Below are 57671 nucleotides of genomic sequence, written 5' to 3' on the forward strand. Positions count from 1 at the left end.
GCGGCTCGGCCTCCAGTTCGGCGAGGGTCACCGGGCGCGGATAGGTCGGGGTCAGTACGCAATCCAGCGTGTCGAGGATCGCGTCACACTGCGTCTTATACGCCTGCAGCTGGTACATGGCCCTGAAGGTCGCCACCGCGTCGGTACCCGGCGCTTTCGCCAGCACGTCGCGAATCACCGGCAATACCGCCTCCGGCTGCTGCTCGATTAGCGCGCCCACCACCGCATAACGTTCCGCCACCCACGGTCCTTCGTACAGCAGGCGAGCGGCGGCAAGAAACGGCGTCAGATCGACGCTCACCGGCACCCCGCCAAGGGCAATTAGCCGCGCTTTGGCCTGCCTGAATAGCGCCTCGCTCTGCGCGCAGCCGAGAAAATTCAGCTCATCGGGTACGCCGAAGCAAAAACCCGGCTGCGGCGTGCCGAACGCCTGACGGCTGTTCCACTGCGGGTTGCGGCGGCTGTAGGCATCCCGCGGATCGTACCGCGCGGTGAGCGCCAGCAGCTGGCTGGCCTCATCGGCGGTGGCGGTAAAGAAGGTCGTACAATCAAGCGTCCGACAGGCGGGCACCACTCCGGCGGTGGAGATGAGGCCTTTACTGGCCTTCAGCCCCACCAGATTATTCAGCGAGGCCGGCACCCGCCCGCTGCCGGCGGTGTCGGTTCCGAGGGCAAAACTGGCGACGCCGAGCGCCACCGCCAGCGCCGATCCCGCGCTGGAGCCGCCGGAAGGATAGTCCGCATGGTAGGCATTACGACAGCGCCCGTAGGGCGAGCGCGTACCGTTGAGACCGGTCGCGAACTGGTCAAGATTGGTTTTGCCGATCGGGATCGCGCCAAGGGCAATCAGCTGCGCCACGATGGTCGCATCCTCGCCCGCGGTATGGGCGAACGCCGGACAAGCGGCGGTAGTGGCAATCCCCGCGAGGTCGATATTATCTTTGATGGCAAACGGCACCCCGTACAGCGGCAGCGTTTCCGGCGAGATGCCGTCCAGCGCCGCCAGCCACGGCTCCAGCTCTTCCGCTGTCAGAATATGAATAAACAGCTGATATTCCGGGTTCAGCATCAGCGCCCGCTGGCGTAAATCGGCCAGCAGCGCGCGCGGCGTCACTTCACCGCTCCGGTAGGCGCCCGCGAGGGTCGCCAGACGTAAATCAAAAGTTTGCTGGCTCATATTTTTTCCTCCACGATCACCGCCACCCGCTGCCCGGCGCGTACCGATGCCCCGGGCTGCACGTTAACCTGCGCAATCACCCCGTCGCACGGCGCCAGCAGCGGGATCTCCATTTTCATTGACTCCAGCACCACCAGCACCTCGCCGGCGCGGACGCGGCTGCCCGCCGCCGCCTGCACCTGCCAAAGATTGCCGGAGATGGGGCTCTCCACCCCCTGCTGTCCCGCCTGCAACGGCGCCTCATCGCCCTCTTCAGCCGGCGTCTCCTGGCTGTCGAAATGCGCCTGGCCGCTGGCTATCCAGCGCTCGCGTTCGTCATGGAAGGCGCGCTGCTGGTGTTCTCGAAACGCCGCGATACTCGCGGCTTCACGTTGCAGAAACTGCTGATACTCCGCCAGGCGCAGCGTGCTGTGTTCGATTTGCAGCGGATAGCGGCCGAGCGGGAAGTCGCGGCGGATCTGCAGCAGCTCATCGGCAGAGACCGGATAGAATCGCAACTGGTCGAAGAAGCGCAGTAGCCAGGGTTTACCGGCGAAATCGGCCACTTCGTGATAGCGGTTCCACATCTGCAACGTTCGACCGACAAACTGATAGCCTCCGGGCCCCTCCATGCCGTAGACGCACAGATAGGCCCCGCCGATGCCGACCGAGTTTTCCGCGGTCCATGTCCGCGCCGGATTATATTTGGTCGTCACCAGCCGATGGCGCGGATCGAGCGGCGTCGCCACCGGCGCGCCAAGATAGACATCCCCCAGTCCCATCACCAGGTAACTGGCGTCAAACACCGTGTTCCATACCGCCCGTTCATCGGGCAGATCGTTAATTCTGCGGATAAACTCAAGATTGCTCGGGCACCACGGGGCATCGCGACGTACGGTGGTCATGTACTTATCGATGGCCTTGCGGCAGGCCGGGTCGTCCCAGGACAGCGGCAGGTGTACCACCCGGGTCGGGACCTGCAGGTCATCGCTGACGCACACCGTCGTCCACTCCGCGCTCACCCACGCCAGCAGCGCATTGAGCGTCAGGGTTTCCGGCTGGAAATGGATCTGCAGGGAGCGAATCCCCGGCGTCAGGTCGATCACCCCGTCCCGCGATTGGCCTTCCAGCGCCTGCATCAGGGCGTGGATGCGAAAACGCAGTACCAGATCCAGCTCCGCTTCCCCCGCCTCCAGCAGCAGATGGGTATCGCCGGAGAGCCGGGCCACCAGGCGCTTGTCCGCCTCGCCGCAGCTCATCACCATCGGCGAGCTCAGCGCCGCGGGTTGCCAGGCCACGGGCGCGGCGTCGAGAGTCGCCAGCTCATCGCTACGCCCCTGCGCCAGCCGGCGGGCGGTGGGCAGGTCCACCGCCACAAAGCGCACTTTGTCGCCGGCTTTAAGCTGCCCCAGTTGCCAGAGATCGGCCTCGATCACCGTCACCGGGCAGACAAAACCGCCGAGGCTCGGACCGTCGGGGCCGAGAATAACCGGCATGTCGCCGGTAAAATCGACCGCGCCGATGGCGTAAGGATTATCGTGAATATTCGACGGATGCAGCCCGGCCTCCCCTCCGCTTTCGCGTGCCCACAGCGGTTTCGGGCCCATCAGCCGCACGCCGGTACGGCTGGAGTTGAAATGCACCTCCCAGTTGGTGGCAAAGAAGGTGGCGATATAGTCGGCGGCAAAGAACTCCGGCGCGCCGTGGGGGCCGTAGATTACCCGCAGCGTCCGCACCGCCGGGAGAGGGGTCCGCAGCGCGGGGGGCAGCATCGCGCCATCTTCTGCGCCGGTGGTTGGCGCCAGATGCAGGACATCGCCGCTGCGCAGCGCCCGTCCGGCATGACCACCGAACTGCCCGAGGGTAAAAGTGCTTTTACTGCCCAAATAGTCCGGGACCTGAATACCGCCGCGCAGGCACAGGTAGCTCCTGACCCCTGCGCCGCTGATGGCTCCCATTTGCAGCGTCGATCCCGCCGGGATGGTCAGGACGCGGTCCATCGCCTGAGGGACGCCGTCGAGGGTGACCGCTAGCGGCGCGCCGCTTATCACCGCCTGGGTTGTGCAATTAAACTTCAGCGTCGGTCCGTTGAGGGTGATTTCCAGCGCCGCTTCCCCCTGCGGGTTGCCCAGCAGCCGGTTGCCGAGGCGCAGCGCTCGATCGTCCATCGGCCCCGACGGCGGCACCCCCACCGCCCAATAGCCCAGACGGCCGGGGTAGTCCTGCACGCTGGTTTGCGTTCCGGCGCTCAATACTTCTACGGTGGCGGCCTGGTAATGCAGCTGCTCCAGACAACGGGTCCAGGGTTCGCCCTCGGCAAACGGGGCGAAGGCCAGAATCTGCTGGAGATACGCGCGGTTGGTTTCCACGCCATACAGCCGGGTCGCCGCCAGCGCCTGCGCAAGGCTGGCAATCGCCTCTGCGCGGTCGGAACGCCAGGCAATCATCTTGGCCAGCATCGGGTCAAAGTACGGCGGCACCTCGCAGCCGGCTTCCACCCAGCGATCGATACGCAGCGTCTCCCCGTTCGCCGGCGGGAAGGCCACTTCGGTCAGCAGGCCCGGCGAAGGCTGAAACTGACGACCCGGATCTTCGGCATAAATACGCGCCTGAATGGCGTGGCCGCGCGGCTGCACCGTGGCCAGCAGCTCGGAAAGCGGCGGTAAATCCCCTGCCGCCAGCGCAATCATCCAGCGCACCAGATCGACGCCCCACACCTGCTCGGTGACGCCGTGCTCCACCTGCAGGCGGGTATTGACCTCCAGAAAATAGAAGCGCTGCGCCGCGCTGTCATAGACAAACTCCACCGTCCCGGCGCTGCGATAGCTGACCGCTTTGCCGAGCGCGACCGCCGCCGCGCACAGCGCATCCGCCATCCCCATTGGCAGGTTCGGCGCCGGGGTTTCTTCCAGCACTTTCTGGTTACGGCGCTGTATTGAACAGTCGCGAACGCCGAGGGCGATCACCTCCCCCTGACCGTCGCCGAAAATCTGCACTTCCAGATGACGCGCGCGTTCAATGTACTTTTCGACAAAGACTCCCGCGTCGCTGAAGTTGTTCTGGCCCAACCGCTGCACGGCGTCGAAGGCGTCCGTCAGCTCGCGGGCATCACGACAGACGCGCATCCCTATCCCGCCGCCGCCCGCGGTGCTTTTCAGCATCACCGGGTAGCCGATGGTGTCCGCCGCCCGGCGCGCCTCGGCGCTATCGGCCAGCAGCCCGGTGCCTTCCAGCAGCGGTACGCCCTGCGCTTTTGCCAGCGCTCTGGCGGTGTGTTTCAGGCCAAACGTGCGCAGCTGTTCTGGCGTCGGGCCGACGAAAACCAGCCCGGCGGCTTCGCAGGCTTCCGCGAAGGCGGCGTTTTCCGATAAAAAGCCGTAGCCGGGATGAATCGCCTCGGCCCCGCTTTTGAACGCGGCGGCGATGATTTTTTCACTGACCAGATAGGTTTGCGCCGCAGGACCATCGCCGAGGCTCAGCGCTTCATCGGCCTCGCGGATATGCAGGCTGCTGAGATCGGCATCGGAATAGACGGCCACCCCTTTGACCCGCAGGGTACGCAGAGTCCGCAAAATGCGACAGGCGATGGCGCCGCGATTGGCAATCAGTAATGTATTGAACATAAAGGAGACTCACATCGTGGCGGGTCGTCCCGCAGCAAAACAATCGGCGTCCCCGGGGTCGTCCCCAGGGCGCGCAGCCACTCAGGGCTTGCGCGATGGCGTGCTTAACAGACGATCGGCGCGCACGGCAAACAGGCGATACGCCATCAGGCGCCAGCGCTGCCAGCGGGTCAGTTCCATACCAGCACCTCCGCCGGCGTCGGGTTCCAGCCGTTGCAGGGGTTATTCAGCTGCGGACAGTTGGAAATCAGCACCATGGCGTTGCACTCGGCGCGCAGCTCAACGTACTTCCCGGCGGCCGAGATGCCGTCTTCGAACGTCAGGCCGCCGGCTGCGGTGACCGGGACGTTCATAAAGAAGTTGATGTTGGCGCCGATATCGCGCTTATGCAGGCGACCGTCGTGCAGACAGGCGCACAGGAAGTTGTCCCGGCAGCTGTGCATGTAGCGTTTATCCAGCGCATAGCGCACGGTGTTGCTCTCCTGCGCGCAGGCGCCGCCGAGAGTGTCGTGACGCCCGCAGGTATCGGCCACAATGGTCAGCAGCGGATTGCCCAGATTCGAGAACAGCACGCTGCCGGTGGTCAGATAGGCATTCCCCTGGCGGCGCAGCGTGCGCTGCGGGTCGTAACGTTCGCGCGGGTTATCGGCGTTATAAAACAGGGTATCGATGGCCTGATTACCTTCGAGATCGAGCAGACGCAGGGTCTGCCCCTTTTTGATTTCGAACAGCCAGGGTTCGCCCGCCGGGATCACGTGGCGATAAACGGCATCGGCCGGGTTACGGGTACTGGTCACAAGGCTCATGGCGGGCTCCTCAGAGGGCAAAAAGTTGGGTATTGGCAAACGCGCGCTGGTTTTCATCGCGGGTCAATAGCGCTGCGACCGCCGCCTCTTGATCATCGGCCTGGTACCAGCTCAGCTGGACCGGGCGCGGCGCATACTCCGTGACGGGGTTCTGCGGATGCGGCAGTGCGGTCAGGATCATCAGCACGTCCATCGGCGCAAATAGCTCGACGTAACTGCCCGGGGCGGAGTGCCCCGCGCAAAACTGAAAGCGCCCCGCGCCGTCCACGGTTATCTTGCTGAAAAAATTGACCACCATCAGCAGATCCTCGAGGCCGAGATCCCATTTTCCCATCTCAACCAACAGGTTATCGGTACCGTTGCGGTAGAAAGCGTTGCGCAGCTCCTGGTAGCGGCCGCGGCCATATTTTTCCTCCGTCTCTTGCGCATTGAGCACGCCGCCGAACGGGTCATGCCAGCCGCAGCTGTCGGCAACGATACCGGCCAGCACCCGGCCCATATCGGAATAGAAACAGTGCCCGGCGGTCAGGCGGGCGGTGTGCTGGCCTTTCAGCGTATCCGGCAGGTTCAGACGCTCGCTCTTTTCATGCGGGTTGAGCATCATCATGCTGACGTTCGCCCCGCCGTCGACGTCAGTCAGGCGCAGAATTTGCCCGCGGCGCAGTATGAATGAGGTATGGCCTCCGCCCGGCAAAAACTCTTCGCGCAGGCTCGGTGATGAATGAAAAAGTGTCGTCATCGGACTATCTCCTTAATGCATAAACGTTGTTATCGGAACCGGTACCGAGCATCTGCGACATCCGGGTCTCGTTAAGCGGAATATCGTAGGTGATGCGCGCGCCGTAGGCGTTGGGGGCCTGCGGATCGTGGCGCACCTTGTCAAAGACCAGCAGCCGGGTGCCGAGGTTGAATCCTTCGGCCAGATCGTGGGTGACCATGAAGACCGTCATGCGCGTCTCGCTCCACAGCTGCAGCAGCAAGGCGTGCATATCCTTGCGGATGCCGGGGTCGAGCGCGCCAAAGGGTTCGTCGAGCAGCAGCACCCGCGGCTGCATCACGAATGCCTGAGCGATCGCCAGGCGCTGCTGCATGCCGCCGGAAAGCTGCGCCGGATACCGGTCGAGGGCATGGGCGAGCCCCACTTTGTCCAGCATCTGCGCCGCCTGTTCGCGCGCGGCGCGTTTACGGGCGCCGAACAGGCGGCCGAAGAGCGGCGAGGCCGGAAGCTCAAAACCGACCGCCACGTTATCCAGCACCGTGAGGTGCGGGAACACGGAATAGCGCTGAAACACCACCCCGCGGCTGCGATCCGGTTCGCCCGCCAGCGGCTGACCGTCGAGCGTAATCATGCCGCGGGTCGGCCGCTCCTGGCCCAGCAGCAGGCGCAAAAATGTCGACTTTCCGCAGCCAGAGGCTCCCACCATTGAACAAAATTCCCCTTCCCTGACCTGCAAATTGATGCGTTCCAGCACCACGTGATCGCCATACTCCTGCCAGATATTTTTGATGGTGATGAAACTCATGTCCGGCCTCCTTCGGCCCATGGGAAGCAGGCTTTATGCAGCTGGCGCAGTCCGAGATCCATCAGCCAGGCCAGCAGGGTTATCCAGATGACGTAGGGAATAATCACGTCCATCGCCATGTAGCGGCGCACGAGAAAGATGCGATACCCGAGGCCAGCGGTGGCCGAAATGGCCTCCGCCGAAATCAAAAACAGCCACGCCGAACCGAGCAGCAAGCGCAGCGAGGTAATCAGGCGCGAGAGCAGCTGCGGCAGCACTACCCGCAGCACCACCGTCCAGCTGTTGGCGCCGAGGGTTTGCGCTTTGATAAACAGCTCCGCCGGTATTTCCCGCGCCCGCTGCTCAAGGTCGCGCGCCAGCATCGGCGTAATGCCAATGACGATCAGCATCACCTTCGAGAGTTCATCAAGGCCGAAGACGATAAACAGCACCGGCAGGATCGCCAGCGGCGGGACCATCGAAATGACGGTCATCAGCGGCGACAGCGCGGCGCGGTACACGGGAAATACGCCGGCGACGATCCCGATGCTCAGACCAATCAGCGCGGAAACCGCCAGCCCGGTCAGCAGGCGGGCCAGGCTGATAAGCGTATCGCCCCACAGCAGATAGTCGCCGCTGCGCTTATCCGGCGTGAAGGCCATCCGATCGACCGCGGCCACCATCTGCGACAGACCCGGCAGCAGTTTGTCCTGGGGGTTAGCCTCCAGACGAACGGCGGAGCCGATAAACCAGGCGGCGATAAGCAGCACAAAGGGCAAGAGCATCAGCATCAGCCGCATGCCCTGCTGTGGATGGCGATTAATTTGTCGCATGGCGTTAACTCCCGTCGTCGATGATTACAGCTGGCCGGCCGCGGCCAGCTTCAGGTAGCTATCGTCGAAGCGCAGCCGGGTATTGCCGCCATCGCCGACGGTGACATTCCCCGGGAAGCGCATGCCGATGAAATCGGCGCTTTGCGCCCCTTCACCCAGCAGACCTTTATCAAACGAGAACTGCGCCACGCGCTGCATGGTTTTTGCCAGATCGGGGCTGGAGATGAACGTCAGGGCGTCGGCAGGAGTCCAGAACAGATGGGTCGTTTTCAGCTGTACCTGATAGCCGGCGAGGTCGGTACCGGAATCCGCCGCCATCGCGCTCAGCGCCTGCGGGTCTCCGGCCTGCATTTTGGCCATCATTTCAAACCACGCGCCGGTCAGCGCCTTGCCGAGGGCCGGGTTGTCTTGCAGGGTTTGCGTATTGACCACCATCATGTCGATAATCTCGCCAGGGACCTGGGATGAGCTAAACACTACGCTGGTTTGTGGGGTCTTTTTGATCGCGGAGAGCTGTGGGTTCCACGCCACGGCGGCCTGCACGTTGCGGGTACCGAAGGCGGAGACGATATCGGCGTCGGAGGTATTCACCACTTTAACGTCTTTTTCCTGCAGGCCGGCTTTTTCCAGCCCGCGCACCAGCAGATAGTGCGAGACCGACAGCTCCGGCAGATAGACCTGCATCCCTTTCAGGTCGCTAAGCTTTTTATCGACGCCTTTCAGCACCACGCCGTCGTTGCCATCGGAATAGCTGCCGGTAATCAGCGCGGTGGTATCGACCCCGCCCGCCGCCGGAATGGTCAGCGCATCCATGTTGGTCATGGTGCAGCCGTCAAACTGACCGGCGGTGTACTGGTTGATCGACTCGATATAATCGTTGAGCTGAACGATGTTGATTTTGATGCCGTACTTACTGGCCCATTTATCAATGATTTTTTCGTTACTGATGGCGCCCCAGGGCATCCACCCGGCATAGATCGTCCAGCAGACGTTGAACTCTTTTTTCACGGCGGCAAAGGAAGGGAAACTGGCCAGCAGCGCCAGCGACAGCATGAAAGAACGGATGACGGCGGATGTCTTCATTATGAACCTCTGGTTGGCACAAAAATAACAGGAGCAGCGCGACACCTGATGGTGCTGCTGTCTCCCGGGCTTTTGTCCCGCCGTGTAACCTCGCAGAGGTCGCCAGCTCTCGGACCAGACATTCACCTGCGTGAACCGGAACCCTAGCCAGCTATTGGTCATCTAAATTGTCTGTTGCGCTGCCTTCTGGTTTTAAGTGTGCAAAGCGCATGCCAGGAAAATAGAGTGAGTAAATTCAAAAGGATAAATAATGCCATCGCCGAGCCACCCCACAATGGTGAGCGATTTTGGGGCAATGCGTGGATGTGGTGCAGGCGGTCCGCGCCGGACAGGCCGCCCGACGGCCGGGTAAATAGCGCTATCGCCGGCGAGAATACCCCACATGCCAATTTCACCGCGCGGGTGCCGCATATAAATGAGCGCTTTCCCGCGCCGGCGTGCTTATTTTCTCAGCATCGGCTCAGCGGCCAGTAATTGACCAGAATTCACCTGCTTAGCTTTTTTTACAACCGCTGCTTTTATCACCAGACGAGGCGCAACAGTATCCTATACTGATACGTTAATACGAATGTGGGTAAGCCGCTTTACGTATTTTGGCGTTTGTCCACAAATATTATATGGATTTCTTTATCACCCGCTGTTAAAAGGATATAACTATTAATTCCGTAGATTCATTCAAGTATCACTTATTGGAAGCAGTGTATATCGTAATGGCATTCACAAAAGCAAACGGAGCCTGATATGAGCACGTCTAACGATCCATCTAACAACGCATCCGCCGGGCAGTGCCCTTTTCACACAGGGAAGCCCACACAAAGTGTCGGTGGTGGCACCGCCAACCGGGACTGGTGGCCTAATCAGCTCCGCGTGGATCTGCTGAACCAGCACTCCAGCCGCTCGAATCCACTGGGCGAAGAGTTTAACTACCGTGAAGAGTTTAAAAAGCTTGATTATGCCGCGCTGAAGGCCGATCTGCGCGCGCTGCTGACCGACTCGCAAGAGTGGTGGCCAGCCGACTGGGGCAGCTATATCGGGCTGTTTATTCGTATGGCCTGGCACGGCGCGGGCACCTACCGTACCGTCGACGGGCGCGGCGGCGCAGGCCGCGGCCAGCAGCGTTTCGCCCCGCTCAACTCCTGGCCGGACAACGTCAGCCTGGATAAGGCACGCCGCCTGCTGTGGCCGGTGAAGCAAAAATACGGGCAGAAAATTTCCTGGGCGGATCTGTATATGCTGGCCGGTAACGTCGCACTGGAAAACGCCGGTTTCCGCACCTTTGGTTTCGGCGCCGGGCGCGAAGACGTCTGGGAACCGGATCTGGACGTTGACTGGGGCCATGAAAAAGCCTGGCTTGAGCACCGCCACCCGGAAAGCCTGGCGCAACAGCCGCTGGGCGCCACCGAAATGGGCCTGATTTATGTTAACCCGGAAGGGCCGAATGCCAGCGGCGACCCGCTCTCCGCCGCCGCCGCGATTCGCGCCACCTTCGGCAACATGGCCATGAACGATGAAGAGATCGTCGCGCTGATTGCCGGCGGTCATACCTTAGGCAAGACCCACGGCGCAGCCCTCACCAGCCACGTTGGCGCAGAACCGGAAGCCGCACCGATTGAGGCCCAGGGCCTGGGCTGGACCAACAGCTACGGCAGCGGCGCCGGCGCCGATGCTATCACCTCGGGCCTCGAAGTGGTCTGGACACAGACGCCGACCCAGTGGAGCAACTACTTCTTCGAGAACCTATTCAAATACGAGTGGGTACAGACCCGCAGCCCGGCAGGCGCGATTCAGTTCGAGGCCAAAGACGCGCCGGATCTGATCCCCGACCCGTTCGACCCGGAGAAAAAACGCAAGCCGACCATGCTGGTTACCGACCTGACGCTGCGTTTCGACCCGGAATTCGGCAAAATTTCGCGCCGTTTCCTCAACGATCCGCAGGCCTTCAATGAAGCCTTTGCCCGCGCCTGGTTCAAACTGATCCACCGCGATATGGGGCCAAAATCCCGTTACCTCGGGCCGGAAGTGCCGAAAGAAGACCTGATCTGGCAGGATCCGTTACCGGCGGCGATCCACAACCCTACGTCGGAAGATATCGCCACCCTGAAAACCGCCATCGCTGACGCTGGCCTGTCGGTCAGTGAACTGGTATCGGTTGCCTGGGCATCCGCTTCCACCTTCCGCGGCGGAGACAAACGCGGCGGCGCTAACGGCGCGCGTCTGGCGCTGGCGCCGCAAAAAGAGTGGCCGGTGAACGCCGTCGCGGCACGTGTTCTGCCAACCTTGCAGGCCATTCAGCAGTCCTCCGGCAAAGCGTCGCTGGCCGATATCATCGTGCTGGCAGGCGTGGTGGGTGTTGAACAGGCGGCAGCGGCGGCAGGTGTCCAGGTTAACGTGCCTTTTGCCCCGGGCCGGGTTGATGCCCGTCAGGATCAAACCGATATCGAGTCTTTCGACCTGCTCGAACCGCTGGCCGATGGTTTCCGTAACTATCGTCGCATTGAAGGCGGCGTCTCGACGGAAACGTTGCTGCTGGATAAAGCTCAGCAGCTGACGCTGACCGCGCCGGAAATGACGGTGCTGGTAGGCGGCCTGCGTGTGCTGGGCGCCAACTATGACGGCAGCCGGCACGGCGTGTTCACTGACCGCGTGGGGGTACTGAGCAACGACTTCTTCGTCAACTTACTGAGCATGGCGACCGTATGGAATGCCACCGACGAACAGGGTGAACTGTTTGAAGGCCGCGACCGTAAGACCGGCGAGAGCAAGTACACGGCGACCCGCGCCGACCTGGTGTTCGGTTCAAACTCGGTACTGCGTGCGCTGGCGGAAGTTTACGCCTGTCAGGATGCGAAGCAGAAGCTGGTCAACGACTTCGTGGCCGCCTGGACCAAAGTGATGAATCTCGATCGTTACGACCTGTAATCTCCCTCCCCGGCTGGTGCCTTGCCCGCCGGGGCTTTTCCCCTTTCACGCTGTGCTTACATTCGCTGCAGCTGTAATAATCGGCTGTAGGTTCGCTGAATATCCTCCTGCCCGACATCCGCCACCAGTTCGGCTAGCCCGCAATCGGCCACCACGATCAGGCGACACTGCTTTTCATAGAGTACATCCACCAGGTTAATAAAACGCTGCTGCGCCGCCGGGCCTGCCTGACGCAGAGGCGGGACCGCATCCAGCAGCCAGCGCTCATGCCTTTCGCATAGCGCCAGATAATCCATCACCGACGTTGCCGCCATGCACAGCTGGGCAAAGGTGAAATGCAAAAAATGCGCCGGCGCGGAGGCGGCGTGCAGCGTGCGATAGCCCACCTGCAGCGGCTGCGCCCGATCAGCGGGTTCTGGCAGATCCAGCGCCCTGCGGGCCTGTGCGGAGGGCTGCACCAGCAGCCACCCCTGACAAAACGGGCTCTCCGCCGGCGCATGACGCGCGCGGTAATCCTCTTCGCCGTTAAGCGCTGCGATCGTCATATGCTGTTTAATCAGCATGATCGATGGCACAAAACGCTCGTGATACAGCGGGTTAGCCAGTAATTGATCCGGAGGATAGTTGGAGGTAGCCAGCAGAATGATGCCGCGCTGAAACAGCAGCGTAAGCAGGGCCTTCACCAGCATCGCGTCGCCCGGATCGTGCAGATGGAACTCATCAAAGCACAGGAGCCGACAGCCGTCGGTCATCTGCGCCAGCACCTCAGGCAGGGCTGGCGCAGGGGAAGCATTCAGACGCTGATGCAGTTCGCGAAAGAAATAGTGAAAATGCACCCGGCGCTTTTCCGCCAGCGGCAGGCTGGCAAAGAAATGATCGACAATAAAGCTTTTGCCCCGTCCGGTACGCCCCCAGACATACAGGCCTTTAGCGCGCCGGGACTTTGCCGACACCAGCGCGCGGCCCAGCGTATCCAGCAGGTTAACCAGCCCCTGCTGGTCCGCATCAAGAAGTAGCGCCTGCTCCTGAGCCCGCAGCGCCATATATGAGGTAAAACTAAAATCGGTCATTCCTTGCGTCATTTTCCTGTCTCAGGGTGGTCGCCGCCGGCCGTATCTGACGGGCAAAATGGAGAAACGGAGGCCAATTAAACCGTCGCCAGCCGACAATGACAAGTTCCGCCGATTCCGCTGAGCGTCGCGAAGGCCTGCCCGCGCTACGGGCTGAGAACCCCGCCTACTCCATCAGGGTTATATCGATAAAATAAAACCAATAAAAAACAATCAATAAAAATGATTTTCTGGCGAATTATCGGCTATTGAGCCGTCACTGAGCATTCGCTATATATTGACATACATAGCGTTGACCTTTATCTTTTCATCATACAAATAACAATCGTACCCTTCAGACAGAGACGAGATTTCCCCGCCTCATTCCGTTTTCATTCGTCTGAAATTAAAATTAATGCGCTCATATAAACTCGTTTTATTAACCGGGATGATTCCCTGTTCCCCCCTTGTCCTGACCATGACGGCACATGCTGCAGAAACCATGGTGGTGACCGCAGCCCCACAGGCTGAATCGCTCGATGATGTGACGCCAGCCGCGGAACAGCAGGCCACGTTAGGTAACCTGGGTAAACGCAAAATGATTAACGTCCCCTGGTCCGTACAGACGCTGTCGGATTCCCTCACCCGCCAGCTTCAGGTCAATAGCGTCAAGGACGTCTATCGCTATCTGCCCTCGGTGCAGGGAGACGGCGTACGCCCGCAGACCCGCGGCATGCAGGGCAGCGTCGTACAAAACAGCATGATTGATGGCTTAAACGCCGTCTCCACCACCGAGTATCCGGCAGAACAGTTTCAGCGGATCGAGGTGCTTAACGGCATGGCCGGCGCGCTGTATGGTCCGGCGAACCCGGCAGGAATGTTCAATCTGGTCTCAAAACGCCCGACCGATGTGCCGCTGCGAAGAGTCACGGTTGGCGGCGGTACCGCCAGCGGAGCAAATGCCGCGCTGGACCTCAGCGGCCCGCTGGATGCCGCGGACCGGATAAAATACCGTCTCAACCTGCAGGATCAGGACGGCAGCAGCTATACCCGCAGCAGCCGCCAGCGCAACCAGTATGCCGGTCTGGCGCTCGATTTCCAGCTGACCGACCAGACGGTGCTGGAGAGCAACTTCAGCGACTACCACTTCTATCAAAAAGGGCTACCCGGTTCGTTCGCCCTGGCAAAAGGGACCCACTTCCCGTCGCCGCTGGATCCCACTAAAAGCAAATATGGTCAGTACTATGCCGGCAATGATGACACCACCACCACCGGCAGCCTGCATATTAAGCACGATTTTGACGGCAACTGGCTACTGGACGTGGGTGTGCTGCGCCAGATAGCCGACCGTGAATCGACCGCCGTCACCCATACGCTGACCGACAATCAAGGTCATTACACCACCACGACCGCCAACTCCGCCGCCAGCCGGTTTACCATCAACAGCTACCTGGTTAACCTCACCGGCAGCGTTGATACCGGCTGGTTACAGCATGACCTGGCGGTTGGCATGCGCGGTTTCGTGTGGAAAAATTACAACCCACGCGACGGCGGTACGCAAACGCTGGGCAGTTCTTCGCTGGAGGAGAGCCCGGATTATGCCCGTCCCGCCTATCCGGATTTTACCGACCGTTACCACTCCGCCACCACCACGCAGCACGTTTTTCTGCTGAGCGATACTCTGACCTTTAATCCCCGGTGGAGCCTGCTGCTCGCCGGTAGCGAAAATCTGTTTACCGTAGACAACTACAGTAAAACTGGCAATCGTAGCAGCAATCATGACGATCGGGGGGCCAGCGGTTCCGCCAGTCTGATGTACAAGCCGGTGGATAATGTGACGCTCTATACGACCTGGGCCAATAGCATGCAGCAGGGAGATACCGCCCCTGTCGGGGCTAATAACGACGGCGCGGTCCTTGACCCCTATCGCAGCCATCAGGTGGAGGTCGGCGCGAAATACGCTCCGCACAAGGATCTGCTGCTCACCGCGGCGCTGTTCCAGGCCGAACGCCCGTTCGCCTATACCAATGCCGGCGGTGATTTTGCCCAGGACGGGACGCAGAAAAACCGCGGGCTGGAGCTGATGGCCGATGGTCACGTCACCTCGAACCTGCGCCTGCTCGGCGGCGGCAGCTGGCTCGACCCGCGTTTGCACAACACCTCCAGCGCCGATGCTGACGATCAGCAGGTGGTCGGTCTGCCTCGCTTCACCGCCAGTATGCTGGCGATTTACAGCATCGATCCGGTCCCCGGGCTTGATGTTAACGGCACGCTTCGCTACGTCGGTCGTCGCCCGACCGATAACGCCAACGATAGCTGGGTGGGCAGCTATACCACGGTGGATATCGGCAGCAACTACCGCACCCGGCTGTTTGGCACCAATACCACATTTAGGTTAGCAGTCACTAACATTACTAACCGCCGCTACTGGAGCAACGTCGTTCCTGGCGCGCTGACCGGTTACACCGGCGCCGGATACGCCAGTGCGCAGCTGGGGGCGCCGTGCGAAGCGACTGCCTCGGTGCAGTTTGATTTCTGAGGACGATGATGAACAAGATTGCTGCTGGCTTACTTACGCTTTCTCTCGCCATTCCGGCGCTGGCCGACCGCCAGGTCACCGATGACGCCGGACACCGCGTCACCTTACCGGACACGGTGACGCGGGTGGCTGAAGGATGGTTCGCCCACCACTCGCTGCTGATGACTCTCGGGGCCGGCAGCGCTATCGTGGCGACGGTCAACCGCCCGGACAGCCGCCCGTGGATGTTCCGCCTCGATCCGCGGCTGAATCACGCGCTTATCAGCCGCGGCCCGCACTTTACCAGCGAAGCGCTGCTGGCGCGCGGCGCTCAGGTGGTCTTTGTCGCCCAGGGAGACGGCGATGCCGATGCCTATCGCCAGGCCGGTCTGCCGGTGATGGAGATGCGTTTTACCGACTATCCGTCGCTGGCCCACGCGGTGGAAACCACCGCGGAGGTTATCGCTACGCCGCAGGCGCGGGCCCGCGCCCAGGCGTATAACCAGTACCTGCAACAGGTCATCGCGCGCGTCGGCCAGCGAAATACCGCGCTCACCGACGCGGAACGCCCGCGCGTGCTGCATATACAATCGCTGAAACCGCTGAAGGTCGATGGCAGCCATACGCTGATCGATACCTGGATACAGCTGGCGGGGGGACGTAACGCGGCGCAGGGCATCAGCGGCAATATGCAGGAGATCTCCCCGGAGAAAGTGCTGGCGTGGCAGCCGGACGTCATTATCCTCGGTGCGGGATGCGGTGACCTGCAGCACTCGGCTTATGGGGAACTTTTCTCAGCGCTGCGGGCGGTTAAACAAGGCCGGGTGGTACAAAACCCGGCGGGCGTTTTTCCGTGGGATCGCTACGGCAGCGAAAGCGCGTTGCAGATTCAATGGGCGGCCAAACAGCTTCAGCCGCAGCGCTTTGCCGATGTCGATATGATCGCCGTCACCCGCGACTTTTATCAGCGCTTTTTTGCTTATTCGCTGAGTGAACCGGAGGCCAGGCGGATTTTGCAGGCGCTCCCCCCGCAGGAAAAATAGCGTCCTGAGCCAGTCAAAATGGCCCCGCTATGCGCCGGGGCCATTTTTATACGTTCTGACTTAATGCTTGCCGTCCCCAGCGCCACGCGCAGCGTCCCCCTTAGCAGATTATCGCCAGCCCCTCCTCTCACCCACTCCTGAATGGCGTGCTATGGTCGTTTACTTCAAATCCGTCGGCTGCCTGTCGCTGAAAGCAGTTAATTCCTCATGTTTATGGCTTAAGCACAACATTTTTGCCTGTAGAACCCCGATGGGAAGAGTAATTAAAAATTTAAAACCATTAACAATCAAATAACATTAGCAGGCAAACATTTTAGCTGAGGAAAATAATAATATGTCTACCACCCAGGTTCTGGGGGATGCGCCTTTTGCATCCGCAGGACAACCCCACTCCAGTTTAACCAGCCGTATCGATGCGCTACCTGCCTCCTTCGGCTTATGGTCGTTTATTACACTGCTGGCACTGGGCGGCTTTTTCGAGCTATACGACCTTTTTCAGACCGGGTATATCAGTACCGGCCTGCTGGCAGAGCACATTTTCCATAGCGACCAGCAGGGTATTTTTGGCGTATCGGATCAGGCCGCTTTTGCCTCGGCCACCTTCCTCGGATTGTTTATCGGCGCCAGCCTGCTCGCGCCGCTGGCGGACAAGCTCGGCCGTCGACTGACCTTTATGTTTGCGCTGGCCTGGTATGGCGTGTTTTCGCTGCTGATGGCTTTTCAGAACAGCGCCGAAGGGGTGATCTTCTGCCGCTTTCTGGTGGGGATCGGTCTCGGCATTGAGCTGGTCACCATCGACACCTACCTGAGCGAATGGGTGCCAACGCACCTGCGTAACAAAGCCTTTGCCTTCGCGTTTTTCATTCAGTTTCTTTCGGTGCCCGCCGTGGCGCTGATGTCGTGGATGCTGGTGCCCACCACCCTGTTCGGTCTGACCGGCTGGCGCTGGGTAATCATCTTCGGCGCGCTGTGCTCGCTGGTGATTTGGGTGATTCGCAAAAAGCTCCCGGAGTCAGCCCGCTGGCTGGAAGTGAAAGGCCGGCACGATGATGCGCACGCGGTGATGTGCCAGATGGAACAACGCTGCGGCGTCGCGCCGTCGGCGCAGCATATTCCTGATACCCGGCAGGAGCAAAACAAAAGCGGGACCTTTAAAGAGATCTGGGCGCCGGAATATCGCCGGCGGACCATCATGCTGATGGTGATGAACTTCTTCCAGGCCATCGGTTTTTTTGGCTTTGGCAACTGGCTGCCGGCGCTGCTGTCCGGCCAGGGAGCCAGCATCACTCACAGCCTGCTGTACGCGTTCTTTATCACTCTTGCCTATCCGCTGGGCTGCTTGTTCTGTACCCGCTTCGTGCACCGCTTTGAGAATAAGTGGCAAATCGTACTCTCCGCGCTGATGACGGTGGTGTTCGGCACCCTGTTCGCCCTGCAGAATAACCCGGTGATGCTGGTGATCTGCGGGTTTATGATCACCTGGTCCAACGCCTGGCTGACCATCAGCTACCACGCCTATCAGGCGGAAATCTTCCCGACCCGCATTCGCGCCAGAGCGGTTGGCTTTTGCTACTCGTTCAGCCGCCTGTCGACGGCGATCACCAGTATTATAATTGGGGTGATTCTGCAATACGCCGGGACGCCGGGGGTGATTAGCTTTATCGTGGCCAGTATGCTGATGGTCATGCTCTCGGTCGGCATTTATGGCCCGAAAACCCGCGGTATTCGGCTGGAAAATATCTGATTAACCGCTTCGCCGCCGGGGCCTCCCTGGCGGCGCTACCCTAGACTGAATAACTTACCGAATATTGCCCGCGATTAGCGCCGCCGGGCGTTTAAATAAAGAACGGCTGAAGCCGCGTTTAGTTAGCCAAAAATCGCCTGGGCATCGGCAAAGCATTTTTCCGCCAGCGACGACACCGGCTCTTTGTTACGCATGATCAGCGCCAGCATAGAATCCACTGCCGTTTCGGCAATCGGGATAATCTCCAGATTGTCGCTCAGCTCCTCCAGTCCATTGTTGAGCGGCATAATGGCGCAGCAAATGCCCGCCTGGACCGCCTGAATAATCTGGAACGTGGAGTCGCTTTCAAAAACATATTTCGGCGTCAGCCCTTTGCCCTTGAAGCTCATTTCGATGGATTCGCGGTAATACATTCCTTTAGTGAGAAAACCGAGCGGCAAGGCGGCCAGGGTATCCCAGCCGGGGATGCCCTCGTCGAACTGAAAATGGCGTTTATCATGCAGCAGCCCCATCCGCGTCGCCGGGAGCCACTTCACGTTAAAAAGCTGGCTATCGACATGGTGCAGATAGCAAATCCCCAGATCGAGCTGATTGCGGCTCACGCCATCAATAATCTGCTCTGAGGTCAGCGACAGCAGGCTGAACTGAAGCTCGGGGTACTTCTCCGTCAACGGCTTAATCAGCTGCATCGGGTTCAGGCTCGCCAGCGGTACCATTCCCACCCGCAGTTGCCCCACCATCTGACCGCGGCAAATGGCCGCTTCCGCTTCCAGCCCATCGTGCGCCGCCAGCAGCGCCCGTGCCCAGGCGAGAATACGCTCGCCTTCGGCGGTAAACCCCTCAAACCGCTGCCCGCGTTGAATCAGAACCAGATTGAGCTCCTCTTCCAGATTGCGGATACGCATCGACAGCGTCGGCTGAGTGATATGGCACTGCGCCGCGGCCTGGCCAAAATGACGCGTTTGATCGAGTGCGATCAGGTATTTGAGCTGTTTGATATCCATTGTTAATCCAGTCATGTTGGCGTCCGTAGACCGAACGCGCGGGCGCGATGCAGACTCCCCTCGCGCCGTAAAAAATATGTTAGTTAAATGTTACGTTCAGTATCGGACAAATACAAGGTACGCCGCATTTGCCCATCCGGCGCTTGCCGGGCTACACTCGCGTAGTGACCAACGCCGGAGAAGCAGATGAAACCTCACCTTCATCACGTTCAGCAGCACCGGTTAACCCTGCCCGGTCTTGAAGCCATGACGCTCAGACGGAGCGGCATTTTTCACGCCATTCGCATGACCAGTTCGGTCTGGGTATTTTTACCCATGGGGCCCAGCGTTCATGGAGTCATATCGGCCAGGTCGACGCCGCGGCCGGGAATATGATCATGGTTAACCCGGGCGAAATACACGACGGCGTCCCCCTGCGCGGCCCCCGCAGCTGGCAGATGGTGTATATCGAGCCGCAGATCGTCACCGCTGAATTTGAGGACGGCATAAGGGCCGAAGATATCCTGTTACGCCCGGTAGTTGAGGCCCCTCACCTGCGCCAGCTCATGCTGCGCCTGTTTCGTGAAATCACCGCCCCTGGCGCTGATGAAACGGCCATCGAAGAGGCGCTTCTGCTCTGCCTGCTGCGGGCAACCCACTACCATCGCGTTATCCCACCGGTCGCACAGCGCTTTTCCCCCGCCATCGCATGGGCAAAAGCCTATCTCGATGATGCTCCCGGGGAAAAGATCTCGCTGGCAAACCTCGCCGCGCTGTGCGGCATCAGCCGCTTTCAGCTGATTCGTAGCTTTGCCCGTGAAACCGGCATGACTCCTCACGCCTACCTGGTGCAGTCCCGGGTGCGCCTGGCGCGCCGGCTGCTGCGTAGCGGCCATCCCCCTGCCGAGGCCGCGCTGATGGCCGGCTTCGCCGATCAGAGCCACCTGACCCGCGCCTTTCAGAAACAGTTCGCCATCACCCCGGGCAGCGTTCAGGCGATGCGCTAAGAGGCAGCGCAATTTTGTTCAATACGCCCTGATGCCCTTAAGAAATACTCTGCGTGACCGATTTCTCACGCAGGAACACTTCCATGTCGCTTATCAGTCCTGAGTTTCTTTTCACCGCCCTGATGGTCGTCATCGCCCCCGGAACCGGGACGCTCTATACCATCGCCACCGCTCTGACCGCCGGAAGAGGCAGCAGCTTCGCCGCCGCTCTCGGCTGTACCCTCGGCATCATTCCGCATCTGCTCGCTGCCGTCACCGGACTGGCGGCGATTCTGCTGCGCGTTCCCGCGGCCTTCGCCGCCATTAAGCTGCTCGGCGTCGGCTGGCTACTGTACATGGCGTGGACCACGCTCCGCCAGGGTGACGCCTTGACGCCAGACGGTCACGGGCACGGCGGATCGCCGCGGGAGATCGTACTCCACGCGGTGCTGATTAATCTCCTCAATCCGAAGCTGCCGCTCTTTTTCCTCGCCTTTTTACCGCAGTTTATCCGCAGCGATAGCGCCACTCCGCTGCAGGAGATGCTGACGCTCAGCGGCGCTTTTATGCTGATGACGTTGCTGATATTTATGCTATACGGGGCATTTGCGGCGGCCATGCGCGGATACGTGCTCACCCGCCCGCGGGTATTGCTGGGGCTACGGGTGGCGTTCGCCGCCGGTTTTGTCGGGCTGGGTATCAAGCTAATGCTGACACCAGGATAGCGAGGTCGTTGCTGCCGGCTTCTGCCGGCAGCAAGTCGCAGACGATTTAGCGCATTCCGGCCACGGGCCCGATCTCTTTCGAGCGCAGGGTCAGCCGTATCGGCACTGATTTGTAGGATGGCGTTCCGCTCTCTTCATCAAGATAATCCAACGGCACCAGCACGTTCGCTTCCGGATAATAGGCCCCGACGGTGCCAGGGGCGATGCTGTAGGCCACCAGCGTAATATCCTCGAGACGCAGGTCGCTATCGGGCAGCGCGGTGGTGATATCCACCCGGTCGCCGTGCTCCAGCCCCTGCTGCGCCATATCCTGTTCATTCATAAACAGCACATCGCGGCGGCCAAAGATACCGCGGTAACGGTCATCCATGGCATAGATCGTGGTGTTGTACTGATCGTGGCTGCGCAACGTGACCAGACACATCACATCATCGCCAGCAACCTGAACGTTTTCATGCACGCCGTGGAATACCGAGAACATCGCCTTGCCGGTTGGCGTCGGCCAGATGCGCTCCGTCGGCGGCAGCGGCATACGGAAGCCCCCCGGGTGACGAATACGCTCATTGTAGTTGTCAAAGCCCGGAATGGTGCGTTCAATCAGCTCGCGGATGCGATCGTAATCCGCCACCAGCGCCTGCCAGTCGATTTTTGTATCGGTCAGCGTCGCTATTGCCATCCCTGCCACGATCGCCGGTTCAGAACGCAGGAACGGCGAGGCCGGTTTCAGTTTGCCCGACGAAGCATGCACCATCGACATCGAATCTTCGACGGTGATCGACTGACGTCCGGTTTCCTGAATATCCAGTTCGGTACGGCCAAGGCATGGCAGAATGAAGGTTTCTTTCGCCACCAGCAGGTGCGAACGGTTCAGCTTGGTACCGATATGTACGCTCAGATCCAGCCCCTGCATCGCCGGGAAGGCCCGTTCGCGATCGGGCATCGCCACCGCAAAGTTACCGCCGAGGCACAGCAGTGCCTTCGATTTCCCTTCGATCATCGCCTGCAGCGCTTTCACCGCATCGTGTCCGTGTCCCTGCGGCGGAACAAAGCCGAATACTTCCTGCAGCTTCGCCAGAAACTCCGCCCCCGGTTTTTCAGTGATGCCGACGGTACGGTTGCCCTGAACGTTGGAATGACCGCGCAGCGGGCAGATCCCGGCCCCCGGCTTGCCGATATTGCCGCGCATCAGCAGCAGGTCGGCAATCAGCCTGACGTTCGAGGTACCCCTGTTGTGCTGGGTAATGCCCATCCCGTAGGTGATGATGGTGGCGTTGGATTTGGCATACGCCTCGGCAACCCGCTCAAGATCGCTGCGCTTCAGGCCCGATTCGCGCTCGATATCCTGCCAGCTGGTCGCCAGAATATCGGCGGAAAATGCCGGGAAATTCAGAGTGTGTTCGGCGATAAAAGCATGATCCAGGACGTTGCCGCGCGTCTCTTCCATCTGCAGCAGCGCCCGGGCAATGCCTTTCAGCGCCGCCGCATCGCCGCCGGCCTTCACCTGAAAGTAGGTCGAGGCGATATTGGTCGAGCTGTAGGTCGCCATCTCAATGACGCTCTGCGGGTCGGCAAAACGTTCCAGCGCCCTCTCTTTCAGCGGGTTGAAGACGATGATCGGCACGCCGCGGCGCGCCAGTTCGTGCAGGGTCCCCATCATGCGCGGGTGGTTTGTTCCCGGATTATGGCCGATGGAGATAACCAGTTCGGTGTTGTCAAAATCATCCAGCGATACCGTCCCTTTGCCGATGCCGATCGACTGCGGCAGCCCGACGCTGGTCGCCTCATGGCACATATTGGAGCAATCCGGGAAGTTGTTGGTCCCCAGTTCACGGGCAAACAGCTGGAACAGCCAGGCCGCTTCATTCGAGGCGCGGCCGGAGGTATAGAACTCGACTTCATCCGGCTGCATCCCGCGGATTATCTCGCCAATACGGCTAAAGGCGCTTTCCCAGGAGACCGGGCGCAGCGTATCGCTGGCGCGATCGTAGGCCAGCGGGCGGGTCAGACGCCCGTAGCCTTCCAGTTCAAAATCGCTTTTGGTCAACAGCGAGCTGACCGTATTCGCCGCCAGGAACTCCGGCGTCACGCGTTTGCTGGTCGCTTCCCAGGTCACCGCTTTGGCGCCGTTTTCACAAAACTGGAAAGTGGATTTATGTTCTTTGTCCGGCCACGCGCAGCCGGGGCAGTCAAAACCGTCAGGCTGGTTGGTCCGTAACAGCGTAACCGGAGCATCAAGGGCATCCATTTGGGTACGGACGGCGATGGCCGTGGCTTTGAGTGCGCCCCAGCCGCCGGCGGGACCATCGTAAGGATGGACGCCAGGTACTGAGCGTCTTTTCTGGGTCATATCTACTCCTGAATGCGCCTTCGATAAGCAGGTGATACGTGCGTTAAATCGTCTTATCCGGGCGATCCGCATCGTGATAACGTTCCGCTCACCGCGCTGGACGGCAGCGGAGTTTTTGTTAACGAAAGCATAACAATCAGGATCGTAACTGTATAATCAATGTTATCTATCACACGTTAGATTTAACTTATTTAACAGTTACCACGGGGGACGGTCAGGTCAGGTTGTAGTACCGATCGGGCTGGATGATTTCCGGTAGCGGATGCTGCCCGGTCATATCCATCAGGTTGCGCTCGATGGTATTGCACATGGCGTTAAGCGGCAGATCGTTCGCCGCCGTGCCAAACGGATCTTCCAGCTCTTCCGCCAAAGAATCCCACGAGAGAAAGGTGTACGAGATAAAGACCGAGACAAAGGGCGTCATGTAGTGCAAATCGCCGACCAGCGCGAACGGCAGCAAAGCGCAGAACAGGTAGACGGTACGCTGCAGAATCAGGGTGTAGGCGAAGGGCACCGGCGTGCTGGCCAGACGCTCGCAGCCCCCCAGCACGTGGGCCAGCTCATCGAGTTTATTGTCCATCAGACCATAGGTGATATCGCTCACCTTCCCCGCGGCACGCAGTTGACCCAGCTCATGACCCACCAGCAATAAGATCCGGTTAGTCGGCATCGAACTGGCGAGGATTTCCGTCACGTTAGCGCGGGGCAGCAGGCGGAGAAGATCGTCTGTAGGGTCGGTTTTACGTAACTGGTGTTTCAGACTCCAGCTGAAAGCGATCAGGTAGCCGGCAATTTTTTTATGCGTCGCACTCTCTGCCGGCAGAATATTTTTTAGCTGGCGCGTCAGGGTGCGTTCGGCAATTAAGACCGTGCCCCACAGGTTTCTCGCTTCCACAAAGCGGTTGTAGCTGGCGCTGTTGCGGAACCCGAGAAAAATGGCGATGGCAATCCCCAGCAGGCTAAAGGGCGCCACGGTGAGGTGGATCCCCAACTGCTCATACCACTGATAGCTGATGATGGCGACAATCGACATCAGGACATTAAGCAGCAGGCGAAAGACGATTTTTGACAGCACGGAGCCGTGCCAGTCAAACAGACGAAGGAACCAGTGTTGTTCTGGCCGGATGATCATGGTATTACTTCCTGAACGCCCATTCTGGTTATATACCCGTCATATTTCAAGCTGCCTATGCGGCGGCTGTATTCGCTCCCCGGTCACTTACTTGAGTCAGCTCCTGGGGATTCTTTTACTTGCCGCCGTCCTGCAACTCGCACTATTTAGGATATAGATAATATCTATTAACCGAGTGGATTATTTTATTGGACATACACGCGATAATGCGGTTGCTATTGACCATTAATTAGCGATGAAAATAATGGCCGTGGAATTATGTTCCCTTTTTATTTATCAGGCAATATGCCAGCCGGGCGTGGCGATGAAATAAAGTGCGGGGAAATTGCTTTCCCCGAATTTCCACAGGGGTATTCTGTTACTGCCGTGACTGATTGCCGCTGCGGGAGGATAACGACGCCATCAGCGTGGCCGACGGCACAAAAAACAGGCTACCGGTCACCGGGCGGCTGTAGTCAAGCAGGCGGTCGTAATTGCCTGCCGGGCGGCCGACAAACATGTTTTCCAGCATCTGTTCCATCGGCGCCGGCGAACGGGCATAGCCGATAAAATAGGTACCAAACTCCCCCATCCCGGGCTTACCGAACGGCATGTTGTCACGCAGGATTTTCACCTCCTCGCCGTTCTCCTCAAGCGTGGTTAACGAGCTGTGCGAACAGGAGGGTTTAACGTCGGCGTCCAGTTCAATGTTGCTCATTTTTTTGCGTCCGATAATGCGCTCCTGCTGCTCGACGGTGAGGGCGTTCCAGCCAGCCATATCATGCAAATACTTCTGAACAATCACATAGCTGCCGCCAGAAAAATCGGCATCTTCATCGCCGATGAGGGTGAAATCCGCCGCCGCCCGCCCCTGCGGGTTCTCGCTGCCGTCGACGAAGCCAATCATCGCGCGTCGATCGAAATAGCGAAAGCCGTGGACTTCATCCACCACCGTCACCGCGCTGCCCAGTTTTTCCATCAGCTGCGCGGCCAGCTCGAAGCTTAGCCCCATATCATCTGAACGGATGTGCAGTAGCAGATCGCCCGGCGTTGAGACGGCCACGCGTTCGCCGCTACCGACGCTGCGAAACGGATGCAGCTGCTTCGGCATCGGCTGGCCAAACAGCTGAGGCCAGATGTCGGCGCCAAAACCGCAGATGCAGGACAACCCGGCCTGAGGCATGCGGGTACCGACTGAGCGCACCACGGCGGCAAAATCATCGCACCAGTCGCGAACCCGCGCGAGACTTTCCGCCGAGCGCGCAACCGTGGCGACGATAAAAATGGCCGTGCGCGGCAGCGGTAAGGTTATGGCCTGAGGTTCATTAATCTGCATGGAGTCCCACCCTATTTGCGAAAATGAAAAGCGCGCGGCGGATTTAACGCTGCGCCGTTGCTGCATATAACCTATAAATAACGAGGGAATGTCAAGGAATAGAAAAAAATTAATCCATACGGCGTCGCTAAGCAGGCTGGAAATATAAGTGGCGTGGGTATTTTTCGCGCTGAATAATGGCCGGGGCGGTTTCCGGCCAGCGTCGCCGTGGGTTAATTGACCGCCATGCGCCGCATCGCGCAATGATAGGCGCCGTTGCGCACCGAAGCGCGCAGCACTCTCGCCACGCCGTGGACCGCCAGACGGGCGGTATGCCGTTGCAGAGGACTCAGCGGCAGAGACAGCATCGCCTGCGCCCACGGCGGCAGTAGATCGATTCCGGCGCGCATCAGCAGATGCCCGACGGGCCGGCTCAACCGACCCGGTAAACGGGTAGTCAGCAGCACCTTCGCCACCTCCCGCGTGCGTTCATCGCAGCGCAGACGCGGGCGCATATCGTGTAAATACTCCGTAACCTGCTGCGGGGTGACGGGGATATCCCGCGCCCCCAGACGACGGGCGATCTCGCCCGCCTCGTGGAAATATTGTTCCTGGCGGGCCTGACTCACTACCGTGCGCTTATAGCGCAGATGTGAAGCCATAAAGCTGCTGCATTCGGCCACATGAACCCAGGTGAGCAGCTCCGGATCGCTGGCGGCATAAGGCGTGCCGTCCTTGTCCTGCCCGCTGACCCGTAAGTGAATACCCTGCACTTTGGCAATCAGGCGCTCGGCGTCGACGGTGGTGCCAAAGGTCGTGGCGGAAATAAACTGGCTGGTGCGCCGCAGGCGGCCAAAGATATCTTCCCGGAAGTTGGAGTGGTCCCAGACGCCAGCCAGCGCCAGCGGATGCAGCATCTGCAAGAGCAGCGCGCTCACGCCGCCGCAGAGCATCGAGGTGAAATCGCCATGCACCTGCCAGATGGCTGACTGCGGGCCAAACAGTCCCGGCTCCCCTTTCGGATGCTCAAAGTCGATCTCTTTCAGCGCCATGCCGGTTAAGCCCAGTACCTGAGCTTCTATCATTCCACGTATGCGGGTCATTGCTGTGCCTGATTCTGTCCGTGACAGCAAAACATACCATTATTCGGCGTCGGACTCATGTGCCAGAGGTGACTTTATCGGTATAAACCGCGGAAGGGAGTGCCCGTCGTTAACGGGCACCGGACGATCAAGGATTAAGCTGATAATCGAGGCTAATATCGGCTTTTAACACCTGCGAAACCGGGCAACCGGCTTTGGCTTTCTGAATGATGCCGTCAAAGACATCGGCATCGATGCCCGGAAGCACAATCTGACTCTGCAACGCCACTTTAGTGATCGCAAACCCGCCGGCGGATTTGTCCAGGGTGACAACGGCCACCGTATCAATCGACGTTGCCGTGTAGCCCTCTTCGCTGAGCATCAGCGACAGCGCCATGGAAAAGCAGGCGGCATGGGCCGCGCCGATCAGCTCTTCCGGGTTGGTGCCCTTCACCCCTTCAAAACGGGTATTGAAACCGTAGGGCTGCTGGCTCAGCGCCCCGCTCTCCGTCGAAACCGTCCCCTTACCGCTTTTGAGATCGCCTTCCCAGTGCGCCTGACCTTTCTTATGAATTGCCATGAATTCACTCCTTATTTGCCGTGAAAGGACTAAGTATAGGCCCGGATGCGGTATTCGACATGCTATTGATGAAGAATGCCTCAATCGTCACCGGCGCTATTGCTCGTCAATATTCTGACTCATACTGACACCGGTGACCCGCAAGCCGCTGACCTCATACACATGGCGGGCGCGTGAATTATCCCCGGCCACCCGCAGTTTTATCTGTGCAAACGCTCTTTAAGCAGGCCCTCGCAGGCGTTATCCGTTCTGCTTAGCTGAGTTGCGCCAGCTGCTGCTGGACCTCGTCAAGAAACAGCGGCAGCGCGCTGGGCTGATAGTCACGTGAGAGATAGATTCCATACACGCTAAGCGCTTTCGGCGTCCAGTCCGGGAGCACCGGCTTTAGCGCACCGCTGTTCAGGGCGCGCTGCGCCTCCAGCTCCGGCAGCATCGCAATGCCGCAGCCGGCCACCGCGGCTTCCAGCAGCAATGAGGAGATCCCGGCGCTCAGGTTGCCGGAGACCGCCACGGAGACGGTTTCGCCCTGCGGATCGCTGAACTGCCAGGTTGGCGTGGCGAAATGGCTGTAGTGCAGGCAGTTATGCCGGGTCAGATCCGCCAGCGTCTGCGGCTGTCCGTGCAGCTGCAGCCAGCGCGGTGACGCGCACAGCACCGAACGGCAGACGCCGAGCCGGCGGGCAATGGCCCCCGGCTCCGGGTTGTCGGTAATCCGAATCGCGACGTCTATCCGCTCGCCGATCAGACTCACCGGATGGTTATTGATATCCAGCTCCAGACGCAGCTGTGGATAGCGGGCGAGGAAATCCGGCAGCAGCGGCGAAATCAGCTGCATGGCCGTAAAGTGGGCGCAGGCGACGCGCAGCGTCCCGCTGGGCACCGCGCGCTCGGTCTGCCCGGCAATTTCGTCAGACAGCTGCGTCAGACTGCGTGTTTTTTGCAGCACCTTTTCCCCGGCGGCTGTTAAGGTAAGCTTGCGGGTCGAGCGGTGTATCAGCCGGGTTCCGGCCCAATGCTCCATCTGTTCCAGATAGCGGCTGACCATCGGCCGCGACATCCCCAGCGCGCGGGCTGCCGCGCTCAGGCTCCCCAGTTCGCAAATCCGCATGTAGACCTGCGCGGCGATGATTCTGTCCATTCCTTTTTTCCATCTGCACGTTTTATGAAACTCAGCATCTCTTTTTTCAGGAATTTTCGCAAATCAGGAAGTACGTACAATAGCGCTATTCATCTGACATTGAGAAAAACACCATGAAATTATCCGCCCTTGCCATCGCCGCCGCGCTGTTCAGCAGCGCCGCTTTTGCCGCCCCTTTAACACTGCAGACCTATAACCCGCAGGATAAAGGCATTTTCGCCGTCAACTCGACGCTGGCCTCCGGCCCGCATGAGGCGGTGCTGTTTGACGCGCAGTTCAGCGTTAAAGACGGCGAGAAGCTGGTGGAGATGATCCGTAAAAGCGGCAAAAAGCTGACCCGCATCGTCATCACCTCCGGCGACCCGGACTTTTACTTCGGCCTTGAGCCGCTGGTGAAGGCCTTCCCGCAGGCAAAAATCGTGGCGACCTCCGAGGTGGTTAAGCACATTGAGGCGACCAAATCGGCAAAATTGGCCTTCTGGGGCCCGCAGATGAAAGACGGCGCGCCGAAGCAGCTTTATACGCCGCAGGTCATCGAAGCTAACGCCTTTACCATCGACGGTGAGAAAGTCCAGATCCTCCAGCCGCAGCGCTATGCGGCCTTCGTCTGGATCCCGGCTAATAAAGCGATCCTCGGCGGCACCGGCGTGGCCTGGGGCATGCACGTCTGGACCGCCGACACCCAGAGCGCGGAAAGTCGTCAGCAGTGGCGCACCACGCTCGACGACATGGCCGCCCTGCACCCGCAGCAGGTGATTCCGGGCCACTATCTCGGGACGCCGCCGGCCGGCGATCGCGCGATTGTTTTCACCCGCGACTATCTGCAGCAGTTTGAGCAGGCGCTGAAAGCCCATCAAGATTCCGCCGGAGTGATTGCCGAAATGAAGCAGCGCTGGCCAAACCTGGCGGAAGAGAGTTCTCTCGAGCTCAGCGCGAAAGTGAATACCGGCGAGATGAAGTGGTAACAAGCGTCGCCTGCAACTGACCCGGGGCCTGACAACGTTCAGGCCCCGGGTTGAGGCGCCGCCTGCCGCGCTGGGTTACTGAATTTTCACGTTTCGGGCGTTAATCACCTTAATACCGCGATCGTCGTCGTGAAAATGCCCTTCCGTGGGCTCCGTATTCCAGGTCTCCAGCAGCCGTTCTTCAGGCGCCAGCGTGTAGCTAAAGTTTCTGATGCGTACATTGTCGATCGGCGCTTCCGGTAGCCCGACAATAAACGCGGCGCTGGAGAGCACGTTGGTCGCCAGCACATTCTCAATCTGGATATCGCGGATGTGTGGTGTCATTGCGCTCAGCGGCTGCGGCCGTTCGGAAAGCGTTACCTCGCGTTCATGCGCCAGCACGCCAGGGGCAAAATATTGACCGATCACAATCGGACACCAGCAGCCATCCATCGTCAAATCGCGCAACGTGATGTTTTTAATCGTACCGCCTCGTCCACGCCGCGATTTCAGGCGAATCGCCCGCTGGGTACCTTCGAAAACGCAATCGCTCACCGACACATTTTCAATCCCCCCCGCCGTTTCCGAACCAATGGCGATGCCGCCATGGCTGGCGAGGATACGACAGCGGCGCGCCGTGACGTTGCGGGTGGGTCTATTGATGCGCAGGCCGTCCGCCCCCGAGCCGGATTTTAAGGTAATCGCATCGTCACCCACATCAAACAGACAATCCTCGATCGTAATATTCTCGGAAGAATCCAGATCGATGGCATCGGTATTGATGGCATCGGCCGGATTGAGGATTTTCACTCCGCTGATGACGATGTCACGGGAATAGACGGTATGCAGGGTCCAGAACGGGGAGTTCTGCAAGGTGATCCCCTGCAGGCGAATCGCCGAGCATTTCCAGAACTGAACCAGCGGCGGGCGCAGGAACTGGGTCTGAGGACGCCCGCCGCCGCCGGGGCGAGAACGGTAATCCGGATTCAGCGCCGCCAGCTGCAGCTCCCAGCTTTCCCGTGGCGCCTGGCGGTCCTCCTCTTCAATCTGACGGAACGTATCCCACCACCACTGGCCTGCCCCCTCAATCACCCCCGCCCCGCGAAGGGTAATGTTGCAGGCATCCGCGGCGTACAGAAGCGGATGCAGCGCATAGCATTCGATCCCCTCCCAGCGCGTCCAGACCGGCGGGTAGAGCTGCGGGTCGGCAATAAAGCGGATCGTTGCCCCAGCCTCCAGGGTGAGGGTCATATGGCTGTGCAGGGTCAACGGCCCCGTCAGCCAGGTCCCCGGAGGAAAGAGAATCTCTGCGCGCTGCTCCTCGCTGGCCGTCCGGGCGGCCTCGTCAATCAGGGTCTGCAGGTCGGTATTGTCGCTGGCAATATAGGTGGTCATTTTTTTACATCCCAAATTTCATCATAAGCGTAGCCGGTGAGATCCTCGACGATGGCCCGGGTTCTCGGGTCTACGTCCTCTTTGGCGCCCCCCTGCTGCAGACGGTCCATCTCGGCCTTAACGACCTTGTGGGTTTGCGGATTCAGATTGAAGGTGCGAATCAGATACAGGGAGTAAATCAGGCAAATGAGCGGAATAAAAATAAATGCGGTCATGATAGCCATTTGTGCCGCGGGCGTTTGCACCGCCAGCGATTTATCAAATCCGCCAAATGCGAGGATCCAGCCAATAATCGCCGAGCCGATCGCGCCGGTTAATTTACGGGTAAAGGTCTGGCAGGCGGCAAAGGTTCCTGCCCGCAGCTTGGTGGAAACCAGAGTATCAACATCCGGCACCAGCGGAATCACGTTCCACACCGTATATTCCATCGTCTGGCGGCCAATCTGGAATAAGGCTGACAATATCAGAATGGTCACAAAGGCCGCGCCATCGGAGAGCTGAATATGAAAGACATATAGCCCCAGATAATAAATGAGGACGGCGATCATCAGCGAAAATGCCATTGACCACAGCCATTTCGGCCCGAATTTAAACATAAAAAAGGTGGCGATCGGCACCACGATCAATCCAATAATAGAGAGCGACGAAGCGGTCTGCGCCATCCCCTGCGACAGACCCAGGATAAATACGACGTAGAAGAAAAAGGCGGTATTGAAACAGTCCTTCGCGAAGTAGGAGACAAAATAGATAACACAGGTTCGGCGGCAGGCTTTGGTTCTCATCACATGAAGATATTCATTGATAGAGTAAATAATATTTTTCGACCGCTGCTCTTTAGCGCTGTTCTCGAACGCTGCAACATATCCTGGGGAAAACTCCCAGGTTGTCAGCCAGGTAATGACGGTTCCGGCAAACAGAACAATGCCAAACACAATCCCGGAAATGGTGTAGGCCTGGGCGCTATCGCTGCCCAGCATCGCCAGCAGCACCGCCGGCAAACCGGTGACGGCGAAGGTGCCAAAGGCGGAGACAAACATCCGCACGGAGCTCAGCTTCACCCGCTCGTGCGCTTTATCGGTCATTTCCGTAGCGAGCGTTTCATAGGCAATATTATTAAACGATTGGGCGGTATCAAGCAGGAACAGCACCACGAAATACCACAGATAAGAGCCGACATGGACCGTAAACAGCAGCGGAAAAAAGATTAAGGTGAGCGTCGCGCCGATCAAAAATAAAATATGCCGGCGCCCCAGTCTACGCCCGATTGCCGTGCGGAAGAGCTGATCGGAAACGCCGCCAATCACGCCACAGACGATCATATCCAGTATTTTCAGCGCGAATAACATGGTGCCCACCACCCCGGCATTTAACCCCGCCCAGGTGCTGAGGAATATCATCAGGTAAGAGCCGACCAACGTTCCCCATGCCGACCCGTTGAGATCGTTCATGGCATAACCTAAGGAGCGCAGCAGCGTAATCGGTCTTTTTCTATATACGCGCAACTCCTCATAATTAATCTTTTTCAATTTATTGTCCTTTTTATTATATTCCCCATTAATAACGCCCGGCGAGGGCGCTCGGTACAGCACTCATCAAGGTAATGTTTATGCCTATTATCACAATTACGTAATTTCACTAACTGGTTGTGAAAATTAATAATTGTGCGGGAGATAACAAAAAGCCGGCGCGGGGAATGGTGATAAATTTCGCCGGGTTAAGGGCCGCTTCGGGCGTTATTTGCCGCTCAATAATCACGGTCCCGGCATAACATTTGCCCGCACAAGGTTGCCATGGGCGGAAAAATAGACCACCATACATAGCGCGGTACCGATAACGTATCGTTCTTAGGGTTACATTTCGTCCGGCAACGCCGGGCTTGTCCTTGAAACAGAACTGGATTAAGGAGTAAGAATGAAATCGAACCATCAGGCACGTCATCTTCTCGGTCTGAACTATAAGCTTTCCCAGCAGAAAAAAGTGGTGCTGGACGGCGATGTGGAAACGACGATTAACCACGCCCATGCCACCGGCCGCAAGCGCCGCGCTGGCTAATATTTCAGCTGAGTGATGATAAAAACACCGTCCTTGTATCAGGATGGTGTTTTTTTAAGACAATCTCCCCCTCTTTGATAACAACTGCTCTATACTCTGCCCCGCTGCATTCCCTGCCAGCCCGCACGCCTATCGCCGCGCTCGGGTCTGAAGTGAACATCAAGGAGTTAGTGCGATGCAATTCACCCATAAGAAAAACCGTTCTCTGTATATCCCCTACGCTGGTCCCGTTCTGCTCGAATTTCCCCTTCTCAACAAAGGTAGCGCCTTCAGCATGGAAGAGCGCAGCAGCTTTAACCTGCTCGGCCTGCTGCCAGAAGTTGTTGAAACAATAGAAGAACAAGCTGAACGCGCATGGATCCAGTATCAGGGGTTTAAAACTGAGATCGACAAGCATATTTACCTGCGCAACATCCAGGACACCAACGAAACCTTGTTTTATCGACTGATTGGCAACCATCTCGATGAGATGATGCCGGTCATTTATACCCCGACGGTCGGCGCCGCCTGCGAACGCTTCTCTGAGATTTACCGCCGCTCCCGTGGCGTGTTTATCTCCTATCAGAACCGGCACAACCTCGACGATATCCTGCAAAACGTGCCGAACCACAACGTGAAAGTCATCGTGGTCACCGACGGAGAACGTATTCTCGGTCTGGGCGACCAGGGTATCGGCGGGATGGGGATCCCGATCGGTAAGCTTTCGCTGTACACCACCTGCGGCGGTATCAGCCCGGCCTACACCCTGCCGATCGTGCTGGACGTGGGGACCAACAACCAACAGCTGCTCGACGATCCGCTGTATATGGGCTGGCGTCATCCGCGCGTGACCGACGACGAGTATTACACGTTCGTCGATGATGTTATCCAGGCGATTAAGCACCGCTGGCCGGATGTTCTACTGCAGTTCGAAGACTTCGCGCAGAAGAACGCGATGCCGCTGCTCAACCGCTACCGCAATGAAATCTGCTCGTTTAATGATGATATCCAGGGCACCGCGTCGGTGACCGTGGGTACGCTGATTGCCGCCAGTCGCGGCGCGGGCGGGCAGCTGAGTGAGCAGAAAATCGTCTTCCTCGGCGCCGGTTCCGCCGGCTGCGGTATTGCCGAGCAGATCATCGCCCAGATCCAGCGCGAGGGGTTAAGCGAAGAAGAAGCCCGTCAGCGCGTGTTTATGGTCGATCGTTTCGGTCTGCTAACCGATGGGATGCCGAACCTGCTGCCGTTCCAGAGCAAACTGGTCCAGAAGCGGGAAAATCTGCAGCAGTGGGACACCACTAACGAGGTCCTTTCCCTGCTGGATGTCGTGCGCAACGTCAAACCGAATATTCTGATCGGCGTTTCAGGTCAGCCGGGGCTGTTCACGGAAGAGATTATTCGCGAGATGCATAAGCACTGCCCGCGGCCGATCGTGATGCCGCTGTCGAACCCGACCTCCCGCGTGGAGGCCACGCCGCAGAATATTCTTAGCTGGACCGACGGTGAAGCGCTGGTTGCCACCGGCAGCCCGTTTGCGCCGGTTACGCTGAAAGATAAGCAGTACGTCATTGCCCAGTGCAACAACTCCTATATTTTCCCCGGCATCGGCCTCGGCGTTATCGCCTCCGGCGCGTCACGGGTCACTGACGACATGCTGATGGCCGCCAGTGAAACGCTGGCGAAACACTCCCCGCTGGTGAACAACGGCGAAGGCCCGGTGCTACCGGAACTGAAAGACATTCAAACCGTATCGCGGGCTATCGCCTTTGCGGTCGGCAAGGTCGCGCAGGAGCAAGGCGTGGCGGTGAAAACCTCGGCAGAAGCGCTGTTACAGGCGATTAACGATAACTTCTGGTTACCGGAGTATCGCAACTACCGCCGGACATCGATCTGATTGATCTCCAGCGCTAACGGGCCTGACAGCAGGCCCGTTTTACTTTCCGCGGCGCCCACTATCTTTAGCGGCTAGCCAGACCCCCGTTCTGCTTCTACACTGCCTGCACCTGACCACTTGCTGAATAAAAAAGGAGGACCCCAATGCCGTTACGTGAAATATCTATTTTTTCACTGACATTTGGTCATCGTACCCGCTCAAGCGTTATCGGTATCGTGCTGCGATAACTTCAGCTTGAGCGAAGACCAACGACCTTAATTCCCTTCCCTCGGGCTTACCGGGTTATCGTCAGCGATGTTTGACGAGGCATTTTCATGCCTGTAACTCTTGAGTAAGTTCACTATGAGCACATTATTAACCGCGCAATCTCTGCATGTTGAAACGGCATTCGGTCCGCTGTTCACCGACCTCTCCCTGACCCTAAAACAAGGCGACCGTATTGGCCTGATCGGCTACAACGGTTGTGGCAAAAGCACCCTGCTGCAGGTGCTGGACGGTACGCTGACGCCAAACGCCGGGAGCATTGCGCTGGCGCACCATTGCCTGCTGGCGCGGGTTGAGCAACATTTACCCGACGCGCTACGGCAGCAATCGCTGGTTCAGGGGGTTCTGGCGCGCCTTCCCGCCGCCGGACGGGAGCATCAGCGCTGGCAGGCGGAACGTCTGCTGGCGGAAATGGGGTTTAGCCCCGCGGAATTCACCCGGAAGGCCGCGACCCTGAGCGGCGGGCAGCATACCCGGCTGCTGCTCGCCAGGGCGTTAATTCAGCAGCCCGACCTGCTGCTGCTGGATGAACCCGGTAATCATCTCGATCTCCCGACCCTGTTGTGGCTGGAAAGCTTCCTGCAAACCTGGCAGGGGAGCTTCGTTCTGGTGGCGCATGATAATCTCTTACTGGATGCTGTAACTAATAGCAGTTGGATCCTGCGCGACAACACCCTGCACGCCTTCTCTCTTCCCTGCAGCGCCGCCCGTCAGGCGCTGCAGGAGCAGGATGCAAGCGATGCCCTGCGGTACAAGGCTGAGCAAAAAGAGATCGACCGCGTTACCGCCAGCGCCCGACGGCTAGCGACCTGGGGACAGGTTTATGACAACGAAGATCTCGCGCGCAAAGCTAAACAGATGGAAAAACAGGTCACGCGCCTGAAGGAGAGTAAAACCGAGCTGAGCGCCGGAACGCCGTGGCGGCTGGCGTTGCACGGTGACGCCCTGCGCGCCGATCGTCTGCTGGAGATGGAACAGCTGCCGGTCCCTCCGGCGCCGGGGCTGCCGGCTCTGTTCACCGCTGAGCTGGCGCGCCTGCGCAGCGGCGATCGGGTGGCGATTATGGGCCGTAACGGCGGGGGGAAATCATCGCTACTGCGCCTGCTCTGGCGGCAGATACAGCAACCGGTCGCCGACGAGGGGCTACGTCTGCATCCGCGTTTAAACGCCGGATACTATGACCAGTCGCTGCATCAGTTGAAAGACAGCGCAACCCTGCTCGAGGCGCTGGAAGCCTTCGCCGCCGCCCCGGAAGTGCGCAAGCGGGCGCTGATTTCCGCCGGTTTCGCCTGGAGCCGGCACGGCCAGCGGGTCAGTACCCTCAGCGGGGGCGAACGCTCCCGGCTGCTGTTTGTCGGCCTGTCGCTGGCGCGCTATAGCCTGCTACTGCTGGATGAACCTACCAACCACCTGGATATGGAGGGCAAAGAGGCGCTGGCCGCCTCACTGCGGGACTACCCGGGCGGCCTGCTGCTGGTCAGCCACGATCGCCAGCTGATCGGTCAGAGCTGTAACCGCTTCTGGCTGATTGATGATGCCGGGCTGAGCGAATGGCCCAGCGCCGACGACGTCTATGCCCGTCTGCGTAGCGCCGCTCGCCGGAGCGGAGCGCCAGCGCCGATAGCGACGTTCGTGGCGCAGGCCGAGGATAACGATGCGCTTCTGGAACGGTTAATCGCCCTGGAACAGCGGCTGGCAGACGATATCATGCGTAAGCCGAAGCACCAGAAGCCCCAGCTACAGGCGCAATGGCGCGAGGAGATCGCGGCAATTCACGCCCGTCTGAGTTAAGCCCCACCGCCGGCTAAGGGTTGTACCTTAGCCGGATTGGTTTCCCGGGCGCGGCTGCGGGTCAGGCGCCGGGTGTCGCCGGTCCCCGTCGGCTAAATTGCTGCTCGGTCATCATCATTCCCCATTGCTCGCCCTGCCACTCTTTATGCAGCGTAAAGCCGAAAGATTCATAGAGCCTGCGGGCAGCGTTCAGGCCGCTGAAGGTCCAAAGCTGAACGGCGGAAAACTCAGCGCGATCGCAAAAAGCCATCGCCTCTCTCAGCAAACGTCTGCCGACCCCGTTTCCCCGACAGCTGTCATCAAGAATAAACCAGCGCAGATGGGCCTCATTGTTGCCCAAATCCTCGCCATCAATAGCCACCGAGCCGACGATTTCCCCGCCCTGTATAGCCAGCCAGATTTGATTACGCTCGCCCGCCAGTCGGGCAGCGAACTCCGCCAGCCCGCTAGCCACCTTGCCTTCAAAAAAATGGCCAAACCCATGGTGCCGCGCATAATACTCGCCGTGCATCTGCGCGATGCGGCCAATCATGCCAGGGCGATAGCCGGTGACGATCTCAATGCTTTTTCCCTCAGCGGAAAGCGGCTCACCGCGACACTTCTCCAGCGCCTGCGCGTAGGTCGTCAGCCCTTGCGCCACGCCGTTCTGCTGCGCGGGGTCAAGATGCGCAAGGGCAGTCGCCACCCGCATCGCCGCGTAGTCGTTAATCCGGCTCACGGTCCGCCGCCCTTTCTCCGTCAGCTCAAGCTGTTTCAGGCGCCCGTCATTAACGACCGGCTTTTCCTGCAGCTCTCCCGCGGCGAGCAGCCGGGAGAGCATGCGACTGACGCTCGATTTCTCCAGGCCAAGGAGCTGAACCAGCTGGGCGGCGGTCATCGCGCCGCGAACCGATATCTCCAGCAGCGTGTGTACCGCGGAAGGCGAATAATCGGTTGCCGCCAGCGTCGTATGCATAAATCCGAGTTCACGGACCATCAGGCGTGAAGCGCGGCGTATTTCGTTAATCAGTGCGGTATGAGTCATAGGATTGGGGACAGAATAATTTATAGTTGTATAATACAACCATCATCCCTGGCGTGCTGTCAACCCGGGGCGCCGGCCGCCCCGCTGGCGTTTTACACCGGTAACGACGGCTTTAATGAGGATGAAAATTGGCAAGATGGGCTGGAGGCAGAAATAAAAAATAACAGGCGCCCGGTGACGCCCGTTTTTATTTTATTGCGGATTTTTCTCTTTCCAGGCATCCCACGCCTGTTTGATCTCCTGCTTCGCCGTTTCGGCATCGTTAAAGCCGTTCAGCTCCACTTTTTTCCGGCCGTCCGGTAATTGCTTGTAAACGCGGAAAAAGGCCTGCAGCCGCTCCTGCTCCATTTTCGGCAGATCGCTGAAACTTTTGATGTCATCGTAGGTTGGGTCGATTTTGCTGGTCGGTACGGCGATGATCTTATCGTCTTTCTCTCCACCATCGATCATCTTCAGCACCCCGATCGCCCGCAGCTTAATCAGCGTGCCTGGCGCCATCGGCGCGCGCGTATAAAACACCACGTCCAGCGGATCGCCATCCCCGGCCAGCGATTGAGTCAACGAACCGTAGTTTGCCGGATAGGCGACCGGCATAGACTGGAAGCGGTCGGCAATAATAAACCCGGTTTTGGCGTCGGTTTCATACTTGATGATACCGCCCGCCGGGATTTCGGTAACCGCATAGAACTCTTCCGGGTTGTTATCCGGCTGCGGAAAATCCAGCACGTTATGGGCCTCGGCGGCGGCGGAGAGAAAAAGCATAGCGGCGAGCGCTGTTTTTACCAGATGCATTGGATTATCACTCTGTTGTTATAAGAAATTTGCCAGCTACAGCCTGCCATTAAGTCATGAAAGGAATATGACCACCACATTTCATCAATATTAACAGCCACAACATTGAATAATGTTCGAGTTTTGCACTATTCGTGCTGAATAACACCACATATACAACTACTAAACTTGCGTTATCCATCATAATGACCAACTCTTAATGAGTATTATTAACAAATAAGCACCACCACTTTTTCCTCAAATTTCAAGGAGTAGATATGAAGGCTGCCGTTGTCACCCACGATCGCCAGGTCAATGTGACGGAAAAAACGCTGCGTCCGCTGCAACATGGAGAGGCGCTGCTGAAAATGGAATGCTGTGGCGTGTGCCACACCGACCTGCACGTGAAAAACGGTGATTTTGGCGATAAAACCGGGGTCATCCTCGGTCATGAAGGGGTCGGTATCGTTCAGCAGGTGGGGCCGGGCGTCACCTCTCTGAAGCCTGGTGACCGCGCCAGCGTGGCGTGGTTCTTTGAGGGCTGTGGGCACTGCGATTACTGTAACAGCGGCAACGAAACGCTGTGTCGCTCGGTAAAAAATGCCGGCTATAGCGTTGACGGCGGTATGGCCGAAGAGTGCATCGTCACCGCCAACTACGCGGTAAAAGTGCCTGATGGGCTCGACTCCGCGGCGGCCAGCAGCATTACCTGCGCCGGCGTCACCACCTATAAAGCGGTGAAGGTCTCGCATATCAAACCGGGACAATGGATTGCCATTTACGGTCTTGGCGGTCTCGGTAACCTGGCGCTGCAATATGCTAAAAACGTCTTTAATGCCAAAGCGATCGCCATTGACGTTAACGATGCGCAGCTGCAGCTGGCCGCTGAAATGGGTGCCGATCTCACCATTAACTCCCGCAGCGAAGATGCCGCGAAGCTTATTCAGGAAAAAACCGGTGGGGCGCACGCCGCGGTGGTCACCGCCGTCGCGAAAGCGGCGTTCAACTCCGCCGTTGATGCCGTACGCGCCGGTGGACGCGTTGTCGCCGTCGGCCTGCCGCCGGAAGCGATGAGCCTCGATATTCCTCGTCTGGTGCTGGATGGCATCGAAGTGGTGGGTTCGCTGGTCGGCACCCGTCAGGATCTGACCGAAGCTTTCCAGTTTGCCGCCGAAGGGAAAGTGGTGCCGAAAGTCACGCTCCGCCCGCTGGGCGATATCAACGCCATCTTTAAAGAGATGGAGCTGGGGCAGATTCGCGGCCGTATGGTTATCGATTTCCGCCGCTGATCGTCGCGGTCTCTCCGGCTACCGGGAGGCCGTTTTCATCATCTTAAACGCACCGACTAACCGCACAATGATGAAATGGCTGGTTTCCGTTGATAGCGCCATACTTCGCGTGGCAGGCAGCAGGTGAGCGAATCCCGATGAGCTGACTCCGGTAAGCATTTCGGGTGAACGAATGTCGTCAACCAACCGCAACCCGAGGTATGGCGGATACAGGCGGCAAATGCCTTTTCCGCAAATGCTTAGCGCAATTCCTTGGTTCCTTTGTCAATATCCGCGCCCGATGATGGCAAGACAATAGATAACAAAGGAATTCACCATGCAAAGCCGTTTTCGCCTGCCCGCGCTGGCAGCCCTTTTTTTGTCAGGCGCTTTTTCCGTCTGGGCCGCCGACACGCCGGTCAAGGGCGGAACATTAATCTACCTGGAGCAACAGCCGCATACCAACCTCTACCCGCCGGCCGGAGGCTTTTACCCCAACGGCGGCGTGCTGAATCAGATAACCGATAAGCTGACCTGGCAGAACCCGAAAACGCTGCAGGTCGAGCCGTGGATCGCTGAAAGCTGGACCACCAACGCCGATAAAACCGAATACACCTTCACCCTGCGCCCCGGGGTGACCTTCTCCGACGGCACCCCGCTGGACGCCAACGCGGTGGCCAAAAACTTTGATACCTATGGGCTGGGGAATAAAGCCCACCGTCTGCCGGTGTCCGAAGTCATCAACAACTACGACCATAGTGAAGTCATCGATCCGTTAACGGTGAAATTCTACTTCAAAAAACCCTCCCCCGGCTTCCTGCAGGGCACGGCCACCATCGGTTCCGGGCTGGTTTCCCTCAGTACGCTGGCGCGTAATTTTGAAGAGCTCGGCGACGCGCGCAATATCATCGGCTCCGGCCCATTTACGGTAAAAGAGGAAAAACCCGGGCGCGAGCTGACGCTGGTCGCGCGTAAGGATTACCAGTGGGGGCCGAAAAACCTGGCACAACAGGGCCCCGCCAATCTCGACGGGATTACCTTTATCGTCACGCCGGAAGATAGCGTGCGTATCGGCGCTTTACTGGCCGGCCAGGCCGACTTCATCCGCCAGGTGCAGGCCTACGATGAGAAACAGGCCACCGACCAGGGCTTCACGATTTACGCCGCGCCAACCCGCGGGGTGAATGACAGCCTCAGCTTCCGCCCGGATAACCCGCTGGTTTCCGACCTGCGCGTGCGCCAGGCGCTGCTGCACGCCACCAACGCCAGACAGGTGGTCGATACGCTATTCTCCGCCAACTATCCGCAGGCGACTTCCGCCATCGCCAGTAGCGCGGCGGGATACGTCAACCTCAGCGACAAGCTGACCTTCGATCAGGCGAAATCCAGACGACTGCTCGACGAGGCCGGCTGGAAACCGGCGGCCGACGGCATCCGGGTCAAAGATGGCCAGCGCCTGGCGCTGACGGTCTATGAATCTCTGCCGCAGCCGCAAAACAAAGAGGTGCTGCAGCTGATTGCCCAGCAGTGGCGCCAGGTCGGCGCGGCATTGAGCGTGAAGGCGGGCGACGCCGGCAGCCGCACCCTCGATAGCCTTGACCCGCTGAAAACCCCGCTGACCGTTTCCGAGGTCGGCCGCGCCGACCCGGACGTGGTGAAGAGCATGTTCTTCCCCGACAACCGCGACGCCCTGCTGCAAAAAGGCGGCTCCAGCGACAAAGTCCACACCTTCCGCGACGATAAGCTTAACGATCTGCTGAGCGCCATTTCCGCCGAGGTCGACCCGCAAAAACGGCTGCAGTTAACCGGCGACGCCCAGCGCTATCTGCTGGATAACGCCTACGTGATCCCGGTCTTTGAGGAGCCGCAGGTCTTCGCCGGCGCGCCGTGGGTGAAGGGCGTCAATTTTGAAGCGGTCGGCCGACCATCGTTCTACGGCGCCTGGCTGGAAAAGCATTAAGGGGGATGCGATGAGCCACTATCTTCTGCAACGGCTGGGCCAGAGTCTCCTGGTACTGTGGGCGGCCTTTACCCTCTCCTTCGTGTTGCTGCAGGTGCTGCCGGGGGATGCGGTATTGATCAAGTTCCAGAACCCGGATCTGGGCCTCAGTCCGGCGCAAATTGCCGAGATGCGTCTCGCCTACGGCGCCGATAGTCCGCTGTGGAAGCAGTATGCCCACACCTTAACGGCGATGTTGCAAGGGGATTTTGGCTACTCGCTGCAGGCGGGGATCGCGGTCAGCACGCTGCTCGCCAGCAATTTACCGGAAACGCTCAGCCTGGCGCTCCCGGCATTCGCGCTGGCGGTCGTACTGGCGTTTATTCTCGCTTTTGCCTCACGTCTGCCGGGCCTACGTGGGTTAAGCAATGCCCTGCAGTCCCTGCCGGTGCTCTTTATCTCCCTGCCCACCTTCTGGTTGGGTATCGCCCTGATACAGCTTTTTTCCTTCCAGCTGCGCTGGATCCCGGTGATCAACCCCGGCCCGTTACAAGGCCTGATTCTGCCGGTCATCGCCGTGGCGGTCCCCATTTCCGCGCCGCTGGCGCAGATCCTGATGCGCAGTATCGATCGGGTTGCGGCGCAGCCGTTTGTTGCCGTCGCCCGCGCCAAGGGGATGAGCGAAACCGGCGTCCTGTGGCGCCATATCATCGGCAATGCCCTGCTTCCGGCGCTGAATATCGCCGGTCTGCTGCTCGGCGAGCTGATTGCCGGCGCCTTAATTACCGAAACCGTCTTTGGCCGCGGCGGCCTGGGACAACTGACCCAGCAGGCGGTCAATAATCAGGATATTGCCGTACTCCAGGCGGTGGTGATGATTTCCGCCCTCGGCTTCGTGGTGATTAATCTGCTGGTGGATCTGCTGATGCCGCTGTTCGATCCGCGCCTGAAAGCGCTGGCCGGAGGTGCAGCATGAGTCTGGTCGATTACGCGAGCGCCGCCCGTCGCCGGGTGCCGACCTGGCGCGGCCTGCGCATTCAGCCCGGCCTGTGGCTGGCCTGGGCGGTGGCGATCGTCGCGCTGCTGATGGCCGCTGCGCCGCAGCTCTTCAGCGCTTACAACCCGCTGGAAGGCATTCCCGGCGCCCAGCGTCTGGCGCCGCAGGCCGGACACTGGCTGGGGACCGATCAGCTTGGGCGGGATCTGTGGACCCGCATCGTTTATGGCGCGGTGCATTCCCTTTCCGCCGCGCTGGCGGCGGTCGCTATCGGGCTGATTATCGGTACCGCGCTCGGCACGCTGGCCGGCGCCGTCGGCGGGCGCGTCGAATCGCTGGCGATGCGGCTGGTGGATGTCCTGCTGGCGATCCCCTCGCTGTTGCTGTCATTAACGGTGATCATTTTACTCGGCTTCGGCACCGTTAATGCCGCGGTCGCGGTTGGCGTCGCCGCGATTGCCAGTTTTGCCCGCCTGGCGCGCGCAGAAGTGGTTCGCGTGCGCCACAGCGACTACGTCGAAGCGGCCTTTGGCAGCGGCGGAACATTCTTCGCCGTCTTCTGGCGACATATTTTGCCCAATTCGCTGACCGCCGTGCTGGCCTTTGCCACCTTGCAGTTCGGCCAGGCGATCCTCGCCCTCTCCACCCTGAGCTTCCTCGGCTACGGCACCCCGCCGCCGGTGCCGGAATGGGGTCTGCTGATTGCCGAGGGGCGAAACTATCTCTCTACCGCCTGGTGGCTGACCACCTTTCCCGGCCTGGCGGCGATCGCCGTGGTGCTGGCGGCCAACCGCATCAGTCGTCAATTTAGCGGAGACCGCTCATGAACGTATTAAGCGTTGAAAACCTGCGTATCAGCTACCGCTCGCGGCAGCAGTGGCGCGAAGTGGTGCACAACGTCAGCTTCAGCGTCAAACGCGGTGAAATGCTGGCGTTTGTTGGCGAGTCCGGTTCCGGGAAAACGACCACCGCCCAGGCGATTATCGGTCTGCTGGCGGACAACGCCCGCCGCGACGGCGGGCGGATTCTGATTAACGGCGAAGATATCAGCAGCTGGACGGGGAAACGCCTGGATAGCCTGCGTGGGACCCGCATCAGCCTGGTGCCGCAGGATCCGGGCAACTCGCTGAACCCGGTACAAACTATCGGCGCGCAGGTGGCGGAGATCCTGCGCCTGCACCAGAAAAGCAGCGCTGCGGAACGTAAGCAGCAGGTGCTGGCCCTGTTGAGCAAAGTCGGTCTGAGCCACCCGGAGCAGCGTTTTTACCAGTATCCGCACCAGCTTTCCGGCGGGATGAAACAGCGGGTGTTAATCGCCATCGCTATCGCTCTGAAGCCGGATCTGATCATTGCCGATGAGCCCACCAGCGCCCTTGACGTCACCGTACAAAAGCGCATTCTTGACCTGCTCGATACGTTGCGTCGCGAATCCGGCACCGCGGTGCTGTTTGTCACCCATGACCTGGCGCTGGCCGCGCAGCGCGCCGATCGGTTGCTGGTGTTTCGTCACGGCGAAATTCAGGAGCACGGCGCGACCGCCGATGTCGTACGCACGCCGCAGCACGCCTACACCCGCCAGCTGTTGAGCGACCTGCAGGGGCCCCCTCCCACGCCGGACGCGCCGCGTATCCAGCATCTGGCAACCCCGGCGATCCGCATCACAGAGATCGGTAAACGCTTTGCTTTAGGCGATTCGCAACTGCAGGCGCTGGATAGCGTGAGCTTTGAGGTCAAACGCGGCAGCACCCACGCCCTGGTGGGCGAGTCGGGCTCCGGTAAAACGACCCTGGCGCGGATCCTGCTGGGTTTTGAACAGGCGGATAGCGGCCAGGTCGCTATTGACGGTATCGACGCCGGTCATTTAAGCCGCGAGGCGCGCCGCCAGCTGCGACGCAAAATTCAGTTCGTCTATCAAAACCCGTTCGCCTCACTCGACCCGCGGCAGACGCTGTTTGAGATCATCGAAGAGCCGCTAAAAAACTTCGACCCCTTAAGCCCGACACAGCGGCGCGCCCGTGTTGAGGCGGTCGCCGCCCGGGTCGCGCTGGCGGCGGAACTGCTGATGCGCACCGCCCGCGAGCTCTCCGGCGGCCAGCGTCAGCGGGTGGCCATTGCGCGCGCGCTGGTGCTGGACCCAACCATCCTGGTATTGGACGAAGCCACCTCCGCACTGGATGTCACCGTCCAGGCGCAAATTCTCGCCCTGCTGCAGCAGTTGCAGCAGCAGCTGGGGCTGACCTATCTGTTTATCACCCACGACCTCGCCACGGTACGCCGTATCGCCCATAGCGTAACGGTGTTGCGCGCCGGTCGGGTGGTTGAACATGGCGAGGTCAGCCGCCTGTTCGCCCGACCGCAGCATGACTATACCCGCGAGCTCATCGCCGCGATTCCTCACGTTTTGACACCGAGCAAGGAGAGCGCATGACGCGTAAACGCCTGGGCTTTTTCACCCGCCTGCTGGACCATGCCGCCCCGCAAGAGCGCTACCGGCTAGCAACCGAACAGATTCGCCACGCCGAACGTCTCGGCTTCGACAGCGCATGGATCGCCCAGCACCACTTCCACGAGCACGAGGGCGGCCTGCCGTCGCCGCTGGTCTTTCTCGCCCACGTGGCGGCGCATACCGAACATATCCGCCTCGGGACCGCTATTATTACCCTGCCGATGGAGAACGCGCTGCGGGTTGCCGAAGATGCGGCGGTGCTGGATCTACTCGCCGATGGACGTCTGGAGGTGGGCTTCGGCTCCGGCGGCACGCCGACCTCGTTTCTGCCGTTTGGCTTAACCAGCGAGCAGCGGGCAACGGCCTTCGCCGATCATCTGCATGTGATCCACAGCGCCTGGCGCGGCGATTCGCTGGGCCATCCCGATAACCATCTCTACCCGCCGGCGCCGCAGTTAGCCGAACGCATCTGGATTGCCACTTTCTCCATCGAAGGAGCGGTACGCGCCGGCCAGGCCGGACACGGATTAATGCTCTCCCGCACGCAGCCGCGCCCTGCCGGGCAGCCTGAACTGGCGCTGGACGCGATCCAGAATCCGCTTATCGATGCCTATCTCGACGCTTTACCGGCAGACGTTGCCCCGCGGATCCTTGCCTCGCGAACCGCCTTTATCGCCGACAGTCAGGCCTATGCTCTCCAGGTGGCCGAACCGGGTTTACGCCGGCAGGCGGCCGCCCATCGCGCCGCCGGGCAGCAGATAATGGGTGACAGTGTCACTGATTACCTCTCCCAGCTCGACGCCCACGTTGGCGATGCCGACCATGTGAAGGCCTCTCTGGCCCGGGACAGCGTGCTCTCCCGGGTGACCGATATTTCGTTTCAGGTGCACTCCGTTGAGCCCTCGCACCGTGACACGCTGCGTTCCATTGAGCTGATCGCTCAGCATATTGCCCCGCAACTAAGGTAAGGAGTCACCATGACACTGAGTCAGGATATTTTGGCAGAGCTGGCAGAAATTTCCCCGGGTTCCGCATTAGCCGAAGCCCGGGCCGTAAGGGAAGCGGCAACCCGGCATGCCCAGGGCAGCTATGAAGCGCTGTTCAGCCAGCAGGATGAGGACTTTCCCCTGGATGAGCGTTTTGCCGTGGCGGCTAAAGTGGCGAAGCTGCATCAGGCGGATGCGCTCGCCGCCCACTACGCCGGTTTTGGCCTCGGCGATCCGACGTCGGCGCGGCTCCCCCCCGCGCTGGCGTTTGCCCGCCTGTTAACCTTCACCCCGGTGGAAGCCACGCCCTCGGCGCTGCAGACGCTCACCCGCGCCGGATGGACGCTGCGCGGCGTGGTTACCCTCGCCCAGCTGATCGCCTTCGTCAGCTTTCAGAGTCGGCTGATCAACGGATTACGCCTGTTGAATGGTAAACCCCATGCCAGCGCCGACACGCCGGTGGCGGCAGGCTTCTGGCATACCACTCCGCACACGGTCAGCGGAAAACCGGCGCCGGTGCGATTCACCCGCGATGAGCTGAACTGGGAACCGTGGATCGCCGCGAAACCGCTGGAAGAATTCAGCGCTGACGAACAGGCGATCCTCGCGAAATATGGCCATACGGATTCGCCCTATTTTCGCCTGCTGGCGCGCAATCAGCCGGTGCTGGAACAACGTACGCTGACCGACAAAGGGATTTTCTATACGCCAGGCGGCCTGCCGCGCGCCGAACGGGAGCTGGCCGCCACGGTAGCCAGCAAGATTAACGGCTGCATTTACTGTGCGTCGGTACATGCGCGCAAGGCGGCGCAGCTGGCGAAAGATGAGACCGCGGTGGAAACGCTGCTGGCCGTGACGCCGGGAGAAAACCTCAGCGACGGCCAGGCGCCGCGCTGGCAGGCGGAAATAGACTTTGCCGCCGCCCTCTCGGTCACGCCCCCCGCGCTGCACGCAGGCCATCTGCATGCTCTTGGACAGCAGGGCCTGGATACGCTTGCGCAGCTCGATTTGCTGCAATCGGCGGCGTTTTTTGCCTGGGCTAACCGTCTGATGCTGACCCTCGGCGAGCCGTGGCAAGCGCCTTAACCCGATACGCCCGCCGCTATGCGGAACGACGCAGGTAGCGGGCGTACATTAGCAGCGATTTCCGGTAATACGCCCATAATGCCAAATTCCGCCATCCCCAGACCGAAAGTGCCAGGCGCTAACGAAAAAGGGTCTTTTTCATTCAGTTAATTACGTGTTTTTTCTTTTCGGCCGGCATTATTGACCATGCAACTGCGGCAGACCAGACAAAAACCCACGCCGACCCGTTTGTCCATAAAATGGCGACATCCGTACAGGTCTCAGCGCAATGCCTGCCCCAATATTCTCCCCCCGCTTTGCGCTGCGTGATTACACTTCAAAGTACAAGACAAACCGGAGAGGCCAGATATGGGCAACAAAAAAAGCGCCAGAATCATCGCTGAGGTCACGAAAAAAGCGCCGCCGCTGGGTAATAAAACGTACGCCCGGGAGCTGCGAAAACTTCACGTCGAGCTGGTCAAACTCCAGCAGTGGGTGGTCAGCAAAGGGCTAAAGGTGTGTATTGTCTTCGAAGGACGCGATGGCGCCGGTAAAGGGGGCACCATCAAAGCGATTACCGAACGGGTGAGCCCGCGCGTGTTTCGGGTTATCGCCCTGCCGGCGCCCACGGATAAAGAGAAGACTCAGCTCTATTTTCAACGCTACATCCCGCACCTGCCTGCCGCAGGCGAAGTGGTGATTTTCGACCGCAGCTGGTACAACCGGGCGGGCGTCGAACGGGTGATGGGCTTTTGTACTCCGGAGGAGACCGATAAATTCCTCGCCGGGGCGCCGATGGTCGAGCGCGCAATGGTGGAATCCGGCATCATCCTGCTTAAATACTGGCTGGAGGTGACCCCGGCCGAGCAGGAGCGCCGCCTGCGGGACCGCATCGACGATGGCCGTAAGATCTGGAAACTGTCGCCGATGGATATCCTGTCGTTTAACCGCTGGGATGACTACACCCTGGCGCGGGATGCGATGTTCGCCGCGACGGACACCGCGTGGGCGCCATGGTTTGTCGCCCGTTCGGAAGAAAAAAAACGCGTTCGCCTTAATATCATTTCCCATATCCTGTCACAGATCCCTTATAAACGCCTGCCTGGCGAAGCGGTAACATTGCCCAAACGCAAAATTGGCAAAGTTAAGACCACCCATTACCCATTCCGTTATATTGCCGAGCGCTATTAACACGCGCTCTACCGGGGCGTGGCTTTTGCTGCGTCCCGGCCGTTCGGCGCGCGGTTTGGGCGGCAGGTCCTGCGCGGCGCGCAATGCAACGCCAGTGGCGCGACGGTTGTCGCGCCATTATCAAGAGCGCAATCGAACTAGCGGATCCCTTCAGAACTCTCTTTTTTCGCCTCCAGTCGCTCAACGTCACGATACCAGCGCGGATGGTGCTTCTGCGCCCAGCGGCGGCTCACCTTGCCTTCGATCATCCCTTTAATGGAGCCTTGCACCCAGAATGCCATATACATATGGATCAGAATGGCGTGAATGAGGACGATCGCGGATGTTGCATGAATCAGCAGGCTGTAGCGAATGACCTGGATCGGGAAAGCGTGGGCAAAATAAGGACGCCAGATAATCACTCCGCTCACCAGCAGCACGAAAATCATGCTCATGATGGTCCAGAACATCATCTTCTGCCCGGCATTGTATTTGCCGACGCGGGCCACTTTATGTTCATTGCCCTTCAGCACTTCAACGATCCCCTTCAGCCACGGAATGTCCTGCCGGTCCGGAATGTTATGCTGGACAAACCGGACGAACATAAACATCAGCGCGAGGAAGATGCCCACGCCGAAGAACGGGTGCAAAATGCGCCCCATCTGCGGCGTACCGAAGGTTTCCGTCAGCCATTGCAGCGTCGGGAAGAAGAATGAAATCCCCGACAGCGCCACCAGGAAGAAGCAGATCACCACCGTCCAGTGGCAGGCGCGGTCGATAAACTTCGTGCGCACGATCGTTTTCGATTTATTCATCATGCTCTTCCTCCTCATCATCCACTTCCTTGTTAGGACCAATCCCGATGTAGTGATAAATCAGCCCGGCAAAGGTGGCGATGAAACCGGCGGCCGACAGCGGCTTAAGCGCCCCCTTCCACAGATTGATGCTGGTGTCGATCTTCGGCTCATTCGGCAGATTGTGGTATAGCGCCGGCTGGTCAGCGTGGTGCAGCACATAGATGACGTGCGTCCCGCCCACCGCCTGCGGGTTATAAATGCCGGCATGCGGGTAGCCACGGGCTTTCAGCCTGGCGACCCGCGCCTCGGCCACCTCCAGCATCTCCCTGCGGCTGCCGAAGTGAATCGCGCCGGTGGGACAGGTTTTCACACAGGCCGGCTCCTGGCCCACGCTGACGAGGTCCACGCACAGGGTGCATTTATAGACCCGGTTATCCTCTTTATTGAGGCGCGGGACGTTAAACGGACATCCGGCGATGCAGTAGCCGCAGCCGATACAGTTTTCCTGCTGAAAATCGACGATACCGTTGGCGTACTGGATAATCGCCCCGGCGGACGGGCAGGCCTTCAGACAGCCCGGATCCTCGCAGTGCATGCAACCGTCCTTGCGGATTAACCACTCCAGCCTGCCGTTCGCCTCGGTTTCGCTAAAGCGCATCACCGTCCAGGATTTGGCGCTTAAGTCTGCGGGGTTATCGTAAACCCCGACGCAGTGCCCGACCTCATCGCGGATATCATTCCACTCTGAACAGGCCACCTGGCAGGCTTTACAGCCTACGCAGGAGGTGACATCAATAAACTTGGTGACTTCAGCCTTATCGTCCCGCGCGCGCGGCGCGGGGGTTAGCGGATTCGTCGCGGAGCGTTTAAGAATGTCTTGTGTTGCCATCGCCATGTTATCGCCCCTTACGCTTTCTCGATGTTGACCAGAAACGCCTTATACTCCGGCGTCTGCGAATTGGAATCGCCGACGTTCGGCGTCAGGGTATTGGCGATATAGCCTTTACGCGCCACCCCTTCAAAACCCCAGTGCAGCGGAATGCCGATGGTTTCCACCTGCTGCCCGTGAACGTTGAGGGTTTGCAGACGGCGGGTGACCACCGCCACCGCGCGAATAAAACCGCGCTGGCTACTGACCGTCACCCGATCGCCGTTGGCAATCCCTTTCGCCTGCGCCAGCCCTGCGCTGATTTCGACAAACTGTTCCGGCTGCGCAATGGCGTTGATCCGCGCGTGCTTGGTCCAGGTGTGGAAATGCTCGGTCAGGCGATAGGTGGTGCCGACATACGGGAACTTGTCCTTCTTGCCTAAGCGCAGCCTGTCTTCCTCGTAGATACGCACGACCGGGCTGGAAATCACGTTCGGATGCAGCGGGTTGGTGCCCAGCGGCGTCTCCATCGGTTCGTAATGTTCCGGGAACGGCCCTTCCGCCAGCTTGTCGAGGGCAAACAGACGCCCCAGACCTTCCGGCTGCATAATAAAGGGCCCGGTCCGGCTTCCCGGCGGCGCGGTGTTGAAGTCCGGGATATCGTTCCCTTGCCACTTCACACCGTTCCACTGGATCAGCATCCGTTGCGGATCCCACGGTTTGCCGTTAATGTCCGCCGAGGCGCGGTTATAGAGGACGCGGCGGTTCAGCGGCCATGCCCATGCCCAGCCCAACGTATTGCCGAGGCCTGACGGGTCGGCGTTATCGCGGTTAGCCATCTGGTTACCCTGCTCAGTCCAGCTGCCGGTGTAGATCCAGCACGAAGAGGCGGTTGAGCCGTCGTCACGCAGCTGTGCAAAACTGCTCAGCAGCTGGCCTTTTTTCGCCACCCGCGTCCCGCTGGCGTCATAAAGATCCTCGAGCGCGTAGCCGTTATTCTCCCTGGCGACCTCTGCCGATTCCGGATGCTCCGGCTGCCTATAGTTCCAGCTCATGGCCAGCAGCGGTTCTGCGCCTTTCCCGCCTTCGCGGCGATACATCTCGCGCAGACGGTGGTAGATCCCGGCGAGAATTTCACCGTCATTACGCGCTTCGCCTGGCGCATCCTGCCCCTTCCAGTGCCACTGTAGCCAGCGCCCGGAGTTGGCGATGGAGCCATCTTCTTCGGCAAAACAGGTAGACGGCAGGCGGAACACTTCGGTCTGAATCTCAGCGGAATTGACGTCGTTCGACTCGCCGTGGTTCTGCCAGAAGGTAGAGGTTTCCGTCACCAGCGGGTCGATAACCACCATGTACTTGAGCTTACTCAGGCTGCGGACGACTTTGTTTTTATCCGGGAAGGAGGCCACCGGGTTAAAGCCCTGACAGATATAGCCGGTGACTTTCCCGCTATCCATCATGTTGAAGTACTTGATGACGTCGTAAGCCTGATCCCATTTCGGCAGCCAGTTAAAGCCCCAGTCGTTCTCCTGGCGCGCCGCATCGCCGTAGAACGATTTCATCAGGCTGACAAAGAACTTCGGATAGTTGCTCCAGTAGTTCACCTGTTCGGCCAGCGTCGCTTTTGGCGTACTGGCGGCAAGATAGGTTTGCAGATCCGCCTGTTTATCCGACGGCAGACTCAGGTAGCCGCTCAGGCTGGTCGAGAGCAGACCTAAGTCGGTCAGCCCCTGGATATTGGAGTGTCCGCGCAGCGCGTTGACGCCGCCGCCCGCCATCCCCATGTTGCCGAGCAGCAGCTGAATCATCGCCATGGTGCGGATGTTCTGCGCCCCGACGGTGTGCTGCGTCCAGCCCAGCGCATACAGGAAGGTGGTGGTCCGGTCCGCCGCGCTGGTCGCGGCCAGGACTTCGCAAACCTTCAGAAAGTCCGCTTTCGGCGTCCCGCAAATGTTCTCCACCACTTCCGGCGTGTAGCGGGAAACGTGCTGTTTTAGCAGGTTCCACACGCAGCGCGGGTGCGTCAGGGTTTCATCGCGTCTGGCGAAGCCGTTTTCGTCAAACTGGTAGTTCCATGATGATTTATCGTACTGGCGTTTTTCAGCGTCATAGCCGCTGAACAGGCCATCGTCGAAGGCAAAATCCTCGCGTACCAGCAGATTGGCGTTGGTGTAATGCTTAACGTACTCCGCATTAATTTTGTTATTTTCGATCAGGTACAGCAGAACGCCCGACAGGAAGGTAATGTCGGTACCGGAGCGGATCGGCGCATAGATATCGGCCACCGATGCCGTGCGCGTAAAGCGCGGGTCGACGACGATCAGCGTCGCGTCGTTATTGTTTTTGGCCTCCATCGCCCAGCGGAAACCCACCGGATGGGCTTCAGCGGCATTGCCGCCCATCACCACCACGACGTTAGCGTTTTTGATATCAACCCAGTGGTTGGTCATCGCACCGCGACCAAATGTTGGAGCAAGACTTGCTACCGTTGGTCCGTGTCAAACGCGCGCCTGGTTATCTACCGCCAGCATGCCGAGAGAACGCACAAATTTTTGCGTCAGCATACCGGTTTCATTACTGGCTGCGGAAGCACACAGCATCCCGGTGGAAAGCCAGCGATTGACGGTAACGCCCTGCTCGTTTTTCTCAATAAAGTTGGCGTCGCGGTCGGTTTTCATCAATCTGGCGATACGGGTGAACGCCTCATCCCATGAAATGCGCTGCCATTTGTCCGAGCCTGGCGCGCGGTATTGCGGATAACGCAGACGGTTTTCACTGTGGACATAATCCAGCAGCCCCGCGCCTTTCGGGCACAGCGTGCCGCGGCTGACCGGATGATCCGGGTCCCCTTCGATATGATAAATGGCTTCTTTCGCGTTCTTCGCGCCGTCGCCGAGGCTATACATTAATAGCCCGCAGCCCACGGAGCAGTATGTGCAGGTGTTGCGGATCTCTTTGGCGCGCAATAATTTGTAGTTACGCGCCTGAGCCAATGCCATTTTGGGTGCGAAACCCAATGCAGCAGCGGTTGTTCCGGCCATACCGCCTGCGCAGATTTTAAAAAACCTTCTGCGGCTGACGTCCATTGATTTTCTCCATGCTGGATGCTTGTTCATCGCCAGGGAAACTAACAGCAATGTCCCTGATTTTTTTGCGTCAAATCAATGTCGAAAACGGTCGCCCCCTTAATAGTCAAGGTCACCGGGTTTCCTTACTCACTTGGTATTAAGCCACGCGGAAATTAGGGGCCAGCGGGAATGAAAAAGTGTTATAAATCGACTCTTGATTGCAACAGGTGTCAGGTTTGAATGGAAAAGAAAAAAGCCACGCTGACCGGTCTCGTCGCCATTGTATTATGGAGCACAATGGTCGGTTTAATACGCGGCGTCAGCGAGGGGTTAGGCCCGGTGGGCGGCGCGGCAATGATCTATACCCTCAGCGGTTTATTACTGCTGGCGACCGTCGGTTTTCCCCGCCTGCGCCAGATGCCGCGCCCCTATTTAGCGGCGGGCAGCCTGCTGTTCGTCAGCTATGAAATTTGCCTGGCGCTGTCGCTGGGATTTGCCGGCAGCCGTCAGCAGGCCATTGAAGTCGGAATGGTCAATTATCTGTGGCCCAGCCTGACTATTTTATTCGCGATTCTCTTTAACCGGCAACAGACCAACTGGCTGGTGCTTCCCGGCTTATTACTCGCTCTTCTCGGGGTTTCCTGGGTATTAGGCGGCGAACACGGTTTGAATATTGCGGAAATTACCCGCAACGTCGTTTCCAGCCCCCTGAGCTATATTATGGCGTTCATCGGCGCCTTTATCTGGGCGAGCTATTGTACGGTAACCGCCAAATATGCCCGGGGTCACAACGGTATCACCCTGTTTGTTTTATTAACCGCCCTGACGCTGTGGCTGAAGTTTCTGTTCAGCGAACAGCCGCCGATGGTGTTTAGCTGGCCGGTGGTGATTAAGCTGGTAATGTGCGCGGTGGCGCTGGGGTTCGGCTATGCCGCATGGAACGTGGGTATCCTGCATGGCAACGTCAGCCTGCTGGCGGCGGCTTCGTACTTCACGCCGGTGCTCTCCTCGGCGCTGGCGGCGATGCTGCTGAGCGCCGCGCTGTCATGGCCATTCTGGCAGGGCGCCGGTATGGTCTGCGCCGGCTCCCTGCTCTGCTGGTACGCCACCCGACGTTAGCCGGGATCGCCGCCGGCGATCAGTTCATCGCCGGCGCTTTCGCCAGGCTGCGCCAGATCCCCGCGGCCAGCAACAGCAGCAGCACGCCGGCGGTAGCCAGCACGGTGCTGTGGGCGTTGATAAAGGCGCTTTTCGCGGCGTCAACCAGCGCCTGCGCCGGAATAGCCGGCATCGTGTGCGCCAGCGCAATCGCCTCGCTAATAGACGATGACGCCTGCGTCGCCGCGTGCCCGTCAACCCCCGCGGGTAACACTATCGACGAACTGTAGCTGCGGGTCAGGATCAGCCCGAACAGGGCGATCCCCAGACCTGCTCCCAGCTCATAAGCCATCGTTTCAATCGCGCCCGCCGCCGCCGCTTTCTCTTTCGGCGCGGCCGCCATAATCGCCGCTCCCGACGCCAGTAAGGCGCTGGCGACGCTGAAACCTAACAGGATCATGAATCCCCATGCCTGCCACTGCTGGGTGCTAAAGTCGGTCATCGCCAGGCCAAGGAAGCTGAATGAGCTCAGCAACATGCCGCCGGTCGCCACCTGGCGCAGCCCAAGCCGCGAAACCATCACCCCGGCAATGGGGCCGCTAAAGCCGCTGGCCACCATCAACGGCAGCATAAACAGCCCGGCTTCAAACGGCGTTTTACCGTGGACGAACTGCAGCTCCTGCGCCATCAGCAGTTCAAACCCGACCAGGGTGATCAGCGCGGTCATCGCCATCATCACGCCGCTTAAAATAATGCGATGGGTGAACAGGCGCATATCCACCATCGGCGTCGCGGCGCAAAGCTGCTGACGAACGAAGCGCACCAGCAGCCCGGCGCCAGCCAGCGCCACCAGCCCGCTGATCCACGCGGCCATCTGCCCTTTCAGCGCCGTTTTGGCGCTGAATACCAGCATCAGGATCGCGGCAATCAACATGATGGCCTGCATAAAATTGAGCGGCTGTTCGCGACGCGCCGGCTGACGCGGCACCATCCGGGCGCAGAAGGCGATCACCGCCAGCACAACAGGGACGTTTATCAGGAACACCGATCCCCAGTAAAAATGCTCCAGCAGCACCCCGCCGACCAGCGGGCCGAAGGCGGCTCCGCCGGAGCCAATCGCCGCCCACAGGCCAAGGGCCATATTTCGCTGGCGCGCCTGCGCGAAGGTGTTGCGAATCCCCGCCAGCATTGCCGGGACGATCATCGCCGCGCCTATCGCCAGCAGCGCGCGGGCGGCAATCAGCGCCTGCGCGCTGGGCGACAATGCCGCCGCCAGCGAAGCCACGCCAAAAATCGCGCTCCCGAGCAGCAGCAGGCGTTTAAAGCCAATTTTATCGCCGAGCGCGCCCATCGGCAGCACCATACCGGCCATCACTAATGAATAAATATCAATGATCCACAGCAGCTCATTGCTGCTGGTCCCCAACGACATGCTAAGCGTGGGCGCGGCGACATGCAGCACCGTGGCATCGATCGCCACCGGAACATAGACCAGTAAAATCGCCACCAGCGTTAACCATTGCCGAGACATACTCCATTCCTCAAGTTTGCAAATTGGACACGTGTCCAGGATTGCGATCCTGCCGGATTGTTGAACAACTGTCCAACTTTTTGTTACTATCGATGCAAATCACGGCTTAGCGGGGCAATATGCATTATTTGAATCGGGAAGCGCGGCGGGAAGTCATCCTGCAGGCGGCTATGCGCGTGGCGTTGCAAGGGGGGCTGGGGGCGATGACGGTACGCCAGATTGCCGCTGAAGCGGGCGTCGCCACCGGACAGCTGCACCACCACTTCGCCTCCATTGGCGAGCTCAAAGCCCAGGCCTTTGTCCGCCTGATTGGTGAAATGCTGGATATCCAGCTGGTGGACGACAACGCCAGCTGCCGCGAGCGGTTGTTCTCGATGCTGGGCAGTGAAGATGGTCGCCTGGAGCCCTACATCCGCTTGTGGCGCGAGGGGCAACTGCTTTCCGGCAGCGATGACGACATCAAGGCGGCCTACCTGCTGACCATGTCGATGTGGCACGAGGAGACGGTGAAGATTATCCGTATTGGCAGCGAATCCGGCGAATTCCACCCCGGCGATAGCGCGGAAAATATCGCCTGGCGTTTAATCGCTCTCGTCTGCGGTCTGGACGGCATTTACGCCCTCGGTATGAAAGCGTTCGACGAGAGTGTGTTTACACGTTATATAAACTATTATATAACGCTGGAGCTACTGCGCCCGTAATCCCTTTGCCATCGCCATGGCAGAATCATCAGCATGCGCCGCCGCGGCGGGCCTGTCGCTCCGCCTGAGGCCTGAGGATCCGCCCACCACCTCGCGAACTGAATCACATTTAATTTACATTTTGTAACAAATAATAATCACCTATTGCCAATGGGCTTTCTTCTGCCGTCTTTTTTTTATCTATTCTTCAAACATTACAATAATTAAATCAGCCAGCCTTAATCGCCTCTTCTGCTTAATTTGCTGTTTTCTCATATTTAATTTTTCTTTGGTTACGGTTCATTCGAGGGCAATATGTCAAGAGAAAATGAGAAAGATAATCATTACCTTTTAACCGACTGGAGACCCGAAAACCCGGCATTCTGGGAAAATAAAGGAAAAGCCATTGCCCGAAGAAACCTTTGTATTTCAGTCGCCTGTTTATTACTTGCCTTCTGCGTCTGGATGTTATTCAGCGCCGTGGCGGTTAATCTCAATAAAGTCGGATTTAATTTCACTACCGATCAGCTTTTTTTATTAACCGCGCTGCCTTCGCTGTCCGGGGCGATATTACGGGTGCCCTATTCTTTCATGGTTCCTATATTTGGCGGGCGCTACTGGACGGTATTCAGTACCGTTATATTAGTGGTTCCCTGCCTGTGGTTGGGGATCGCGGTACAAAACCCGGCAACGCCATTCTGGACATTTATTATAATCGCCCTGCTATGCGGATTTGCCGGGGCCAACTTTGCCTCCAGCATGGGGAACATCAGCTTTTTCTATCCGAAAGCGAAGCAAGGCAGCGCCCTCGGCGTTAACGGCGGCCTGGGCAACCTCGGCGTCAGCGTGATGCAGCTGCTCTCGCCGGTGGTCATCTTTTTGCCGATCTTTACCTTTCTCGGCGTACGCGGCGTCGATCAGCCCGACGGGTCGAGCCTGTGGCCAGGTAACTCACCGCTGATCTGGGTGCCGCTGCTGCTGGCTGCCACCGTTGCCGCCTGGTTCGGCATGAACGACATCGCCGGCGCCAGAACCGCGATCCGCGATCAGCTCCCGGTATTAAAACGCCCGCATATGTGGCTGCTGAGCCTGCTTTATCTC

The 57671-nt window shown here is 59.2% G+C and carries 44 protein-coding genes, 2 pseudogenes and 1 riboswitch (2 of these 47 running past the window's edge); of the genes and pseudogenes, 21 read left to right on the forward strand and 25 right to left on the reverse strand.

The window, feature by feature from the left end:
* The 7 genes from atzF to ACI2JR_RS00305 all read right to left on the reverse strand — a co-directional run.
* Window positions 1-1177: the 5' portion of an allophanate hydrolase gene (atzF, locus tag ACI2JR_RS00275; protein ID WP_132730953.1), read on the reverse strand. The gene continues 620 nt to the left of window position 1, outside the view; the window shows 1177 of its 1797 coding nt (coding positions 1-1177); the start codon lies at window positions 1175-1177; its stop codon lies beyond the left edge, outside the window.
* Entirely contained in the window at window positions 1174-4779 is a 3606-nt protein-coding gene (uca, locus tag ACI2JR_RS00280) for an urea carboxylase (RefSeq protein WP_462477547.1), read from the reverse strand. Before uca ends, atzF begins: the two co-directional genes overlap by 4 nt.
* Window positions 4780-4949: 170 nt before the next feature.
* A complete protein-coding gene (locus ACI2JR_RS00285) occupies window positions 4950-5585 on the reverse strand; it encodes an urea amidolyase associated protein UAAP2 (RefSeq protein ID WP_132730951.1) in 636 nt (211 codons plus the stop codon).
* 10 nt (window positions 5586-5595) lie between these two features.
* A complete protein-coding gene (locus ACI2JR_RS00290; protein ID WP_132730950.1) occupies window positions 5596-6324 on the reverse strand; it encodes an urea amidolyase associated protein UAAP1 in 729 nt (242 codons plus the stop codon).
* 4 nt (window positions 6325-6328) lie between these two features.
* Window positions 6329-7108 carry an ABC transporter ATP-binding protein gene (locus ACI2JR_RS00295; RefSeq protein ID WP_132730949.1) on the reverse strand — a complete coding sequence of 260 codons (780 nt, stop codon included), beginning with the start codon at window positions 7106-7108 and terminating at the stop codon, window positions 6329-6331.
* Window positions 7105-7920 (reverse strand): ABC transporter permease, encoded by an 816-nt coding sequence (locus ACI2JR_RS00300; protein ID WP_132730948.1) that lies wholly within the window; start codon window positions 7918-7920, stop codon window positions 7105-7107. Before ACI2JR_RS00300 ends, ACI2JR_RS00295 begins: the two co-directional genes overlap by 4 nt.
* A 24-nt stretch (window positions 7921-7944) precedes the next feature.
* On the reverse strand, window positions 7945-9003 hold the full coding sequence (locus ACI2JR_RS00305; protein ID WP_462477548.1) for a putative urea ABC transporter substrate-binding protein: 1059 nt from the start codon (window positions 9001-9003) through the stop codon (window positions 7945-7947).
* Between the two features lie 59 nt (window positions 9004-9062).
* Window positions 9063-9161: riboswitch (guanidine-I (ykkC/yxkD leader) on the reverse strand.
* A 583-nt stretch (window positions 9162-9744) separates the two neighbouring features.
* Here ACI2JR_RS00305 and katG point away from each other — a divergent pair.
* Entirely contained in the window at window positions 9745-11922 is a 2178-nt protein-coding gene (gene katG / locus ACI2JR_RS00310) for a catalase/peroxidase HPI (protein WP_132730946.1), read from the forward strand.
* Window positions 11923-11978: 56 nt separating this feature from the next.
* Here the strand turns inward: katG and zapE are convergent, their stop codons facing one another.
* Window positions 11979-12992, reverse strand: a complete 1014-nt coding sequence (gene zapE, locus ACI2JR_RS00315) for a cell division protein ZapE (protein WP_462477549.1) — start codon at window positions 12990-12992, stop codon at window positions 11979-11981.
* A 394-nt stretch (window positions 12993-13386) separates the two neighbouring features.
* On the opposite strand from zapE, the gene ACI2JR_RS00320 reads away from it, so the two are divergent.
* The 3 genes from ACI2JR_RS00320 (at window position 13387) to ACI2JR_RS00330 (ending at window position 18276) form a co-directional block, all read left to right on the forward strand.
* Window positions 13387-15510 carry a TonB-dependent receptor gene (locus tag ACI2JR_RS00320; protein ID WP_462477550.1) on the forward strand — a complete coding sequence of 708 codons (2124 nt, stop codon included), beginning with the start codon at window positions 13387-13389 and terminating at the stop codon, window positions 15508-15510.
* A gap of 8 nt (window positions 15511-15518) precedes the next feature.
* Entirely contained in the window at window positions 15519-16532 is a 1014-nt protein-coding gene (locus ACI2JR_RS00325) for an ABC transporter substrate-binding protein (RefSeq protein WP_462477725.1), read from the forward strand.
* 334 nt (window positions 16533-16866) lie between these two features.
* Complete coding sequence (locus ACI2JR_RS00330; protein ID WP_462477551.1) at window positions 16867-18276, forward strand: MFS transporter; 1410 nt, start codon at window positions 16867-16869, stop codon at window positions 18274-18276.
* A 122-nt stretch (window positions 18277-18398) separates the two neighbouring features.
* Here the strand turns inward: ACI2JR_RS00330 and ACI2JR_RS00335 are convergent, their stop codons facing one another.
* Window positions 18399-19280 carry a LysR family transcriptional regulator gene (locus ACI2JR_RS00335; protein ID WP_132731007.1) on the reverse strand — a complete coding sequence of 294 codons (882 nt, stop codon included), beginning with the start codon at window positions 19278-19280 and terminating at the stop codon, window positions 18399-18401.
* A 305-nt stretch (window positions 19281-19585) separates the two neighbouring features.
* On the opposite strand from ACI2JR_RS00335, the gene ACI2JR_RS00340 reads away from it, so the two are divergent.
* Both ACI2JR_RS00340 and ACI2JR_RS00345 read left to right on the forward strand, forming a co-directional pair.
* Window positions 19586-20266, forward strand: coding sequence for an AraC family transcriptional regulator (locus ACI2JR_RS00340; RefSeq protein WP_462477726.1), 681 nt, complete (start codon window positions 19586-19588; stop codon window positions 20264-20266).
* A gap of 83 nt (window positions 20267-20349) precedes the next feature.
* A complete protein-coding gene (locus tag ACI2JR_RS00345; protein WP_132730941.1) occupies window positions 20350-20970 on the forward strand; it encodes a LysE family translocator in 621 nt (206 codons plus the stop codon).
* Window positions 20971-21016: 46 nt separating this feature from the next.
* Here the strand turns inward: ACI2JR_RS00345 and ACI2JR_RS00350 are convergent, their stop codons facing one another.
* The 7 genes and pseudogenes from ACI2JR_RS00350 to ACI2JR_RS00380 form a co-directional block, all read right to left on the reverse strand.
* Window positions 21017-23317, reverse strand: coding sequence for an FdhF/YdeP family oxidoreductase (locus ACI2JR_RS00350; protein ID WP_132730940.1), 2301 nt, complete (start codon window positions 23315-23317; stop codon window positions 21017-21019).
* 214 nt (window positions 23318-23531) lie between these two features.
* Window positions 23532-24449 (reverse strand): bestrophin family protein, encoded by a 918-nt coding sequence (locus ACI2JR_RS00355; protein WP_132730939.1) that lies wholly within the window; start codon window positions 24447-24449, stop codon window positions 23532-23534.
* 358 nt (window positions 24450-24807) lie between these two features.
* Window positions 24808-25764, reverse strand: a complete 957-nt coding sequence (locus tag ACI2JR_RS00360; protein WP_132730938.1) for a Dyp-type peroxidase — start codon at window positions 25762-25764, stop codon at window positions 24808-24810.
* A gap of 212 nt (window positions 25765-25976) precedes the next feature.
* Window positions 25977-26846: an oxygenase MpaB family protein gene (locus tag ACI2JR_RS00365; RefSeq protein ID WP_462477552.1), complete on the reverse strand. Its 870-nt coding sequence runs from the start codon at window positions 26844-26846 to the stop codon at window positions 25977-25979.
* Window positions 26847-26973: 127 nt separating this feature from the next.
* On the reverse strand, window positions 26974-27405 hold the full coding sequence (locus tag ACI2JR_RS00370; protein ID WP_462477553.1) for an OsmC family protein: 432 nt from the start codon (window positions 27403-27405) through the stop codon (window positions 26974-26976).
* A 96-nt stretch (window positions 27406-27501) separates the two neighbouring features.
* Window positions 27502-27612, reverse strand: a pseudogene (locus ACI2JR_RS00375) (GNAT family N-acetyltransferase); the annotation flags it as partial.
* A gap of 46 nt (window positions 27613-27658) precedes the next feature.
* Window positions 27659-28543 (reverse strand): LysR family transcriptional regulator, encoded by an 885-nt coding sequence (locus ACI2JR_RS00380; RefSeq protein WP_132730935.1) that lies wholly within the window; start codon window positions 28541-28543, stop codon window positions 27659-27661.
* 113 nt (window positions 28544-28656) lie between these two features.
* On the opposite strand from ACI2JR_RS00380, the gene ACI2JR_RS00385 reads away from it, so the two are divergent.
* Complete coding sequence (locus tag ACI2JR_RS00385) at window positions 28657-29508, forward strand: Vmh family MBL fold metallo-hydrolase (RefSeq protein WP_132730934.1); 852 nt, start codon at window positions 28657-28659, stop codon at window positions 29506-29508.
* A gap of 75 nt (window positions 29509-29583) precedes the next feature.
* On the opposite strand, the gene ACI2JR_RS00390 is transcribed toward ACI2JR_RS00385, so the two are convergent.
* Together ACI2JR_RS00390 and ACI2JR_RS00395 are read right to left on the reverse strand one after the other, a co-directional pair.
* Window positions 29584-30882: a glycoside hydrolase family 28 protein gene (locus ACI2JR_RS00390; protein WP_462477554.1), complete on the reverse strand. Its 1299-nt coding sequence runs from the start codon at window positions 30880-30882 to the stop codon at window positions 29584-29586.
* Window positions 30879-32330 carry an MFS transporter gene (locus ACI2JR_RS00395; RefSeq protein ID WP_462477555.1) on the reverse strand — a complete coding sequence of 484 codons (1452 nt, stop codon included), beginning with the start codon at window positions 32328-32330 and terminating at the stop codon, window positions 30879-30881. The genes ACI2JR_RS00390 and ACI2JR_RS00395 overlap by 4 nt, the downstream gene beginning before the upstream one ends.
* 463 nt (window positions 32331-32793) lie before the next feature.
* Here ACI2JR_RS00395 and sra point away from each other — a divergent pair, with 463 nt between their 5' ends.
* The 3 genes from sra (at window position 32794) to ACI2JR_RS00410 (ending at window position 36862) form a co-directional block, all read left to right on the forward strand.
* Window positions 32794-32934, forward strand: a complete 141-nt coding sequence (sra, locus tag ACI2JR_RS00400; RefSeq protein WP_004861775.1) for a stationary-phase-induced ribosome-associated protein — start codon at window positions 32794-32796, stop codon at window positions 32932-32934.
* 175 nt (window positions 32935-33109) lie between these two features.
* Window positions 33110-34807, forward strand: coding sequence for an NAD-dependent malic enzyme (locus tag ACI2JR_RS00405; RefSeq protein ID WP_462477556.1), 1698 nt, complete (start codon window positions 33110-33112; stop codon window positions 34805-34807).
* Window positions 34808-35149: 342 nt separating this feature from the next.
* Window positions 35150-36862 carry an ABC-F family ATP-binding cassette domain-containing protein gene (locus ACI2JR_RS00410; RefSeq protein WP_462477557.1) on the forward strand — a complete coding sequence of 571 codons (1713 nt, stop codon included), beginning with the start codon at window positions 35150-35152 and terminating at the stop codon, window positions 36860-36862.
* Window positions 36863-36923: 61 nt separating this feature from the next.
* On the opposite strand, the gene ACI2JR_RS00415 is transcribed toward ACI2JR_RS00410, so the two are convergent.
* A complete protein-coding gene (locus ACI2JR_RS00415; RefSeq protein WP_132730929.1) occupies window positions 36924-37886 on the reverse strand; it encodes a bifunctional helix-turn-helix transcriptional regulator/GNAT family N-acetyltransferase in 963 nt (320 codons plus the stop codon).
* A 192-nt stretch (window positions 37887-38078) separates the two neighbouring features.
* Window positions 38079-38678: an inorganic diphosphatase gene (locus tag ACI2JR_RS00420; RefSeq protein WP_462477558.1), complete on the reverse strand. Its 600-nt coding sequence runs from the start codon at window positions 38676-38678 to the stop codon at window positions 38079-38081.
* Window positions 38679-38935: 257 nt separating this feature from the next.
* Here ACI2JR_RS00420 and adhP point away from each other — a divergent pair, with 257 nt between their 5' ends.
* The 7 genes from adhP (at window position 38936) to ACI2JR_RS00455 (ending at window position 47379) form a co-directional block, all read left to right on the forward strand.
* Window positions 38936-39946 carry an alcohol dehydrogenase AdhP gene (gene adhP / locus ACI2JR_RS00425; protein ID WP_462477559.1) on the forward strand — a complete coding sequence of 337 codons (1011 nt, stop codon included), beginning with the start codon at window positions 38936-38938 and terminating at the stop codon, window positions 39944-39946.
* Between the two features lie 316 nt (window positions 39947-40262).
* Window positions 40263-41885, forward strand: coding sequence for a TIGR04028 family ABC transporter substrate-binding protein (locus ACI2JR_RS00430; protein ID WP_132730927.1), 1623 nt, complete (start codon window positions 40263-40265; stop codon window positions 41883-41885).
* A 10-nt stretch (window positions 41886-41895) separates the two neighbouring features.
* The gene (locus ACI2JR_RS00435; protein ID WP_132730926.1) at window positions 41896-42840 is read left to right on the forward strand and encodes an ABC transporter permease; all 945 of its coding nucleotides are present in this window, start codon (window positions 41896-41898) and stop codon (window positions 42838-42840) included.
* On the forward strand, window positions 42837-43688 hold the full coding sequence (locus tag ACI2JR_RS00440; RefSeq protein WP_132730925.1) for an ABC transporter permease: 852 nt from the start codon (window positions 42837-42839) through the stop codon (window positions 43686-43688). Before ACI2JR_RS00435 ends, ACI2JR_RS00440 begins: the two co-directional genes overlap by 4 nt.
* Entirely contained in the window at window positions 43685-45289 is a 1605-nt protein-coding gene (locus tag ACI2JR_RS00445) for a dipeptide ABC transporter ATP-binding protein (RefSeq protein ID WP_462477560.1), read from the forward strand. Before ACI2JR_RS00440 ends, ACI2JR_RS00445 begins: the two co-directional genes overlap by 4 nt.
* Window positions 45286-46275, forward strand: a complete 990-nt coding sequence (locus ACI2JR_RS00450) for a putative FMN-dependent luciferase-like monooxygenase (RefSeq protein ID WP_132730923.1) — start codon at window positions 45286-45288, stop codon at window positions 46273-46275. Before ACI2JR_RS00445 ends, ACI2JR_RS00450 begins: the two co-directional genes overlap by 4 nt.
* A gap of 9 nt (window positions 46276-46284) precedes the next feature.
* Window positions 46285-47379: an alkylhydroperoxidase domain protein gene (locus tag ACI2JR_RS00455; RefSeq protein ID WP_462477561.1), complete on the forward strand. Its 1095-nt coding sequence runs from the start codon at window positions 46285-46287 to the stop codon at window positions 47377-47379.
* Window positions 47380-47423: 44 nt separating this feature from the next.
* On the opposite strand, the pseudogene ACI2JR_RS00460 reads toward ACI2JR_RS00455, so the two are convergent.
* Window positions 47424-47525, reverse strand: a pseudogene (locus tag ACI2JR_RS00460) (hypothetical protein); the annotation flags it as partial.
* 202 nt (window positions 47526-47727) lie between these two features.
* Here ACI2JR_RS00460 and ppk2 point away from each other — a divergent pair.
* The gene (ppk2, locus tag ACI2JR_RS00465) at window positions 47728-48549 is read left to right on the forward strand and encodes a polyphosphate kinase 2 (protein WP_132730921.1); all 822 of its coding nucleotides are present in this window, start codon (window positions 47728-47730) and stop codon (window positions 48547-48549) included.
* Window positions 48550-48686: 137 nt separating this feature from the next.
* Here ppk2 and fdnI read toward each other — a convergent pair whose 3' ends face one another.
* From fdnI to fdnG, 3 genes are read right to left on the reverse strand one after another with little or no spacing between them, the layout of a single operon-like run.
* A complete protein-coding gene (fdnI, locus tag ACI2JR_RS00470) occupies window positions 48687-49343 on the reverse strand; it encodes a formate dehydrogenase-N subunit gamma (RefSeq protein ID WP_462477727.1) in 657 nt (218 codons plus the stop codon).
* Window positions 49336-50220, reverse strand: coding sequence for a formate dehydrogenase subunit beta (fdxH, locus tag ACI2JR_RS00475; protein WP_462477562.1), 885 nt, complete (start codon window positions 50218-50220; stop codon window positions 49336-49338). Before fdxH ends, fdnI begins: the two co-directional genes overlap by 8 nt.
* Window positions 50221-50231: 11 nt before the next feature.
* Complete coding sequence (gene fdnG, locus ACI2JR_RS00480) at window positions 50232-53279, reverse strand: formate dehydrogenase-N subunit alpha (protein WP_462477563.1); 3048 nt, start codon at window positions 53277-53279, stop codon at window positions 50232-50234.
* 222 nt (window positions 53280-53501) lie between these two features.
* Here fdnG and yddG point away from each other — a divergent pair, with 222 nt between their 5' ends.
* Entirely contained in the window at window positions 53502-54380 is an 879-nt protein-coding gene (gene yddG, locus ACI2JR_RS00485; protein ID WP_132730917.1) for an aromatic amino acid DMT transporter YddG, read from the forward strand.
* Window positions 54381-54399: 19 nt separating this feature from the next.
* Here the strand turns inward: yddG and ACI2JR_RS00490 are convergent, their stop codons facing one another.
* Entirely contained in the window at window positions 54400-55890 is a 1491-nt protein-coding gene (locus ACI2JR_RS00490) for a SmvA family efflux MFS transporter (RefSeq protein WP_462477564.1), read from the reverse strand.
* A 119-nt stretch (window positions 55891-56009) separates the two neighbouring features.
* On the opposite strand from ACI2JR_RS00490, the gene ACI2JR_RS00495 reads away from it, so the two are divergent.
* The gene (locus tag ACI2JR_RS00495; RefSeq protein WP_462477565.1) at window positions 56010-56591 is read left to right on the forward strand and encodes a TetR family transcriptional regulator; all 582 of its coding nucleotides are present in this window, start codon (window positions 56010-56012) and stop codon (window positions 56589-56591) included.
* 294 nt (window positions 56592-56885) lie between these two features.
* Window positions 56886-57671 carry the 5' portion of a NarK family nitrate/nitrite MFS transporter gene (locus tag ACI2JR_RS00500; protein ID WP_462477566.1) on the forward strand. 603 nt of this gene lie beyond the right edge of the window, so only the first 786 of its 1389 coding nucleotides appear in the window; the start codon lies at window positions 56886-56888; its stop codon lies beyond the right edge, outside the window.

Source organism: Klebsiella sp. NPDC088457 (assembly GCF_044900465.1).
In the GTDB taxonomy this organism is placed as follows: Bacteria; Pseudomonadota; Gammaproteobacteria; order Enterobacterales; family Enterobacteriaceae; genus Klebsiella.

Coding starts and splice junctions, on each gene's coding strand:
- uca (WP_462477547.1), bottom strand. CDS start 4,779: ATGTTCAATACATTACTGATTGCCAATCGCGGCGCCATCGCCTGTCGC.
- ACI2JR_RS00285 (WP_132730951.1), bottom strand. CDS start 5,585: ATGAGCCTTGTGACCAGTACCCGTAACCCGGCCGATGCCGTTTATCGC.
- ACI2JR_RS00290 (WP_132730950.1), bottom strand. CDS start 6,324: ATGACGACACTTTTTCATTCATCACCGAGCCTGCGCGAAGAGTTTTTG.
- ACI2JR_RS00295 (WP_132730949.1), bottom strand. CDS start 7,108: ATGAGTTTCATCACCATCAAAAATATCTGGCAGGAGTATGGCGATCAC.
- ACI2JR_RS00300 (WP_132730948.1), bottom strand. CDS start 7,920: ATGCGACAAATTAATCGCCATCCACAGCAGGGCATGCGGCTGATGCTG.
- ACI2JR_RS00305 (WP_462477548.1), bottom strand. CDS start 9,003: ATGAAGACATCCGCCGTCATCCGTTCTTTCATGCTGTCGCTGGCGCTG.
- katG (WP_132730946.1), top strand. CDS start 9,745: ATGAGCACGTCTAACGATCCATCTAACAACGCATCCGCCGGGCAGTGC.
- zapE (WP_462477549.1), bottom strand. CDS start 12,992: ATGACCGATTTTAGTTTTACCTCATATATGGCGCTGCGGGCTCAGGAG.
- ACI2JR_RS00320 (WP_462477550.1), top strand. CDS start 13,387: ATGCGCTCATATAAACTCGTTTTATTAACCGGGATGATTCCCTGTTCC.
- ACI2JR_RS00325 (WP_462477725.1), top strand. CDS start 15,519: ATGAACAAGATTGCTGCTGGCTTACTTACGCTTTCTCTCGCCATTCCG.
- ACI2JR_RS00330 (WP_462477551.1), top strand. CDS start 16,867: ATGTCTACCACCCAGGTTCTGGGGGATGCGCCTTTTGCATCCGCAGGA.
- ACI2JR_RS00335 (WP_132731007.1), bottom strand. CDS start 19,280: ATGGATATCAAACAGCTCAAATACCTGATCGCACTCGATCAAACGCGT.
- ACI2JR_RS00345 (WP_132730941.1), top strand. CDS start 20,350: ATGTCGCTTATCAGTCCTGAGTTTCTTTTCACCGCCCTGATGGTCGTC.
- ACI2JR_RS00350 (WP_132730940.1), bottom strand. CDS start 23,317: ATGACCCAGAAAAGACGCTCAGTACCTGGCGTCCATCCTTACGATGGT.
- ACI2JR_RS00355 (WP_132730939.1), bottom strand. CDS start 24,449: ATGATCATCCGGCCAGAACAACACTGGTTCCTTCGTCTGTTTGACTGG.
- ACI2JR_RS00360 (WP_132730938.1), bottom strand. CDS start 25,764: ATGCAGATTAATGAACCTCAGGCCATAACCTTACCGCTGCCGCGCACG.
- ACI2JR_RS00365 (WP_462477552.1), bottom strand. CDS start 26,846: ATGACCCGCATACGTGGAATGATAGAAGCTCAGGTACTGGGCTTAACC.
- ACI2JR_RS00370 (WP_462477553.1), bottom strand. CDS start 27,405: ATGGCAATTCATAAGAAAGGTCAGGCGCACTGGGAAGGCGATCTCAAA.
- ACI2JR_RS00380 (WP_132730935.1), bottom strand. CDS start 28,543: ATGGACAGAATCATCGCCGCGCAGGTCTACATGCGGATTTGCGAACTG.
- ACI2JR_RS00385 (WP_132730934.1), top strand. CDS start 28,657: ATGAAATTATCCGCCCTTGCCATCGCCGCCGCGCTGTTCAGCAGCGCC.
- ACI2JR_RS00390 (WP_462477554.1), bottom strand. CDS start 30,882: ATGACCACCTATATTGCCAGCGACAATACCGACCTGCAGACCCTGATT.
- ACI2JR_RS00395 (WP_462477555.1), bottom strand. CDS start 32,330: ATGAACGATCTCAACGGGTCGGCATGGGGAACGTTGGTCGGCTCTTAC.
- sra (WP_004861775.1), top strand. CDS start 32,794: ATGAAATCGAACCATCAGGCACGTCATCTTCTCGGTCTGAACTATAAG.
- ACI2JR_RS00405 (WP_462477556.1), top strand. CDS start 33,110: ATGCAATTCACCCATAAGAAAAACCGTTCTCTGTATATCCCCTACGCT.
- ACI2JR_RS00410 (WP_462477557.1), top strand. CDS start 35,150: ATGAGCACATTATTAACCGCGCAATCTCTGCATGTTGAAACGGCATTC.
- ACI2JR_RS00415 (WP_132730929.1), bottom strand. CDS start 37,886: ATGACTCATACCGCACTGATTAACGAAATACGCCGCGCTTCACGCCTG.
- ACI2JR_RS00420 (WP_462477558.1), bottom strand. CDS start 38,678: ATGCATCTGGTAAAAACAGCGCTCGCCGCTATGCTTTTTCTCTCCGCC.
- adhP (WP_462477559.1), top strand. CDS start 38,936: ATGAAGGCTGCCGTTGTCACCCACGATCGCCAGGTCAATGTGACGGAA.
- ACI2JR_RS00430 (WP_132730927.1), top strand. CDS start 40,263: ATGCAAAGCCGTTTTCGCCTGCCCGCGCTGGCAGCCCTTTTTTTGTCA.
- ACI2JR_RS00435 (WP_132730926.1), top strand. CDS start 41,896: ATGAGCCACTATCTTCTGCAACGGCTGGGCCAGAGTCTCCTGGTACTG.
- ACI2JR_RS00440 (WP_132730925.1), top strand. CDS start 42,837: ATGAGTCTGGTCGATTACGCGAGCGCCGCCCGTCGCCGGGTGCCGACC.
- ACI2JR_RS00445 (WP_462477560.1), top strand. CDS start 43,685: ATGAACGTATTAAGCGTTGAAAACCTGCGTATCAGCTACCGCTCGCGG.
- ACI2JR_RS00450 (WP_132730923.1), top strand. CDS start 45,286: ATGACGCGTAAACGCCTGGGCTTTTTCACCCGCCTGCTGGACCATGCC.
- ACI2JR_RS00455 (WP_462477561.1), top strand. CDS start 46,285: ATGACACTGAGTCAGGATATTTTGGCAGAGCTGGCAGAAATTTCCCCG.
- ppk2 (WP_132730921.1), top strand. CDS start 47,728: ATGGGCAACAAAAAAAGCGCCAGAATCATCGCTGAGGTCACGAAAAAA.
- fdnI (WP_462477727.1), bottom strand. CDS start 49,343: ATGAATAAATCGAAAACGATCGTGCGCACGAAGTTTATCGACCGCGCC.
- fdxH (WP_462477562.1), bottom strand. CDS start 50,220: ATGGCGATGGCAACACAAGACATTCTTAAACGCTCCGCGACGAATCCG.
- yddG (WP_132730917.1), top strand. CDS start 53,502: ATGGAAAAGAAAAAAGCCACGCTGACCGGTCTCGTCGCCATTGTATTA.
- ACI2JR_RS00490 (WP_462477564.1), bottom strand. CDS start 55,890: ATGTCTCGGCAATGGTTAACGCTGGTGGCGATTTTACTGGTCTATGTT.
- ACI2JR_RS00495 (WP_462477565.1), top strand. CDS start 56,010: ATGCATTATTTGAATCGGGAAGCGCGGCGGGAAGTCATCCTGCAGGCG.